Below are 57671 nucleotides of genomic sequence, written 5' to 3'. Positions count from 1 at the left end.
CCCTGGCCTGGTATTATAAAGGACACGCCCTGGGCAAGCTAAGACGTTTTGAAGAATCATTGGCATCAACCGAGAAATCTATCGCGCTTGACCCGAATAACGCCAAGGCCTGGCGCAATAAAGGCGCTGCATTAGGCAACTTGACCAGATATGAAGAAGCCCTTAAAGCCAGCGATAAATCTCTAGAACTTGACTCCAAAAATGCTGATGCGTGGGATGTAAAAGGCGCTGCTTTGCTTTTCTTAAATAGATATGAAGAAGCTCTTAAGGTATTTGATAAAGCCATAGAACTCGACACCAAAGATGCAACAACGTGGAGTAATAAAGGCGCGACCTTAGGTAAATTGGGTAAATATGAAGAGGCGAATAAGGCCTGTGATAAAGCCATTGAACTTGACCCTAAAGATGCGGCAGCGTGGAGTAACAAAGGATATGCCTTGAATAATTTGGGTAGATACGAAGAAGCCCTTAAAGCCAGCGATAAATCCATAGAACTTGACCCCAAAAATGCGACAACGTGGAGTAATAAAGGAGATGCCTTAGCTTGCTTGGATATACATAAAGAAGCCCTTAAGGCCTATGATAAGGCAATCGAACTAAATCCGAATGAATCTGACACATGGAGTAATAAAGGCGCGACCTTGGGTAATTTGGGCAGACATGAAGAGGCGCTCAAGGCATTGGATAAAGCCGTCGAACTTGACCCTAAATATGCGACAGCGTGGAGCAACAAAGGCCGTATGCTGTTTTCCTTAGGCCGTTATGAAGAGGCGCTCAAGGCATTGAATAAAGCCATTGAACTTGACCACAAAGATGAAACGGTGTGGAGTATAAAAGGCGCTGTCTTAGTTTCTTTGGGCAAATATGAAGAAGCCCTTAAAGCCTGCGATAAAGCCATTGAACTTGACCCTAAATTTAAAATTGCCTGGCTTACTAAGGCTGCTATCTTGCACGAATCCGGTAGATATAAAGAAGCGCTCAAGGTAGTGGATAAAGCCATCGAACTTGACCCCAAAGATGGGACAGCGTGGGGTACAAAAGGTGATATCCTGTTTTTCTTAGGCAACTATGAAGAAGCCCTTACGGCCTATGACAAGGCAGTTGAACTTAATCCGGATTATACTGATAAACGGTATAAAACATATTTAATGCTCGGCAAATTAAACGATAAAGAATCCATACCCACGTTACGGAAATTACTTAATGATAAAGCCATGGGAATCCGTAGTCTGGCCATTAAAGCCCTAGCCAATTTAGGCGACAAAGAATCCATCCCGAAGATAAAAGAACTGCTTAATGATAAAGATGTTGCTGTGTTAGCAGAAGCTATCAGGGCGCTTGGAATTTTAGGTGACAAGGAATCTATTCCTGAGATAAAGAAGTACCTTAAGCATGAATATAAAACCTTTCGTGATTACTCCGAACAAGCCCTAAAAGCCCTCGGCGTGTCGGAGGAGGAAATCCAGAAAGTCAAGGAGGGCAAATAGTCTACAGGAAATCACAGGAATCAGGAAACCCCATACTTAATTAGATACCCCCCCTATACCCTATAGATATATACCCTACACCCTATGGGGGCATACCCTATACCCTCTAGGATAATACCCTATACCTACTAGAGGCATACCCCATACCTACTAGAGTAATACCCTATACCTACTAGAGGAATACCCCATACCTACTAGAGTAATACCCTATACCTACTAGAGGCATACCCTATACCTACTATAGGCATACTATAGTCCCTATAGGGGCATACTCTATACCCACTATAGGCATACCCCATACCTACTAGAGTAATACCCTATACCTACTAGAGGCATACCCCATACCTACTAGAGGCATACCCTACTCCCACTATAGGCATACCCTAGACCTACTATAGGCATACCCTACTCCCACTAGAGGTATACCCTACTCCCACTATAGGCATACCCTACTCCCACTATAGGCATACCCTAGTCCCACTATAGGCATACCCTAGTCCCTATAGAGGTATACCCTAGTCCTACTACCATATTACTATAGCCCCTATAGGGGGGTACCCTACACCCTATAGGTATATACCCTACACCCATACCCCTATACTAACTCTACGGCTCCCCTCATAGAGGAGTCCAGCACCCCCCATAGGGGAGTCCTACTCCCCGCATAGAGGAGTCCAACACCCCCCATAGAGGAGTCCTACTCCCCGTATAGAGGAGCCCAACTCCCCGTACAGGGGAGCCCTACTCCCCGTATAGAGAAGCCCCACCCCCCGTATAGGGGAATCCCACTCATCGTGTAGAGGAGTCCAACACCCCCCATAGAGGTGTCCAGCACCTCCCATAGGGGAGTCCAACACCCCCCATAGAGGTGTCCAGCACCTCCCATAGGGGAGTCCAACACCCCCCATAGAGGTGTCCTACTCCCCGTGTAGGGGAGCCCTACTCCCCGCATAGGGGTGCCCACCATCCCCCATAGGGGAGCCCTACTCCCCCCATAGAGGTGCCCACCACCCCCCATAGGGAAGCCCTATATCCCCCCACATTTCTGCAAAACTGTTGAATTTCTCTACACTATGTAGAGTTTTACAACTATACCCTATCTCCTTATAATCCAACCTATTGCGTAAAATATACAGTAGAAGTGTTGAGTTTCTATACACTTTGTGAATAGCAGTTACAAGCCATCTGTGAAATTAGTAACAATTACATATTCGTTTATTGCCTTATCTTTCAATAGGTTATCGCAGTTTGCCTCAGATTTTTGACTGAGAATAGGGATTATGGCACGGGAATTGCTTATAGTTAAGAAGACACTGTGGCTTAAACAATGTCCCGATGGATGGCTTAGCGCCATCATCGGGATCTAAGTCGCTGTAACGACCTTCGGTCTAACAGCGACTAAGAGAGGTTAATTTTATGCCGTGCCCATATTTAGAAGAAGTGGTGATGCGCTATTGCAAGGCCTATCCGATGAAGAAGATGATTCCGGCCTCGTCCTCCCAACTGGTCAGCCCGTGCTTTACGGACAACGGTTCCTGCCCGGTCTTTAAGGACGTGACCGGCAAGCGCCATAAAAAGGCCCAGCCGGCAACCTGCGCCACCTGTTCTGTAGCCAAAGAATTACAACCCCCTTCATCCCCCTTTGATAAGGGGGAATCTAAGGACCAGAAATACTGCGTCTGGCTCAGGCAGGAGACCGTCTCCTACCGCCTGTGCACCCGTAACTACGACTGCCAGAGTTGCCAGTTCGAACAGATGCTCATAGAAAAGGACGGTAAATACGTTGAGCAACCCCAGGTAGCCGGCCAGATAGAGAAACTCAAGACCCTGCCGGCCCATCTGCGCAAGTGCAAATACACGGTCACCGGCAAGATTCTCCTGGAACCGTGCAACGTGGATTACCAGTGCTGGAAGTGTGACAAATACAAGGAACTAAGAACCAATATTATTGAAAACTGCTTGGAGGAAGCAAAGAAGTAAGATAATGTAGTCCCGCAATTCTGCGGGATCTAAGAGCCAGTAACTCACTGCGTTCTAACTGGCTCTAAGAAAAGGAGTTATTATGCCCGTTGTAACTACGGAATCACCGACAATTGCCAAGGTAGACGAGATCATCGAGAAACATCTCTACGAGGAATCGGCCCTTATCGGGATTTTGCAGGACACCCAGAAGGAACTGAATTACCTGCCCAAGGAGGCACTGAAGCACATTGCCCTGCGCCTGGACGTGCCCCTGAACCGGGTCTATAGTGTGGCTACCTTCTACCGGGCATTTACCCTCAAGCCGCGCGGCAAGTATACCATCAGCGTCTGCCTGGGCACGGCCTGCCATGTCCGGGGCGGCAAACGCATCTTAGAGGAAATCGAGAGACGGCTGGGCATCAAGGCCCCGGATACCACCACCGACCTGAAATATTCCCTCCAGGGCGTCAATTGCCTGGGCGCCTGCGCGCTCGGTCCGGTCATCGTCATCAACGGCGAATACCACGGGCAATTAACACCCAAGAAGATAGAAGGAATACTGAAGCAGTACAAATAAAAGGTTACACGAGGTTACAGAAGGTTACATGAGGTTAAGCAACCTCTTGTAACTTCAAGCAACTTCTTGTAACCCCTTGTAACATTGATTAAAGGAGATAATAATGAAACGATTAAATAGCGTACCCGAATTCAAGACCTGGCAGGACACACTGGTCAAGGCCCGGAATCCCAATTCTAAGGTTATCGTGCTCTGCGGCGGGACCGGCTGTAATGCCACCGGCTCCAGATTGGTTGCCACTACCATCGCCGAGCAGCTGAAATCCACCGGACTGGCCAATACCGTGTCCCTGCGCGTGACCGGCTGCCACGGGTTCTGCGAAAAGGGGCCGCTGGTAGTCATCCAGCCCGAGGGCATCCTTTATACCAGCGTCAAGCCCGAGGATATCACGGAAATCCTCAATGAGACCGTCAAGAACAAGAAGGTGATTGAACGCCTGCTCTATGTTGACCCGACCACCGGCAATAAGGTCACCTACGAACACGACGTGCCCTTCTACAGCAAACAGACCCGCATCATCTTCGGCGAGAATACCAAGATAGACCCGACTAAGATTGAGGATTACATCTCCATCGGCGGCTACTCGGCCCTGGCCAAGTCATTAAGCACCATGAAGCCGGATGCGATTATTGATATGATAAAGAAATCCGGCCTGCGCGGCCGGGGCGGCGGCGGTTTCCCGGCCGGCGTCAAGTGGGAATCCTGCCGCAAGGCGCAGGGCGACCTGAAATACGTTATTTGCAATGCCGATGAAGGCGACCCGGGCGCATACGCCAACCGCTCGCTCCTGGAAGGCAATCCCCATTCGGTCATCGAAGGAATGATTATCGCGGCCTATGCCATCGGCTCTAATGTCGGATACATTTATATCCGCGACGAGTATCCCCTGGCCGTGGAACTATTTGCCAATGCCCTGAAACAGGCCGAGGAGAGCGGCCTGCTGGGCAAGAACATCCTGGGCAGCGGATTTAATTTCGTGATGAACATCAACCGGGGCGGCGGCGCCTTTGTCTGCGGCGAATCGTCAGCCCTGATGGCGTCATTAGAAGGCAAGATCGGCGAGCCGCGCGCCAAATACATCCATATGGTGGAACACGGGCTTTATAACCGGCCGTCCTGCCTGAATAACGTCGAGACCTGGGCCAATGTCCCGCTGATTATCAATAAAGGCGTGGATTGGTTTACCAAAATCGGCACCGGAGATGTGACTGCCAATCCCTGGGGCGGGAGCAAGGGCACCAAGATATTTTCGCTGGTCGGCAAGGTCAATAACACCGGACTGGTGGAAGTGCCGATGGGTATTTCTCTCAGGGAAATCGTCTTTGGCATCGGCGGCGGAATCAGGGGCAATAAGAAATTCAAGGCCGTCCAGACCGGCGGGCCGTCCGGCGGCTGTATCCCTGATAAGATGCTGGACCTGCCGGTGGATTACGACCGGCTGACCGCGGCCGGCTCGATGATGGGCTCGGGCGGTATGATTGTGATGGACGAGAACAGTTGTATGGTGGACGTGGCCCAGTATTTCCTCAATTTCTTAAGCGAGGAATCCTGCGGCAAGTGCGTACCCTGCCGGGAAGGCATCACCCGGATGCATGAAATCCTGAAAGACATCTGCGACGGCCGGGGCAAGGATGGCGATATCGAACTCCTCGAGGAACTGGCCGCCACGGTCAAGGATTCGTCCCTATGCCAGCTGGGCGCCACCTCGCCGAATCCGGTCCTGACCACGCTGAAATATTTCCGCGATGAATACGAGGCCCATATTAAAGACAAGAAATGCCCGTCCGGGGTGTGCAAGGAATTAATCCACTACACCATTGACGAGAAGGCCTGCAAGGCCTGCGGCGCGTGCATCAAACCCTGCCCGGCTGAGGCCATCACCGGCGCTAAAAAGGTGCCGCATAAGATTGACCAGTTCAAGTGCATCAAGTGTGGGGTGTGTATGGATACCTGCAAGTTTGACTCGATAAGTATTATACCGGGCCGGCATCCGTCGGTGGAGAAAGAATTAGTAAACGCTTAAATGCAACCACAAAGGACACTAAGAACACAAAGAATTCTTTGTGAACTTTGTGCTCTTTGTGGTGAATAAAGAGGAGAGTATATGTTGAATCTAAAGATTAATGGTGACCAGGTCCAAATAGAAAAAGGCAAGACGGTTCTGGACGCCATCCGCAAGGCCGGGGTGGATGTGCCGACCCTGTGCTATCACAAGGACCTGACCGGCTACGGCTCCTGCCGGCTCTGCCAGGTTGAGGTAACGCAGAAGGGCAAGACCAAACTGGTCGTCTCCTGCCTGTATCCGGTGGCAGAGGGCATCGAGGTCCAGACCCACAGCAAACGGGTGGAACAGAACCGCAAACTGCTGGTGGAACTGCTTTTGGCCCGTTCGCCTGAATCCAAGGTCCTGCAGGAAATGGCCAAAGATTATAAGATTACCAAACCAAGATTCAAGTTAAAGAACGAGAAGTGCATCCTGTGCGGCCTGTGCATCCGGGTCTGCAGCGAAATCCTGGGCGCCCATGCCATCGGATTCGCCAGCCGCGGCACCTCCAAGAAGATAGAGGCGGCATTCAAGGAAGCGCCTGAGGAGTGCCTGGGTTGCGGGGCCTGCACCTATGTCTGCCCGACCGGCGCCATCCAGATGGAAACCGAGGCGCGCAAGCGCTGGGCGCTTTATATCTCGTCCGGCGATAGGGAATGCCGTTACTCACTAATGGGACTAATCTCGCATAAGATATGTTCCAATGCCTTCCAGTGCCAGAAATGCGAGGTGGACCAGCGTCTTGAGGATACACTAGGCGTGCATCCGGCATTCGTAGCCAGGCCGGCCGCCAAACAGCATACCATCCAGGTTGACCAATTCCAGATTATCCCCAATCGCTACTACACCAACGGCCATATCTGGGTCAAGCCGCTGAACGGTAAGTTCCGGGTCGGCGTGGATGATTTCACTGCCAAGTTCCTGGGCCGGGTGGATGGGGTATCGTCTGATAAATCATTCCAACAGGACAAGCCGGTCTGGGAATTAAGTATCGGCAACCGCCGGCTGGCCATGTATCTGCCCTTTGCCGGTTCGGTGGTGGAGACCAATCCGCTGACCAGGTCAGTGCCGTCGCTGACCGCCCAGGACCCCTACCAACAGGGCTGGCTGTTCACGGTCAAGGCCGATAACCGCGATGAGGCGATTGATAAACTCATCTCGCCGCTCAAGGCCACCAGGGTGATGAAAGAGCATTCGGAAAAGCTCCACCAGCGGCTGAATAAGGAACTGGGCATCACCATGACCGACGGCGCGGGCAATCTGGTGGGCAATATTCCCTCACTCATCAAGGATGCGGAGTGGGCTAATATCACCGGCGAGTTCTTTAAGCCCCGTTAGAGATAAAGATATAAAAGGAAAAAACCCCCTTCCCGCTGGGGCGGGACTCCGCTGTCGCTCCGTGCTCCCCCTTAACAAAGGGGGAATATAAAGGGGGTTGTTCTTCGTGGTTAATTATTTTCTTGATGCTCCCTTTCTTTCTTGCTACGCTAATGCCATATGAAACTACTGCGGAACAAACTCATTATCAGTTTTGTCATCGTGGTGGTAATAATCGGTTCGATTGCCACGGTGGTCGGGATTCATCTCATCGGCAAAGGCATTATCACCCAGGCGCAGGATAAGGTCCGGACCGACCTGAACTCGGCCCGCGAGATATACCAGGGCGAGGTCAACAACGTCCGAACCATCGTCCGCCTGACGGCCGAGCGTTTCTATATCAAGGACGCCCTGATCAAAAAGGATTATCCTACCCTTAACTCCGAGATTGCCACGGTCCGGGCCAGGGAGTCGCTGGATTTCCTGACCCTGCTTGATGCCCAGGGCAGAGTCGTGGCTAGGCCCAGAAACGCCTCTCTGGTCGGCGATGACCAGACCTGGTCGGCTATTGTCAGGAAGGCATTGACCGAAAAGGACACCTTTAGCGGCACCGAGATAGTATCAAAAGCGGAAATGCTCAAGTGCTCGCCTGAATTGGCACAACAGGCGTATTTCAAATTTATCCAGACCCCGCACGCCAAGCCGACTGACAAGACCGAAGAGACATCGGGAATGGCCATCAAATCCGCTTCGCCGGTAATGGATAATAACGGCAATCTTCTGGGCGTCCTGTACGGCGGCGTAATGATTAACCGCAATTATAAGATTGTGGACAAGATAAAGGATATCGTTTTTGAGGGACAGACCTATAAAGGCAAAGATATCGGCACGGCCACCATCTTCCAGGACGATTTGAGAATCTCCACCAATGTCAAGACTAAGGCAGGCGAACGGGCCATCGGCACCCGGATTGCGGCTGATGTCGGCGAGCAGGTCCTGGTTAAAGGCCAACCCTGGATTGAACGAGCCTTTGTGGTTACGGATTGGTATTTCACGGCTTATGAGCCGATTAAGGATATTGAAGGCCGGATTATCGGCATCTTGTATGTCGGCATACTTGAAGCGAAGTTCGTGGATATCAAGAACGAGACGCTCTGGCTCTTTATCAGCATTACTGTCATCGGCGTGTTGGTAGCCCTGCTTATCGGTTATCTCCTTTCCGCCAGCATCACCAGTCCCATCCGGCATCTGGTCAACGCGGCCGGTAAGATTGCCGGCGGCGACTTCAACCAGGAGGTCGAGGTGGAATCCAGAGACGAGATAGGCGAATTAAGCAAGACCTTTAACGTGATGATTGAGGCCATCAAGGAACGGGACGAGAAACTCAAGGCCGAGACCCAGGCCGCGCTGATTCAAATGGAAAAGATGTCGTCCTTAGGCCAGATGGCGGCCGGCGTAGCCCACGAGATTAATAACCCATTAAGCGGCGTCCTGACCTATGCCCAGTTGATGCTCAAGAATATTCGGGCCGGCAAGGCCATCCCGCCTGAGGAGCTGGAAAAGAAACTATCCACGATGGAAAAGGAGACCGAGCGCTGCACCCGGATTATCAAGAGTCTGCTGGAATTCTCGCGCCAGAGCCGGCCGTCTATCAGACCGATTGACCTGGCCAAATCCATAGATAATGCCCTGATTATGCTGACCCACCAGGCCGAACTAAGTAATGTCAAGATAGTCAAACAATACAGCAGTATCCCTCAAATAGCAGCCGACCCGGATCAACTCCAGCAGGTATTTACTAATATCATCCTGAATGCGATTCACGCCATGACCAAAGGCGGCACGCTGACCATCAGTACGGTCAGCGATAAGCAGAAAAACTTTATCGGCGTGCGATTCCAGGATACCGGAAGCGGCATTACGCCGGAGAATCTCAAGAAACTATTTACGCCCTTCTTTACCACCAAGGAAAAAGGCGTGGGCATCGGACTGGGCCTGGCCGTCTGCTACGGTATCATTCAGCGCCACGACGGCGATATTAAAGTAGAAAGCGAATACGGCAAAGGCACGACCTTTACGGTCTGGCTGAAAGAAAAACAATAACCAATTATGGAAAAGTATAAGATACTTGTAGTAGACGATGAAGAAGTAATCCGTAATTCGCTGGCCGAGTGGCTGACTGATACCGGTTACGAGTCACTGACTGCGGCAGACGGACCCCAGGCGCTGAATATCATCAAGGACGCGGATATTGATATTATGCTGGCTGACCTGAAGATGCCCGGTATGGACGGTATGCAGCTGATGAAGCAGGCGCAGGAAATCAATCCCGATCTGTCCGTGATTATCATGACCGCCTACGGCACCATTGCCTCGGCCATAGATGCCATCAAGGCCGGCGCCTATGACTACCTGGAAAAACCATTCTGCCCGGAACGGGTGGAGGTTATTATTAACAATATAATGGCTCATAAAAACGTGGTCAGGGAAAATATTGCCCTCAAGAAGGAATTATCCCGAAAATATCAGTTTGAAGAACTGGTCGGAAAGAGCCCAAAGATGCAGGCGGTGTTTGAACTGATTAAAACCGTAGCCAAGAGCAATGCCACGGTCCTGATTCTGGGCGAGACCGGCACCGGCAAAGAACTGGTGGCCCGGGCCGTGCATGCCGAGAGTTTGCGCCATAAAGGGCCGTTCGTCTCGCTTAACTGCGCGGCGCTGCCCGAGAGCCTCCTGGAAAGCGAACTCTTCGGCCACGAAAAGGGCTCGTTCACCGGCGCCATTGCCCAGAAAAAGGGCAAGTTTGAACTGGCCCATGGCGGCACGATTTTCCTGGATGAAATCGGCGACATCTCGCCTAATGTCCAGGTCCATCTCTTGCGCGTCCTGCAGGAAAAGGAACTCAACCGCGTGGGCGGTAACGAGATAGTCAAAGTGGATGTCCGGGTGGTCACCTCGACCAATCGCGACCTCAAGAAGCGGGTTGAGGAAGGCACTTTTAGGGAAGACCTGTTCTACCGCCTAAATGTCGTGCCGGTCTATGTCCCGCCCCTCAGGGAAAGGCCGGATGATATCCCGATTCTGGCCCGCTACTTCCTCAAGAAGTTCAATACCGAGAACAATAAAAATATCAGAGATTTCTCGCCTGAGGTAATGGACTACTTTATGAAGCACACCTGGACCGGTAATGTCCGGGAACTGGAAAACGCCATAGAATATAGCGTGGTCTTATGCCGCAATGATATAGTCAAACCGGAACATCTGCCACCGCTATTAAAAGACCGTAGGATATGCGAACCGCCACCATCCGCCAATTCAGATAAAACATCGTTGAAAGATGCGGAAAAGAAGCAAATAATTAAAGTTTTAGATGAAAACAAATGGAACTACACCCGAACTGCCAAGACCTTGGGTATCTCCCGCTCTACCCTCCATAATAAACTCAAGGAATACCAAATAACAAAAAAGTAGAGTATCTGTTCTCAATCAGGCATTTTCAAAACACTTTTCCTTTCTGATAGCTGTCCTAAAATCGGACAGCTGGTGTCCTATTTTAGGACGATTACCACGCCTTTTCACCGCTAATTACATAATGAGAAGAAGGGTTATATAAAAATATATTATCCTATCATATTATTATTTAGATAGTTATGCTAAACTGTCTTATTAATATGTGTAACCTGTGCCTGACTGGCACAGTATTTGCATATATGATAGGTGGGCAATGAAAAATAAGATAAGCCCGACGGTAGGTCGGGTCTAAGAGCCAGTAAATCGTTTCACCTTAGTGGACCTCCAACTGGCTCTAAGAGAGGTGATTTATGAAAAGACCAAGAGTTCTGTTAGTTGATGACGAGGCAATTGTCCGCGATAGCGTTTCCGAATGGCTCAAGGGCGATAACTATGATGTTGAGTGCGCCTGTAACGGCGAAGAGGCCATCAGCCGCGTCAAGGAGGCCAGATTTGATACGGCCGTGGTTGACCTGAAGATGCCTGGAATGGACGGTATGGAGGTAATGAGACGGATGAAACAGACCTCACCGCAGATTCTGGTGATTATCATTACGGCCTACGGTACGGCCGAGAGCGCAGTCGATGCGATGAAGTCCGGCGCCAGCGATTACCTGCTCAAGCCCTTTACTCTGGATAAACTGGAAAAGGCCATTGAGGATGTTTATCAGAAAAGCGGCTCGGTTGGAACGCCGGTTTTAGAACCACCGACCAAGCCGGAAACAACCACTACCACGCCTGAAGCGGAAGTTGAGGTCAAGGAAAAACCCAAGGCCAAAACGGAAAAGCAGTGCATCTGGTCCAAGGCCGGGGTGGTTTCTTACCGGGTCTGCAGTAACAATTTCCGCTGTGACAGTTGCGAATTTGCCCAGGGCTTAATGGACAAGGGCGCGCAGGTGGGTAACCGACCAATGATGATGGACGCCATCAAGAAGATGCTGGAAAAACCCGGTCCGGAACGGGCCTGCCGTTATACGCTGGCCGGCCAGGTGACCTACCGGCTCTGCTCTAATGTTTATCGTTGCGGTCAGTGCGCTTTTAACGAGTATATGGAAGAAAAACTGGATGCCGAAACGGCCAAAATGACGGCCAAACTCAAGGCAATGCAGGAACGCAAGGCGTCCCGCCTTGGCAAGACCGCGGCGGGATAACTCACTGTAACATCCCGCTTATAGCGGTATTAACAGCGAGTAAAAAGCAACCGCATAAAATAAAGGTTAAATAATTATGTTAAAAATGGGGAGCGCAGCCACTACTGTCTTCCGGACCGAATATCTCGGCCGATTAATCAATAAACCTATTTCCCTCCAGCGCTCCCCATCTAAAGCTCTCCTGTCTTGGGTTACCCCGACAGGCATTATTATATGCTGCTTAATCTGTTTAAATTGTTTATAAAGTGAGAATTCTTAATTCCTTAAAGCAAAACTACAATAAACTAAGCAGGAGTGTCACCGGAGAAGCATGCCAATACCGTTATCCCTGGCAGATATGGGAACCCGGAAGAAAGAAAGATCGCAGGATTTCGCCTTTCCACCTTGCTAAAGACCCATTACAACGTTTTATTAACGTCTTTAATAAAAAGGCGCGTTATAGTCCTATTTTATAAAGCTATCTTTAGAACCCTTAAGGCGTTTCTGCAGATTTTCAATCCACTTCTTGACCTTCTCATGGTCAACCGCATCCGGCGCTAATTCCAAATATTTAGAATAGCAGAAGATTGCCTTGGAAGCATTATCTATGTTTTCATCATATATTATACCCATATTGTAATAGTACGTGGCATTCTTGGGCGCGAGCACCAAGGCCTTCTCATAATACTCTATGGCATCGTCAAATAGCCGGCTGGTCGTGGCGTATTCAGCCAGTTTGGCGTAAAAAGACGACCTCTCCCGCGTGAGGGTATCTTCCATCGCCTTAACCCGTTCATTGGCTTCCCGTAAACGGTTGAGATAATCCGTCTCTTTCTGTTTCATCGCCTCGGCAATCTTCTCGTTCATGGTAACCTTAATGCCCGCCATCTCTTTTTCCAGGGTGGAATTCTTCTGCCTGAGGTCTATTTCCACCTTCATATAGTTGTTTATCTTGCCTTCCGCGTCTTCTAACCTTGACAGGTAATTACTTTTCATATCCCGTTCCTGCTTGATGGTCGCCTGCATATCGGATTCCTGGCTCTTTAACTGATTCTGCAGTGAGGCAACAGATTTATCCAGCGTGGCGTTCTTGGTCTGTAATTCAGAAACCTGCCATTGGGCGCCTCTTAAGGTTTCCCGGGTGGTATTCAGGTCGCTCAGGGCCTGCTGGTATGATTCCCGCTCCTTCTTAAGCGCCTCGTTAAGCTCGTATTCCTGCACCTTGATTTTGCTCTGGAGTGCCGAGAAGTCTTTGAGCAGCTGGTCATTCTTATCCTTCAAGGAATTATTATCCTTGGTTACAACCGTCAAACTTAATTCGTTCTTGCTCTTCTCCTCTTTTACCTTTTCGCGCTCATCTACGGCAACCTTAAGCGACTTGGACAGGTCGCCCACCTGTTCTTTAAGAGTTACTACTTGCGAATGAAGATTGGCAACCGTACTCCCATTCTGCGCCTCCACGTCTTTAAGCGTCTTCTGCAGCGAACGCAGCTCTTCCTCGCTCCTGGCTGACAACTCTTTTGTCTTGGCTATCTGCGATTCTGCGTTCTTAAGAGATATTATTACATCTTCCTTGTCCTTCTGAAGCAGGGTAATCCTGTCATTGGCATTCTTTAAATCTACAGTGACCTTCTGCCTCTCAATTTCAACGGACCGGTAATCTTTGTCCCGGGATTCATATTTCGCTTCCAATGACTTATTGGTATCATCATAACGCTTAATATCCTTTTCCAGGGAACTAACCTTATCCATGGTAAACCTCAAACGACTGAGGGTATCGTCGCGCTCCGATGTGGCCGAACGCAACTTGTCATTGAGCTCAGTTATTTTGGTCCTGGCCTCGACTTCCACCTTAGACAATTGCTTTTCTAATGACCCGTTTCTCTCCTTGTAATCCTTATTGTCCTTGGAAAGCATCATTACCTGCTCATCCCGGTCTCTCAGCTGCTTGTCCTGCGATTCCGCCTGCTTATTTAATTTCTTGTTGTTGGCAGTAAGATTTGAAACGTCTGATTTTAGCGTGTTAATATGCTCCTCATTCTTCGCCTGATTTTCCTCGTGCTTTACCTTGTCATCCAGGGACTTTGCCTTTTCCTCGCTTAACGCGCCTTGCAAAGAAGCGAGTTCGCCGGCTTTAGCTTTAATATCCTTGTCAAGCTTAGCTAATTGCTCCTTCTGGCCCTTGTTCTCCTTAGCCAAAAGCCCTAATTGTTCATTAAGATCCCTAAGCTGCTTATCCTGCGATTCCCTTTCCGCGCCCAATTTCTTGGCCGTATTATTAAGCGCTGTAATTTGCTCGTCGCTCTTAACTATTTGCTCTTTGGTTCGTGCCTCTGCTTCCTGGTATGATTTCTGAATTACGGCTGACTGCTCTTTTGATTTACGTTCCGCTTCCTGTGACATCTTAAGGGCATCGGCAATAGCCGCCGATTCTTTTTCCAGCTTACTTCTCGACTCTTCGCTCTTGGCAAGTTTGCTGTTGAGCGCAACCGTATCTGATTTAAGAGCAACCAAATGTTCCTGAGATTTACGCTCGGATTCCTGAGTAGCTTTTAGTGTTTCTGCAAGCGTTGCTAATTCCCTTTCCGTTTTACCCCTCAACTCTTCGCTCTTGGCAAGCTTATTCTGGATGTCGGCATTAACCTGCCTTATTTTGCTTACTTCCGCATCATAGGCCCTAAGCGTTTCTGAAACCGCCCGATAGTCCTTGTCAATCCTGACCCTCGCCTCTTCAATACCGGCCTTTTCCACCCTAATCTTTTCCTTTTCATCCGTTACCTGCGCAAGAGATTTGCTCAATTCCGCTATTTTGGCCGAAAGCGTAGTCTCCTTATCAGCCAGCTGCCTCGAAGCAATATCCAGCTGGGTCTTAAACTGGGTTATTTGGGTGTCCAATGCGATTGACTGGGTCTTGAGATTAGTATTCTCCTTGCGCAGAATATCGGCCTGTACCTGTGATTCCTTAAGCCGTTCCGCGGAGAGCTTCTTCTCCTCATCCGAAGATTGTATTTTCAGATTAGCATTCTCAACCTGCCTCTGCAATTCCGTGTTTTTGGCCATCTGCATCTTGTACTCTTCGTAATACTTATATTTTTCCGCCTGTTCTGATTTCAGGCTGTTTGCGGCTGACTGCAGGTCGGACTTTGTTTTGGTCAGCGAATCCTGCAGTCCTGTATTCTGGCTGGCCAGCGCAGTAACCTGGTCTTCATTCTTGCCTATCTCAGTTCTCAAGCGCGCCTCTATTTCACGCGAGGACTTTTGGGCGCCGGCTAATTGCTCTTTTATTCTGGCCTCTGATTCCCTACTGGTCCGCAGCGTTTCTGAAACAGCCGTATATTCCTGCTCTAATTTAGCCAGGCTCCTCTGGGTTTTCTGGTATTCCGATTCGGTCTTCTGGAATTCCTTGTCTCTTGATTCATATTTGGCCTCCAGGGATTTCTTACCATCCTCCAGACGCCTGATATCTTTTTCCATAAGCACGATTTTATCATCGGCCGACTTCCACTTTATCAGAACATCTTCTTTCTCTGTGGTCGTCTTGCGCAGGTCCTCGGCAAGGATTTTATTCCGAGACTTAAGGTCGTCCGAGAGCTTGGCAAGCTCATTAATCCGGCCTGTTTTTTCCATCTTTTCGGTTTTTAACTCTTCGGAGAGCTTCCGGGCGGTGTCTTTCTCGGCCGAAAGCTCTTTGGCTAGTTTATCGCTCAACTCGCGGTATTTTTTGCTCTCGTCATAATACTTGCCCTTTTCGGACTTCTCGGCATTAAACTGGACATCAAGTCCGTCTCTTTCCCGGTTTAGTTTCGCAACCTGCTCCTTGGAATCCGCCAGGAGCGTCTTAAGCAACGATAATTCCTTGGCCGTTTCCTTGGATTGCTGTTGGAGCTTGGCATTTGTTAAAATCAGACCGGCATTTTCCTTGGAATAGTTGTTATTGGCTTCCCTGAGGTCGCCGGACTCTTCCTTTAATTTATTCTTCTCCTGCGTCTCGTTGCGCAGCTGTTTGTCATAGGTAGAAACCTTCTTTTCCAGCGCTGCCTTCTCGTCGCGGAGCAAACTGTTTTCCGACTTGTTTTTTTGGTATTCGGTGGTGACGCTATCGCGCTCAGACTGGACCTTTCGGAGAAACTCCCTGACATCATCAAGTTCCCTGGTAATCTTCAGCTTCTCCTTTTCGTATGAAACCCTGGCTTCATTCTGCGCCTGCCTGATTAATGGTTCTACGGTAGCCTGCCGCTCAGTCTCCAAAACTGCCTTTTCGTTTCTGGTCTTGGCAAGTTCCGTTCTGGTGGCTTCCAATTTTTTCTTCGCCGCATCGCTCTCTGTAATAAGCCGTTCCGTACGGCTGAGGGCGTTCTGGTATTCTGCCTTGGCGGCATCTCTTTCTTTCTGGAAAGTGACTAGCTGCTCCGCGATACGCGTATTATCGTTTAATGAATTTTTCTTGTCCGAATCATATTTCTCTTTCACCTGTTCCAAATCAAGCTGCGCCTTCTTTACATCCACGAGTAAAGACGACCTGGACAACCCCAGCCATAAGCAGGCTACCGTTACCAAAATAACATAAACAAAGAAAACCATGGCAATGAATTTCCTTAATGTCTCCATATCAAACCTCCTATTACTCGCTGTTAGCGATTAGTAATCGTTACAGCGAGTTATCCCGGCAGTATTTGCCGGGATGATTTTATCTTACGGGTTTCAGTTCTTTCGGCTCTTTCGTATCAAACTCATATTGTTTAGTTTTGATTGAACTGTCGGCATCACCGGTAATAATATGCGGGGTAAGAAAGATTATGGTCTCGCTTTTAACCAGGTATTCTCTTTTGGAAGAAAGCAGCTTGCCGATAATAGGGAGCTGCGAGACTATCGGAACCCCGGCATAAGACGTTTCCTTTTCATCTTTAATAATGCCGGCAATAACTATGGTCACGCCGTCTTTAACCATTACGTTGGCGGTGCTGGTTGCTTTTTGTATAATCGCCGGGTAGGGGTTGCCCTGCCCGGTAATTCTCCACTCGAGCACCTTGGTAATATCAGGTATGATTTCCATGATAATATATCCGTCCTTATTGATGGAAGGGGTTAATTCCAATTTCACGCCTTCTTCAACATACTCCTTGGTCTCCGAAGTTCCCGCCGTGGTGCCGGCTGCGGCCGAACCCACCACGGTAGTGTAATATTGTATCGTATTCCCAACATGAAATTTCGCTTTCTTGTCAGAAAGGGTCAATAATCTCGGCGCTGAAATAAGTTTATTATTGCCAAAGCTTTGTAACGCCTGGAGCACGTATTTATAGTTCCCCTGCGGGAAGGTGCCGACCGTGCTGGTCAAATTTATCTTTTTTGCCGCATCAGCCACAACCGGGAAATTGCCCTCAAACTTAAAGTCCTTGAATTTAGAAAATCCGGAGAATACCTGGTCCCACTTAACCCCCATATTAAACTCATCGGTAAGCTGAATCTGCACCATCTTGGCTTCAATCAGGACCTGTTTGGTCTTGCCGTCAAATTCGTGGACTAGGTTAGTGATTTTCTCCAGGACTGACGGATGGTCGGTAACGATAAAACGCTTGGTTCTCTTATCCACCTTGATATCGCCGTAATTAGGGGTAAGCAAGGCCGTAATCAGCGGGTTAATCTCATCTACACCGGCGTTGCTTAATTCAAAGGTCAGCGTTTCAGGAGGAACATCCAATTGCTTGATAAGTTCTTCCATCTCCTTGATTTTATCCTGCACCTCGATGATAACCATCGTTCTGGTGCCGTTATCAGGCAGAATCTTGGAACTGACATTCCTAGACTGGATATTTTCCAGGAAAGTCGCTACCCGGCTGGGCAGAACATTCTGCAGTTGATATGTCTTGACCACCAATCTCGAGTTATACGGTTTGCCGTAGAGCGCCTGGTATTCGGCCTCGGTCATAATGTTGATAATATCTTTTCCCTTTATCTCCTTAGCCAGTCCGTTGGTAATCAGGACGATCTCCAGGGCGTCGCCGATGGTCACGTTCTCCAGAAGGAAGGTCAGCTGTCCGCTCACTGATTTTGTCGCCACGATATTAAGCGACCCTTTTCTGGCGAACAAACGCAATAAATCGCGGACCTCGGCGTTCTTAAGGTTGGCGGAAACAGGTTTAGCCAGAATCTGTTCCAGTGTCAGCGGGGCCTGTTCAGTCGGAGTAATAGGTTTCTCTTCGGTAACGGCTGGCGCTGAAACAGGTTCTTTCTCAGCCGGCGCTGTATTGGGCGCCGGTTCCTGGGCGCCGCAAATCAACGCCGCCATCAGGAACAAGACCGTCAACAATAAATAATTTCTCATAATACCGCCTTTTATTTGTCCGTCAGCATTAATATCCCATCCTCGTTTTCATGCCGCAAAGTGACCTTATCCTTGGAAATCTCCTTGATTTCTATATTGACATTCTTCATATTACCGGCCTGCTCGACATTAATCCTGAAGGTATCGCCTTTTGCCAGGCACAGGACATCGCTCCCGTTATCAATCAGGGCCAAGCCGCTGGCAGCAGATTGCGGCTCCCAGATGACTCCGATGAGTTTAAGATTCTTCAACACATCGGCTATGGCCGGTTTCGGCTCTGCGCTCGTCGATTGCGTCCCGGTCGGAACGAAAGCCGGCGTCCTGACCGTCTCTATTACCGGCGGTTTATACATATCCATAAAGATATCCCGTTTATCCAGTTCGCTATAATATTCGCTGATATCAGGTTGTTCAGTTATATCATCCGGCCTCGGATTTCTAATATTGGGCTCCTCTATTACCGACGTATCGGCCGAGACCACGCTCCAGACCGCGTAACCCAAAAGCACCGTGATTACGACCAGGCATAAACGATTGACGGTCTTGAGCGATATCTGTTTGCCAAACCCAACAAAAGCCGCCAGGAATAAAATAATCCCGTTGATAACGACCCGGGGACCTAACCTTTTCTTTTTCCCCAGCACGATCGTCAGTCCATCATTCGGAGACGGCGTCTCCTCCAGGCCGGCCGGCTTCTCAATCAGTCTCAGAAGGTGTTCTTCTGGGGTGATGTTGTCCTGTCTGCTAAGTGCCATCCGTTCTTCGCCTCCTCGTCAACGATTTCTTTAACAACTCTGTTATCGACCACCATTTTACCGTTCATGACAATACTCTTTAGCGCCTTGTGGCATAACAACGATACCTTGCGCGGATAACCGCGGGTGCACCGGTATATTTCCTTGACCGCGTCCTCGGTGAACAAGCTCTTATTTATCCGGTAGCCGGCCTGGGTCAGCCGGTAATTTATCATCTCGCCCACCTCATCCTGGTCCAGCGGATTAAGGGTATACTTAAAACTCACCCGGTCTATCAGATTGGCGATATTAATAACCTTGGAATGTAATTCCAATTGCCCGAGCAGGACCACCTGAAGCAGTTTGGCGATATTGGTCTCATAGTTCAGCAGAATCCTCAGCACCTCCAGCGAGGTCTCGGAAAGTTTCTGGGCTTCGTCAATAATCAGAACGACCGTCTTGTTTTCATCCACTCCTTTGTGGAACAGGAAATTCTGTATGGCCTCCTTCAACTCGCTCACGTTAACCGGGTCTTTCCGGGCATCATCCGGGGTTTCCACGCCCAGCGGCTTGGCGATGCCGAAGGTCCGGGCCAGGGAAGCCAGGAAAGCCCTTTCGTCTTCATAAGTCGGGTCCAGGACAATATGGAAAATAAATCCTTCCCGCAATGACAGCGCCTGGATTAATTTGCGGCTCAGGGTCGTCTTGCCGGTCCCGATATCGCCCAGAATTACGCTCAATCCCCGGCGCAATCTCAATTCGATCACCAGATTGGTCAGGGCCAGCTTATGGCCGCGCGATTCGTAGAAGAACAGCGGGTCAGGACTGGTGGAAAACGGCTCGGTTTCCAAACCCAATATTTTATAGTAACTCATTTATCTATAATATGTTACTGATAATAACGCCCGGATATAATACACCCTTATATAATATACCCATATTCCGCTAAAAAACAAGTCACTTTATATATAAATATCGGATTTTCCTGGACTTTTCTTGATATAAATCTTAATATTCCCGTGTCTTACCGTAATTGCTTATATAGTATGGAAAAACCCTTATCCCCCTGGCAGGTAATTGAAAAGCTCCGGGCCGCCAAAGGCATTCCCAAGAAAGCCCTGGCCGATAAACTCCAGATAAATTATAATTACCTGGTCGACCTGCTTAACGGCCGGTACCAATCAAATATCGACGACGAAAAGATACGGATTATCTCGTCGGTATTGGATATCCCGATAAACAACCTGCTGGATGAACTCCATGATATCCATCCCAATGATACCGCTCCGGCCGCTTTGGAAAAGGCCCCGATGCCTGCCCCGCCGCCGCCCGCAGAACCGCCTCAGGCGCCCCTGGTCAAAATACCGGTTTTCCGGATAATCTCCGGCAGCAAAATAGACCCGTTTTTTAACCAGTCGCTCTTATGGGCCCAGAAAGAAAAAGAAATGGAATTCCTGTGCGGGCCGCTGGTTGAGCCGGCGCTGGGAGAACCGCCCATCAGAATTGCCGTAAAACTGGAAGACAATTCATTGTTCCCGCCCTGCCTGGCCGGCAGTGCCTTTATAGTAGACACCCAAATCAAACCCCGGATCGGCGATATCGTATTGGCGGTCCTGCAGAATTATCGGGCCTGGATTATAGAACTGAACAAGATGGATTCGCTCCCGGAAGAAAAGTTTATCTTCCGACCGTACAATGCCGACTATGAACCGATAATGATTGCCCGCAAAGATGTTCTGGCGATTTATCCGGTGGTCTGGATTCACCCGGCGTAGCGCGGTACTGTCAATCCTTAGTCTGTAGATTATTAACTAACACGTCATTTCTGCGTAAGCACGAACTCACAGAGACCGCGATAGCGAATCCGATATTTTGCTTCTGGATTCCCACTCCCCGTTTTCACGGGAACAAGTTTACCCCTGCGAAAGCAAGGGTAGGAATGGCATAAGAAACGCATCAACTGAAATAAACTTTCGCAATATAGCAGATATAATAATGGATTAAACAACTACAGTGATTGTTATCCGATATGATTTAGTAACCGGCGGTTTTATCTATCCGGGCTGAGCGCGCTCTCTTCATCTGGCTTGAGCCGCTTTTCGATTTCCTTCTTGACGCCTTCGATTCTGGCCTTCATGCTTGGAGTAAAAGCCACTTTATGAACCTCCATCATGCTTAATATCAGGGTGCAGCATTCCACGATGGTGTTGTCTGCTGAGAGTTTCTTGGCAATCGCCCGATCACTGCTCTTGGTCCGGTCCTCAAAAGGCACCGCGTCGCCTTCCTGCAATAATCTCTTGAGAAGGTTTATCATGGTATCCATGCTGTCAATGCTGTCCTGGATGGCCCGTTTGAGCAGTTCCTTGACCCGTTCGGTTTCCTTGGTCACGTTATCCATCTTGCTGACGCTGGAAAGCGCGGACACATAATTATCCTTTGACTTGGAGAAATAGGCCAGCGAGCTTCTTTTCTGGTTGGTATCCTTGGCATCGCGCCAGGATTCGCAGGCCTTGAGGTATTGCTTGTCGCCGCTGTCTAAAGGTATAAATATTTTGGAGACCACATCAGAACAAAATACGGCAATCTTCTTGGATGATTCCGCAACTTCTCTAATCACGTATACATCGTCTTCCAGCGCCTTGCGGGCGCTGATTTCTTTTTCAAGATTCTGGTCGGCGATTTCCCGGGCTGAGATTTCCGCTTTGGCGCGCGCCTCGGCTTCGCCCTCTTTGGATTCGGCATCCTGCTTGGCTTTCTCGGCCAATGCCTTGGCCGACAGCGCCTCCTCCCGGGTCTTTTCAGCTTCCTGTTTTTCCTTTAACGCCTTGTCTTTTTCATCGTCGGCGGACTTGACTCTGGTCATGGCCTGGGCTGAATCCGATATGGCCTTGTCGGCCTGTTCTCTGGCTTGCTTGGCCTGGACTTCGGATGCTTCTCTGGCCTTCAGGGCGTCGGCCTTCTCGCTATCCGCCTTTTTCTTGGCCTCAAGGGCTATATCTTTCTGGTCTTCGGCTGCCATTCTGGAATCTATGGCCTTATTGCGCTCGGTAAATACCAGGAAAATACCGGCGATGGCCGCAAGGAATCCTACTATAATCAACCCGTATAATATGTTTTTCATATAGTACTACTCTCCTTGGTTTTGCTATATATAGGTAGTATACCAACTATTAAATAAAAATCAAGAAAAATATGATAAATTTATCAAATATTCACCCGGCCCAGACCCCGGGTATCAGGGCCGAACAAAACGGGCATTTGCCCTGCTTTATCAGGGTTTCCGCTATCCGGAAGCCCACCCGCTTTATTATCGGCTTTTGGCAGGCCAGGCAATAGGTGGATTCAGCCGGATGATTTGCAATATTTCCCAGATATACGAACCTCAAACCGGCCTCTTTGGCAATTTGATGGGCGTCTTCCATCGTCTGTACCGGCGTGACCGGCAGGTTCTTGAGTTTATATTCCGGATGGAATCTGGAGAAATGCACCGGCACGTTGTCGCCTAAGTTATTCTTTATCCATTCACACATCTGTTTAATCTCTTTGGCGCTGTCATTCAGGGTCGGGATTATCAGGACCACCACCTCAAACCAGATGCCAATCCTCTTCAGGGTCAGGAGCGTATCTAAGACCGGCTGAAGAGAGCCGTTGCAGTATTTCCGGTAAAAGTCGTCAGTGAATGCCTTGAGGTCTATCTTGACCGCGCTGAGATGTTTGCAAAGTTCGCGCAGCGGCTCTTCGTTGATGTAGCCGTTGGAAATCATCACGCTGTGCATCTTCTGCTCACGAGCCAGTTTGGCAATGTCATACATATATTCGTAATAGACAACCGGCTCGCCGTAGGTAAAGGCAATCACCTTGGCTTCATTCTTCTTCGCCTGCTCGACAATTTCTTTCGGCGTAAGATTATAATTATCCATCTGCTCGGGCTTGGATTGTGAAATCTGCCAGTTCTGGCAGAAACTGCATCCGAAATTACACCCGGCCGTGGATAACGAATAGGCCTGGCTGCCGGGCAGAAAATGGAACAGCGGCTTTTTCTCTATCGGGTCAATGTTAATGGTGCAGGGTTTGGAATAGACCAAACTATAATAAACTCCGTCGTCATTGAGTTTATTGCCGCAGATGCCCCGTCCCTGATTCAGCACCTTGCACTTTTTCGGGCAGATGAGGCACTCCACTACTCCGTCATCAAGTTTCTTGTAGTATGCTACCTCCTTGCGTGTGTCCTTGGCCGGCTCGGCAGAAAGTGTTCTGTTCTGCGCCAGAAGCGATATCGCGGCGCAGCCGGCGGCTGATTTCAGGAATTGTCTTCTGTCCATACGCTCTACGCTCCACGCTATACGCTCTACGCTTTTTACTCTTTCTCCCCAAACACCTGTGCGGTAAAGACCATAAACTCCGCGTCCTGACGCCAGGCGTCCTTGTCCAGTCCAGCCTTCATCGACAGCTGATTAAGCATCTCATCCCGGGTCCAACCCTGTTCCGGCGCCACCTGGGGCAGGAATACCGCATTACAACCGTCCTTCATCAGATAAACCCCGTGCCTACCAACCACGATATCCTTATAACTGGCTACCTTTTTCATCGGCGACAGGACCGAAATCTCTATGTCAATATCCGGTTCCTCCTTGGCCGTAACCGGATTATAGTAAAAACGGGAATCCTGGGTCGAATGCACCGTATACTCTATCGCTTCCTGATAAAGCGGTTCCGGGTCAAATATGCGGCCGATACAGCCCCGCAATTCACCGCGGTTCTTTAAGGTGACAAATATGCCCCGCTTCTCCTTTAGCCGGGCCGTCAATTCCTTCTCGTTAAATTTAGGCGTCTTTTTGTCATTCAAATAGACCTTCAGGGTCTGCCGGGCCAGTTTGAGCAGGGCGGCCTGTTCTGACTTATCCAAATCATCCCCGGCCTGTTGAGCTGATGCGTTCTTGCTGAATGCGATACAGGCATAACTAACGCAGTGGGCATAGTCGCCGGACAAATCACCCGATGTATAATAGTCCAGCAATGTTACTTTATTTTCTCCACCTAAGATATTCAGCAATAAGGCAATCGGCTTATAACCGCAGACCGTGGCTCCGGTGGACCTGATATACTTCTCAAATCCGTCCGGAGAGAGTTTCACGATTTGCTCAATGGCGCCGTTGTCCAGTTTCTTGAGATTGGCCTTGATGCTGTCCGTGAAAGGCACATAGCCGAAATCCTCGCCGTAGTGCGTGAAGTCCGAACTGGCAATGACCAGTGTCTGGTCATCCACGACCTCCTTGATGATGGACGCCACGGCCTGAAAATCGTCCACATCACCGACCACCAAAGGCACAATCTTATAGCCATCCGCCAGCACGGTCTGCAGGAACGGCAGTTGAATCTCCACCGAATGCTCGTTCTTGTCAGCCGCGGCCTGGTAACTGAAAAGATTAATTCTCTGCAGGAGTTTATCGCAGGCCTGTCGGTCCACCGGGACTTTGCCCAGCGGCGTTTCATAATGCGTGGCCTGGGAAACCGAGACCCCGTTGAATCCGACCCGATGGCTCGGACCCATAATGATAACCCGTTTATATATCTTGCCTTTGAGTAAGGAATAACCATAGGCAGCGCAGGGACCGGAATACTGATGCCCGGCATGCGGCACCACCAGGCCAACAACATCCTGCTTCTGGTCAACGCCTTTGGGTAGTTTCACGGCATCAAAATACCTGGCAATCTCCTTGCGCAGGGTGTCGGGATTAGCCGGATACCAACTGCCGGCCAGGACTGATTCACGAATGTTCATAACTTGCTCCTCTGAATTTGATGTTTGGTGTTTTGTATCTGGTATTTGATTATTAGTTATTGATGCTTGGTCTTTGTTGTTTGGTGTTTGGTTATTGGAATTTGGTGTTTGACTATCCGGTCCGCAGCCCACCACGCAGATAAAAATAGCCAGGCCCAGCAAACTGTGTTTCATGGATATTTATTATAGTATCGGTTCAGCAGTTTGTCAATCCAGACCGCAAAAAATCCAAAATAAAATGAGCCGCAACGCCCTTTTATTCGTTTATATATGTCAGGTTATAGAAAGGTTGCCGGCTTGATAAAGAATAAATGGCTGGTTATGGCTCTGGGATTATGGGGCGTTGGAGTGTTAATAAGCGCCGATACAGCCCAAACAAAGCCCGACGAAATCATCGTCACCGCCTCGCGCACCGATGCGAAGCCGTTTGAAACGGCTTATATCACCGAGGTCATTACAGCTGATGATATCCAAAACAGAAAATTCAGCCGGAGTATGCCGGAGATATTCTCATCCGACCCGTCGGTGACAGTCCAGAAGACCTCCCAGGGCCAGGGCTCGCCGTTTATTCGCGGCTTTACCGGTTTCCGCAACCTGCTCCTGATAGACGGCATCCGGCTGAACAACTCCGTATTCCGGGACGGGCCTAATGAATATTGGAATACGGTTGATTCATTCACTATCGGACGATTAGAGGTGGTCAAAGGACCGGCCTCGGCGCTTTACGGCAGCGATGCTATCGGCGGGACGGTCAATGTCATCACCATTTCTCCAGAACAGGAAAAAGGATTCTCGTATCGCGCCTCTGAACGTTATGCCACGGCGGACACATCAAGTGTTGCCCGGGCTGAAATCAGCGGCGCTTTCAGCCCATCCATTAGGATGCTGGCCGGCGCTTCGGACAAGGACTTCAACGATTTACAAGGCGGTGCGCATACCGGCACACAGCCCAAGACCGGCTACCAGGAAATGGACTACGACCTCAAAGCGGAATATCTCATCAACAAGCAGGACAAACTCTTCCTGGCCCACAGCCGAGTCAACCAGCCCGATGTCTGGAGAACGCACGCCACTACCTTTGGCATCTCCTGGCAGGATACCACCATCGGCACAGACAAGGAACGCTCGTATAACCACCAGCGCCGCCTGACCTACTTACAATACTATAAAGACGATGCCGGTTGGCTGGGCGATAAGGCAAAGTTTTCCCTCTCCTACCACAGCCAGGACGAGCAGTTATTCCGCAAGAGAAGCAATAACAAGATGGAACGTTCCGGCTTTGACGTCAACACCCTGGGTCTTTCGGCACAGATGGAACGGGCGACTTCATTAGGCCATCTGGTTTACGGCGCTGAATTCTACCGCGATAATGTGGATTCATTCTTGCGCAAATACCTGGCCAGCGGCGCACTGGAAAGCATTGAGATTCAGGGTCCGGTGGCCGATGACGCGACCTACGATTTAGCCGGCCTATACATCCAGAATGAATATCCGCTAAAACCATCATTGAATCTTACTGCCGGCCTTCGCTATACACAAGCCATCGTTGATGCGGATAAGGTCAAAGACCCAACGATTGTCACACCCACCACCATAGCCATCTCCGACCGATGGAGCAATCTGTCCGGTAATCTGCGGTTATCCTATATGCCGACTGAGAAGTGGAATATCTTCGGCGGCATCTCGCAGGGCTTCCGGTCGCCGAACCTCTCCGACCTAACGCGGCTGGACATTGCCCTGTCCAATGAAATAGAAACGCCATCGCCCAACCTAAAACCGGAGAACTTTCTCTCTATTGAAACCGGCTCTAAAACAGAGACCGATAAATTCAGCGCCCAAGGCGCCTTTTTCTATACTATAATTAACGATATGATTGTCCGCTATCCGACCGGCGTAACCATCACCGGATTAAACGAGGTGCAGAAGTCAAATGTGGGCGATGGGAATATCTACGGGCTGGAATTCAAGGTGAACTACCGGTTTGATAATATCTGGTCTGTCTTTGGCGGCGCGAGTTCGCAGCGAGGCCAGGTGGATACCTATACCTCGCCCGGCGTTAAATCACGACAACCAATGACAATGATTCCACCAACCCTGGCTATTTTCGGTATCCGCAGAACTGATGCGGCCGGCAAATGGTGGTCAGAACTGGAAACCAAGATGGCCGACCGTCAGGACCGGCTCTCGCCTCTGGACAAACTCAATACACAGCGAATCCCGCCGGACGGCACGCCGGGATACAGCATCTATAACATCAGGGGCGGCGTCAACTTGAGCCGGATATTCCGACTCTCCGTGGCAATAGAAAATCTCGGTAACCGCGACTACCGGACCCACGGTTCGGGTAATAATGAGCCGGGCCGGAATGTGATAATATCAATCGGCGGGTCATTTTGAATTCCAGGATAATTCCGCGTTAATTCAAATGATGCCAGGTCACTCCGCTGCGTTTTTTCCTAGATACCCCCCTGTCTGTCCTTAACCAGGGGTAAGAGTTATCTATACTCCGGGTATGAATAATCTTCACCCCGGGTATGGGTAATCTTCACTCCGGATATGGGTAATCTGCACCCGGGATATGGATAATCTACACCCGGGATATGAGTAATCTGCACTCCGGGTATGAGTAATCTGTACCCGGGATATAGATAATCTACACCCGGGATATGGATAATCTACACCCGGGATATGAGTAATCTACACCCGGGATATGAGTAATCTACACTCCGGGCATGAGTAATCTGCACTCCGGATATGAGTAATCTGCACCCGGGATATGGGTTATCTGCACCTGGGATATGGATAATCTACACCCGGAATATGGATAATCTACACCCAGGATATGAGTAATCTACACCCAGGATATGGGTTATCTACACCCTGGGTAGGGGTGGGGATACCAGTCAGTGACATAAGGTGTCATAGTTTGCAATATCTTGCTACATTCCTTGATATGTTTTGATATATTTGCTAATATATAAGATGATTCAGATGGCTCGCCTGCCGGCAGGCAGGTAAGAATTGGCCTGTTTTGCGGCCTGGTTACCCCTGTTTTTCATTGAATACCGGGCCAAATACTCGTTATATTGGGCAAATATGGCCAAATAAACTGTATTTTTTGGTATAAGTGGAAAGATAGACTTGCGAATGTGGAAATATTGATTTGCTGAATCAGGCAAGATTGACTTGTCGTATGGAATTTCTAAGTTTAATAGAGATTGCTTCGCTAACGCTCGCAATGACAATAGTTCATATGGTCATTGCGAGGATCCTGGCTACGAAGCGACGAAGCAATCCAATTTATTATTTATATGCCTAAACCACCTATTTTTATCCGCCTGGAACAGGCCGAGTGCGCCCGCCTGACCTTTTTTATGAATCGGATGGCGCTCAAGGGAAATCTCCGGGCAAAACTCCGCGGCCAAGCCGTATGGTTATCCCATCATTTCCGGACCATCAAACAGATTGCCGAGCAATTGAACTGCTCCAGCCGTTCGGTTTATACCTGGCTCAGGCGGTATCGGAAAAAAGGACTGGACGGACTGTCCGAACCAGCCAAGCCCGCCAAATTAACGCCTGAGCAGATTAACCAGATATTAAAAACCGGCAACTATCTGGCCGCGATGCGGAGCAAGAAATATGTGCCCACCTGGAGTTATCACAAGACGGCCAACTGGGTGCGCGATCAGTGGCAGATTACGATTTCAGCCGAACGAATCAGGCAGATTATTAATAAGGAATTATGGGCCAGCGGCCCGGACCGCCCTTAATCTTATGTTGAATGTAAAAGACGTCTGTAAATATTTCGGTGTCTCTGTCATTACGGTTTACCGCTTAATCAAGTCCGGCAAGCTGCCGGCCAGGCGATTGGCCGGCCAGTGGCGCTTTGAGCAACACGACTTGGATAGATTACTTACCTGCAAATCCCCTGCCCAATCTGTAATTAAACCAGACCTGATGACCCTGAATGAGGTCTGTGAATATTTGGGTCTAAGCCGGTTTACTATATACCGATTGATCAAGTCCAACAAAATACCAACCACAAAATCAGGCGGCCAATGGAGATTCGCCAGGAATGATGTCCGGAAATTTCTGACCCGGGGACGCGAGGTACCATCCCATGTATTAGGAATGAATTTTGAGGGTGGCGTATTGAACTTAAGCGAGGCATCCAAGATATTAGGCGTCAACCGCCGAACCATCTACCGATTAATCAAGGACGGCAAACTTCCGGCCACCAAGATTGCCGGGGTCTGGCGTCTTATCAAGACCGAGCTGGCCCGCTATATGCTCAACCGGAAATTCAGATACGCTCCTGACGGCATCCACGGCATCTTCTTTTCTGAACAGGTGCTGGACAAATACCGCAAGAAGAACGAGGTCTATTATGTCACGGACAGCGCCTATGACGGCCTGGTGGGCAGCCGCCAGGCTTATCACGACTATAAAACCCTGCGCAGTTTAAAGGCCATTCCCAAAGACGACCGGTTCTTTGCCGAGGTGCATTATCGTAAGGTGCCGGTCAAGGGCGGATTCATCCTAACCATCAGCTTCGAGCAATACCAAAAACTGCCCAGAGAGGAATACGTGCACTGGTCCGGATTTCGCGTGCCGGATAAACAATTGAGACAGATGCAGTTGTAACTGCAACCACAGATTAACACAGATAGACACAGATAAACCCTATGAACTCAGATGCTTCTGGAGGAGCATTCGCACCTTATCCGGCTGGGCCTTGCCTTTGGATGCCCTCATAACCTGGCCCAGAAGCGATTCCAAGGCGTTCTTCTTGCCGCCTTTGTAGTCACCCACAATCTTCTCGTTCTTTGATATGACATCTTTGACATAACCCTCAATAACCGAGTCATCGCTGATTTGCGCCAAGCCCTTTTGATTAACAATATCCAATGCGGATAGATTACCCTTGAGCATCTCGGACCAGACCTCCTTGGCCGCAGTCGAGGTTATCTTCTTATCATCAAACAGTTTCACCAGTTCCACCAACCCTTGAGGCATCACGGTTAACTCCTGAATCTCCTTTTTGGTGTCATTGAGATACCTGAGCACCTCGCTTAATATCCAGTTGCCGATACCCTTGGGGTTATTATACAATTTCACGCAGGACTCGAAATAGTCAGCCAGCGCCTTATCCTGCAACAGCACCCCGGCATCATATTCGGACAGCTGGTATTGCTTGACGAACCGTTCTTTGCGCTGGACCGGCAATTCAGGCAGGGAATCCTTTATTGATTTTAGCCAGTCCGGAGAAATGGTAAAGGGCATCAGGTCCGGCTCAGGGAAATAGCGGTAGTCCTGGATTTCCTCCTTGGAGCGCATGGACCGGGTCTCGGCCGCCTCTTCATCCCAGAGCCGGGTCTCGCCTGACACGGCCTGGCCTTCCTTTAACAGCCAGGCCTGGCGGTTGGCTTCAAACTCCAACGCCTTGACCACGGACTTGAATGAATTAAGGTTCTTGATTTCGGTCTTGGTGCCTAATTTGGTCTCCCCTTTTTTACGCAGGGAGATATTGGCATCGCAACGCAGAGAGCCCTTTTCCATATCGCAGTCCGAGACGCCCAGATAAATCAGAATAGATTTTAGCGCAATCAGGTATTGATATGCCTCATCCGGCGAGGTAATTTCCGGATTAGAGACGATTTCCGCCAGCGGCACGCCGGCGCGATTCAAATCCACTAAGCTGTAATCTAATTTCGCATTCCGCGTTCCGCATTCCGCATTTGTATCTTCCGGATGCACCAGCTTACCGGAGTCCTCTTCCAGATGCACCCGGGTAATACCGATTTTCTTATCCTTTGTCTCCAGCCAACCATGCTGGGCAATCGGGATATCGTATTGTGAAATCTGGTAGTTCTTGGGCAGGTCCGGATAGAAATAGTTCTTGCGGTCGAACTTAGTGGTCGGAGCAATGGCGCAGTTAAGGGCCAGTCCCACCTTAATGGCGTATTCAAAGGCCTTTTTATTCATTACCGGCAGGACCCCGGGCAGGCCTAAACAGACCGGGCAGGTCTGGCTGTTGGGCTCGGCTCCAAATACCGTAGCGCACCCGCAAAAGAGTTTGCTGTCCGTCTTTAACTGGGTGTGCACCTCCAGGCCGATAACTATTTCGTAGTCCATAAATCAAAAAGAAACCACAGATTACACAGATTTCATTGATTATAATAACATCTGTGTAATCTGCGAAATCTGTGGTTGCATTTATACTATTTCTTATTGACTATTTCCATTTATATGGTAGAAATTTTATAAGTAACCCCGATAAATACTATCGGGGTAACTGGCTGTAAAGCCCTATTGGGACTAACAGCCAGTAAGGAGAACCGATTATGATAAAAAAACTATTGTTGCTGTCAATCGCATTGATAATGGTCAGCGGATGCATCTTCCTGCCCTCGCTGGACTTGGAAAAGAAATGGGAGGAACAGTTCGTGACCGGCGACGAATCCAGCTCTGACAAGATTCTTATTTTACCTATTCAGGGCGTAATCATGACCCAGGAAACCTCGTCCCTGCTGGCATCCAAAAACGCCTGCACCCCGGATAAAATACAGGAATTATTGAAACTGGCTGACGACGACATCCACATCAAGGCGGTTATCCTGGTGATAAATTCACCGGGCGGCGGCGTGACGGCCAGCGACATCATCTACCGGACCATCAAGGAATTCAAGCAGAAACACCCGGACAAGCCGGTGCTCGCCCTGATGCAGGACACGGCCGCCTCGGGCGGTTATTATATCTCCTGCAGCGCGGATTATGTCATGGCCCATCCGACCAGCATCACCGGGAGTATCGGGGTAATTTCCATGTTCTTCGCTTTGGAAGACCTGATGGGCAAGATCGGGGTGGAGACGGCCGTAATAAAATCCGGCAAGGCCAAGGACACCGGCTCGCCCTTCCGCAAAATGACGGCCGAGGAAAAGGAATATATGCAGAAAATCATCGACGAGATGTATAACCGGTTCCTGGATATCGTGGCTGAGGCGCGCAAGAGCTCGCTGAGCCGGGATGAAATCAAGACCATTGCGGACGGCCGGATTCTGACCGGACAGGAAGCGCTTAAATCCAAACTGGTGGATTCGGTCGGCTATATGAGCGACGCCTATAACAAGACGCTGGACCTGGCGCATCTCAAATCCGCCAAGGTCATCAGGTACCAGAAAAGCAGCGGGCTGTTTGATAATATGTTCATGGGCCCGACGCCCTCGCTGGAATTGACCTACTTAGCCGAGCTGGTCCTGAAGACCAACAGCAGCCAGTTTATGTATTTATGGACTCCGGAGATGATTGGTAAATAACTGTCTACCGAATACTGACTACTGTCTACTTCATCAAGGGGTAACCCATTTCCTTGCGCATATTAAGATAACCGATGGCGCAGGCCCGGGCTATTTGGCGTATGCGTCCGATGTAATGCTGACGCTGGCTGACCGCGATGGCCCGCCGGGCGTCCAGGATATTAAAGGTGTGCGAACATTTCAGGACATAGTCATAGGCCGGCAGGACCAATCCCTTTTCCACCAATGCCTTGGCCTCTTTCTCGTACATATCAAATAACTGGGTCTGCATCTGGGTATCGGCCACCTCAAAGTTATATTTGGAGAATTGGACCTCGTCTTCGTGATGGATATTGCCGTAGGTCACGCCCTTGACCCATTCCAAGTCATAGACATTATCCTTTTTCTGGATGAACATGGCAATGCGTTCCAGGCCGTAGGTCAATTCCAGCGCCACCTTCTCCAGTTCAATGGTGCCGACCTTCTGGAAATAGGTGAACTGGGTGATTTCCATTCCGTCAATCCAGACCTCCCAGCCCAGGCCGGTGGCGCCCAGGGAAGGCGATTCCCAGTCGTCCTCGACGAACCGGACATCGTGTTTCTTGAGATTAATTCCCAATTCGGCCAGGCTTTTGAGATATATTGCCTGGGCATCAGCCGGCGCCGGCTTGATAATCACCTGATACTGGTAATAATGCTGGAGGCGGTTGGGATTATCGCCATACCGGCCGTCGGTCGGCCTGCGTGACGGCTCAACATAGGCGGCCTTCCAGGGTTCGGGTCCGAGCGCCTTAAGGAATGTAGCCGGATTGGATGTGCCGGCGCCCTTTTCAATATCATAAGGCTGGACCATCGCGCATCCGTATTTGGCCCAGTAGCGCTCTAATTTAAGTATTATTTCTTGAAAGGTCATGGGATATATTATATTGATGGTAAATATTATTGCAAGATATTTGGTTATTTTGGACAGGCAGATAAACGGAAAGGAAAACATATGACTATAAGCAAGGTTGGCGTCATCGGCGCAGGCACCATGGGCAACGGGATTGCCCAGGTATTCGCTCAATCCGGATTTGATGTGACCATGGTGGATATCAAGCAGGATTTCGTGGACCGGGGCATGGCCAATATCCGCAAGAACCTGGATAAGATGGTCCAGAAGTCCGTCCTGCCCAAGGACCAGGCCGATGAAGCATTCAAGCGCATCAAGACCTCGCTGGCAGTCAAAGACCTCAAGGATTCCAATTTCATAGTCGAAGTCATTATCGAGGATTTAACTACCAAGAAGAATCTGTTCAAAGAACTGGATGCCATCACCGTGCCGGATGTGATTCTGGCCAGCAATACCTCGTCTATTTCCATCACCGAACTGGCCGCCGTGACCAAGCGGCCCACCCAGGTTATCGGCATGCACTTTATGAATCCGGTGCCCCTGATGAAACTGGTCGAGGTGGTCAAGGGACTGGTGACCAGCCAAGCCACGATTGACGCGGTCAACGACCTGTGTAAGAAACTGGGCAAGACGCCGGTTGAGGTCAATGACGCGCCCGGATTCGTAGCCAACCGCATCCTGCTGCCCATGATAAACGAGGCGATTTATACGCTGATGGAAGGCGTAGCCACCAAGGAAGCCATTGATGAAGTAATGAAACTGGGCATGAACCATCCGATGGGACCGCTGGCACTGGCGGATTTAATCGGCTTGGATGTCTGCCTGGCCATCCTGGAGGTCCTGCACACCGGACTGGGCGACACGAAATACCGGCCCTGCCCGCTGTTGAAGAAGATGGTGGCGGCCGGACATCTGGGCCGCAAGGCCAAGAAAGGATTCTACGAATACCAATAATCCTGATTATTTATACGATGCTCAAAACAACAACAGAGCGTCTTAGATATCCGTGTTTATAACATAAAGTAGCCCAGCACATAACCTCAAACCTGGGCGTCCCAAAGTAGAGATTATGTGCTAGATTGCTCTTATGACCCCACATATAATTTATGTGTAAGGCTAAATTTTAGAAAAGTTTATGTATAATGTAGGCCAATAATATGATTTACAATCTGAGTGAAGAGCAGCAACTGTTGAAGGATACAGCCGGTGATTTTGCGGACAAGGTCCTGGCGCCGATTTCCGGGACCATTGACAAGGAAGAAAAAATACCGGATGCGATTATCGCCAAACTGGCCGAGATGGGTTTCTGGGGCATCATGGTGCCGGAGAAATACGGCGGGGCCGGGCTGGACACCTTTTCCCTGATGCTGGTGTTAGAACAAATCAGCCGGGCCTGCGCCTCAACCAGCGTGACACTGTCGGTCCATAATTCGCTGGCCTGCAACGCCATCAATAAATACGGCACTGAAGAACAGAAGCAGAAATACCTGCCTAAATTAGCCGCCGGCCAAATCATCGGAGCCTATTCCCTGACCGAGCCGGATGCGGGCAGCGATGCGGCTTCCATCAAGGCCCACGCCCGGTTTGACGGTAAAAACTATATTCTGAACGGCGTCAAGGAATTCGTCACCTCCGGCCCGATTGCCGGTGTAATCGTGCTGTTCGCCCGAACTGATTCCCAGGCAGTCAACAATAAAGGCATCAGCGCATTTCTGGTTGAGCCGGGGTTTAAAGGGGTCACCCGCGGAAAAAGAGAGGAAAAGATGGGCGTGCGCGGCGCGCCGATGTGTGAAATCGCTTTAGAAGACGCCGTCGTGCCCAAGGCCAACCTGCTGGGCCAGGAAAACAAGGGATTCGAGATTGCCATGGATGCGTTAAACTGCGGCCGGATCGGGATTGCCATCCAATCGGTCGGCATTGCCCAGTCCGCCCTGGATATGGCCGTCAAATACGCCAAGGAACGCAAACAGTTCGGCAAATTCCTCAACGAGTTCCAGGCGGTCAAATGGAAATTAGCCGAGATGGCCACCGAGATAGAGGCGGCCCGGCTGCTGGCCTACCAGACCGCCCTGATGCGCGATCAGGGCGTGCCCTATGTCAAAGAGGCGTCTATGGCAAAACTCTTTGCCTCGGGCGTGGTCAACCGGGCCACCAAGGAATCGCTGCAGATTCACGGCGGCATGGGCTATACCAAGGATTTTGCCATCGAGCGGCTGTTCCGGGATTCCAAGGTGACCGAAATCTACGAAGGGACTTCGGAGGTCCAACATCTGGTCATCAGCCGCTTTTTAATATAGGAGACAAAAATGAATTTAACCCTGCACGGAATTATCGCCGGCACATTAAGCACCGGCGCTTTGCTGCCCCAGGTAATAAAGAGTTTTTCCAGCCAAAAAACCCAGGATTTATCGTTCTTGATGCTGGCGCTGATGATCAGCGGCGGTTCACTCTGGTTTGCCTACGGGATACGATTAAAAGACAAGCCCATCATCATTGCCAATGCCGTGATTCTGGGGCTGGTGATTTCACTGCTGGCGCTGAAGCTGAAATACGGGTAACCGACGCGTCAGAACTTAAGGGTTGACCCGAAGAAGAATCCCTTGAAATCGGCATCCAAATTTTCCCAGGAACCGGACCAGGCGCTGTCCGGCTGGTCTTTGCCTTCGGTCCGGTAGGCGCTATATCTGTAACCGCCGTCAATAATCAATTGGTTTGACAGGTCGTAACTTAATTTAATCTCATAATTCAAAGTGCTGCCGTAAGCAATAATATGTTCTTTCTGGTCAAAGCCGGTTCCGGGGTATCGGGTGCCCTTATATTCCGCCATAGTAAACGGCGCATAACTTAATGAGCCGGTTAACAATAAATCGGCCAATACCTCCGATTTGCCTTTAACACCTATTTCCAGCCCCTGATAAAGCAGATCGTAGACCTGCCATTTCATTATCACCAGGGTACTAGTCGGGACGTAAGTATCTATGGCTATAACCGCGTTGCGATAATCGGCCGAGATATCCAGATAATTATATCCGAAGGTCAGATAAAATTCGTATGGTTCTTTGATATCCGTGATCAGGTAATCAGTGGTAAAGGAGAAATTAAGGGTTTCGCCGTTGCTGGTGGAGTAAGAAAGGTCGCTGACCACGCCGGCCGCGTCCCAGTCCGTATCCCGGATGGTGCCCTGCCTGATATTACCGCCGCCCAGTGAAATGTTCATCGTATACGGCGAATTCTTCTTTTCGGTATAGGAAAACTGGAGCTGGGTCATCCCGCCGTCAACCGGATGGGTTAATTCCCAGATGTTATCCGCGCTGGGCGGGCCGCCGTGCATCCGGAAATCGCCCCGGGTAACCCACTCGCTGATGGAAATCTTATAATCCGAGTCCGAAAAGGCCGATGATTTCTCGCTGATAAGAACCTGGGAATAAGCGGTCGAATAACAGCAGAAAACAGCGCTGGCGATTATGGCTATGGAATGAAAATATTTCACGCTATAGATCAGCAGGGTATCTAAGAAAATTTATAATTCAAGCGATGCCATTAAATACCAGCCCTTAAATTCAAACCGGGAAAAGAAAGGCTGTCCGATATCAGCGTCAATACCGAGTTTATTTAATTTATAGCCGAATCCAAAAGGCATCTTGGGCACAAAACTGAACTTGAGTTCGCCGTATAAATCAGACCAGGACATGGTAATATCCGTGGTTGATGACCTGATTTTCATCCAGGTTCCGGCTGATTCCAATTGAATATTCTCGGCAATTCTCCCCTGAACCCGCAATCCAACAACCGGGATGGGCAATCCGAAGGTTTCTTTTTTAACCGCGCCGGTTGAATCTGAGGTAATCTGGGCTTCGGTGTGGAAATATTTCAGTCCAAGCAGGAGCCCCATTTCCGGTTCAGTTGAAGTCACCGCAGCCGTAACGCCTTCGGGAATCGGCGCAAACTCATACATCGCGGATATCATACTGACATCCAACTGGGTCTTGAGCGTTTCGCTGGCTAAGAATGTCTTTCCGGCAAACGACAGGTTATTAGAAATCACCTTTTCCCCTTCGTAACTTGCCGTGCTGCCGGATATAATCCACCGGCTGGTTCCTAGGAAACCAATCTTTCCCTCAACCTCCGGAACAATCACCGAATCTTTAATACCCAGAGTATCCTTAAAATCAATGCTGGAACCGGTCATCAGGTCTTTGTCGGCCCTGATTTTACCGTTAAGGGTACTATCCCAACCCAGCCCTTTCAATTTAATAAACGACTCGGCATCGCTTACTGACGGGCAAATCAATCCGATAATCATTGTGACGGCCAACAACCAGATAATATTTCTCATATATAATCTCCTGATATAATATTCTTAACTGCGCGATATTTTCTTCTTAACATTATAGCCGGGCTTAAAAACCATTACCTTGCGGGCGGGCAGCAGAACTTCAGCGCCGGTTTTAGGATTGCGCGCCTTACGGGGCTTGCGTTCCTTAATGCTGAACACCCCGAAATTACGGAGTTCCAGGCGACCTTCTTTGGCCACCGTATCGATAACGACGCTGAAAACCTCCTTGACAATCTGTTTTGCCAATAAATCAGTTACCTTAATTTTTTTGGCTATGGCTTCGGCGATTTCCTTCCTTTGCATTTATTTTCCTCCTTAAACACTGATTTTCCCAAAATGATAATTAATATAACTTATTATATATCAAACAATACCGTATAAAGTCAATAAAATAATAATATTTAGTTTGATAATAGAATTTCGTAGGAATGAGACACCAGCCCGCCCGAATCTTGGCGGATAAGCGGAACAATAATATCCGAGCGGCCGTCGTTATTGATATCGGCAATCACCGGGGCGCCGTAAGGCATTCCCATAAGCTTATAACCCTGAGTAATAGAAGGCAGATTCAAAGATGCCGAGACGGCCTTGTCAAATATCTGCGACCCGCTTCCCGCATACATCTCAATCTGCGATTCTGTCCCGGAGATTAATAAATCACGCATTTTATCACCGTTAAAATCGCCGGCTAAACTCCAGATATACGGGGTTTGTATCTTCGGAAGAAACCGGCCTGAAGAAAGCGACCCGGAATGCGAGAATGAAAACGGCAGTTTTATTGAACGGACATAATCAGGGCTTTTGGGATAAACATCCGCCGAGGCGTCTTTTGCCGAACGAGCTAAATACACCACTATCTCCCATTCCAGCGTTTTTGCCAGGATGGCCTGCAACCCGCCCATGACTCCCAATTTATTCATCTGGACCAAAACCAAATCCTCCAATGAATCGCCGTTCAAATCAATCAGGTTATGCTCGATAATCCAGTTATTCGTCCTGATGATCTGGGTCGGCGTTTTGGCGAAGAATGCCTTTGTGGTATTGAACTGATTTAAATAAACATAAACCGTTCCTTCGCGGTCATCGCTGAAGATAATGTCCGCGCAACCGTCCTTGTTTATATCGCTGACAATCGGGGATAAGGTATAGCCAAAATCAATTTCCTGGCTGGCGGCGCCATCGGGAATGGTTAACAGGTTGCCAATCGGCTTAAATGAAAAAACGCCCTGCTTTTCCTTGTCGCAGGTAAAACCGTAAATATTGTTCTGCCTCAGGGTAATAAAATCATTGCTCTTGTCGTTATTTATATCGGCGAATACGAATACCGGGAAGGATACTTCTGTCGCCAAAGGCTCAAAGATGCCGGTGCTGTTATATATCCGCGATACCATATCAACCGGCACCTCATCGGTCCGGGTAATCGCTTTGGATAAAATATTATCGTAGCAAACCATACGAAATTTATTGTTGTCGGGAACAATCACCATGCGATTATCGCCATCCAAATTAAACAGTATTTTTTTCTGAAGCGGGCCGGGAAACCCTTCGTCCCTAAAAACAGTCCGGCAGGGGAAATTCAGTGCCGGCGCCGCCTGGTGAGCGCCATCAGGGCGCCCTGGCGCTTCGGCGCCACCGGTTAAACTATACATGCCGGCTACATTAATTCCTTTACTGTTAATATAAATTATATTGGCTTGGGAACTCGCCTCAACTATGTCATAAATACAGGCGTCTTGGGGCAATTGACAAACGGCATCCCGGGTGAAACCCGTGCCTGATACCGTCGTTAACAGCTTATATATCAACAAATTATGCCCCTGCTGGAATATAAGCTCCTGCAATTTATCGTTATTGATATCCCTAAGGATAAGATTATCCAATTCCCCTGATATTTCTATACTCTGACGGCTGAATCTAAGCGCTGATTCCTGCGCGTAAATATTAAAGCCAGGTAAAAACTGGATTATAACCGCCGTAAATGTCCAGATTATTAATTTTCTCATAACGAATAATAATATCAGGCCTGATGATTGTCAACCCAGCACATAAATTTATCGTGTGAAGCTAACAGTCAACCGCATAATTTCTATGCGCTGAATAATATAATAAATAAAATCATGGGCGGGGTCAATAGTTTTATCTAAGTATCTAAAGCATCCCCCGTGTTTTACCGATAGAATAGTTATGCCTGATTATATCAAGCAGTTTATTGATTATTTATCATCGGCCCGGGATTATTCTCCGGAAACTGTTCGCTCTTACAGCAATGATTTAGCTCAATTCAGCAATTTCTTGAAATCGCAATACCCGTCAATGGATTTTCCCGGTGTAACCAATCTGGTCATCCGCTCCTATCTGGTACATCTGAAAGACAAGAATTATCAAAAAACATCTCTGGCCCGTAAGGTGGCAACGCTAAAATCATTCTTTAAGTTCCTGGCCCAGAAACGGCTCATTGCAAACAATCCCATCGTCCTGATACGCTCGCCGCGGATAAATAAGAAACTGCCTGACTTTATGACCGAGTCAGAGGTGAAAAACATGGTCCATCAGCCGGCCATCCAGACACCGAAGTTCCGCCCCAATGAAGGCCGAATGGTCGCCTTAAGGGATGCGGCCATCCTGGAGCTGCTCTACAGTTGCGGGTTGCGTGTTTCCGAGCTGGCACAACTCAAAATAAAGGATATAGATTTCAATTCGTCAGTCGCCCATATTTTAGGCAAGGGCCGGAAGGAGCGGATAGTCCCTATCGGCAGTTTTGCCATGAAGGCGATAGAAAACTATCTGACTGCCCGGGAAAAAGAAGCCTATGTAATTAATAATAAAATATCGGCCAAGCAAAAGCCGGAACAGAATTCATATCTGTTTCTTAATCGCTTCGGAGAGGGACTGACGGATCGGAGCGTGCGTAATGAAATTACCCGTTACCGGATAGGCACCGGATTGACCAACAAGAAAATCTCGCCCCATACCTTCAGGCATACCTTTGCCACCCACCTGTTGGACCATGGCGCGGACTTAAGAAGCGTCCAGGAATTACTCGGCCACAAGAGCATCTCCACCACCCAGATTTACACCCACATCACCACCAACCGGCTTAAAGAGGTGTATAACCAGGCCCATCCCAGAGCCCGTAAATCAAAAATCGGATGATTTACAATATGGCGTATAATAAAAATCCGGACACGGCCAATAACAACACGGACAAAGAAACCGGAATCAGGGTTTTATATACCTTGGAAAACTCGGAATTGTAATATTGGTTGGTCAGGACCAGACACAGATGCACCGGCGAGAGCATCACGCCGCTTACCCCGGAAATATAAGCCAGCATTGCCATCGGCATGACATCTATCCCGTTCGGCACAATGGTGGAAAATATCAGGGGGAATGTTATGCCGACAAATCCCACGGTTAAGCCGGTCAGTAATCCGACGATAAAAGGCAGGAGTATTATGGCTACGGTCATATAGACAAAAGGAATATTGCCGTCTATCCCGCCGGTGAAGAAACGGCTGAGTTCGACTATCAGGGTGCTGGAGCGCATTATCCCGGTAAAAATCAGCACGCTGATGACCACAAATATCATCTGATAAACCGATAACTTGACAAAAACAACCTTGAGTATGGCGGTTATCTTTAACTTCCGGCTGATGAGGACATTCAGAATGGCCACGGCCAGGCCGGTTGAAATGCAGATAAGCATATTCAGATGAAACACGACAAACAGCAAGATAATAACAATTATCGGAGAAATCAGATAGACCATTCGGGCGAAATCCCTAAAAGAACCCTTATGAACGTGTTCATCCGATATTCTTATGCCGGGCAGAATGAGCGCGGCGCCAATCAGGGCAGAAATCACGGTAAACGGCGACTGTATCAGGGAAAGGGTGTTAAGATTAACCCGGGCTAAACCGGCGGCCAAAACCAGGCCCGGATACAGAGGCCAGGCGTATTCCCAGATGTGCCGGAACCAATAATTAATCAGGGTTTTCTTATGGGCCGGTATGTTGGTTTCGCTGACCCCGTCCATCATCGGCGCGGTAAACAATGCCCCACCGGGCATGGGCAGTAACCCGATAATAGCCGGTAAAATCGTATAGGTCCAGCGATGTAACCCGAAGGTCTTGATTATCACCTGGCCTAACTCGGTCATCTGGCCTGATACCTGAAGCAACTCGGAGAGGACCAATATTATTCCGACAATCAAAGCCAGAGAAATGGTCTCCGGCTCCTGAAGAGCTGCCCAGGCGGTCCGGCCGATATCAGAAACCCCTAGATTAAATCCCAGGCCTAATATCAGGCCGGCCAGAAGGATAGAAATACTAAATGGGGTTTTTAACCTAAGCAACAAAACTATCAATATAAAAACAAGAGTGATTTTCAGTAAAACCATATCAGCGTAGCATTGTAATTCATTTTTCAGGCAAGTCAACTATTAGATTCTGTTAGGTATGCGCTATTTATGAAAAAAAATAACCCCGCCCCCGATGTTAATCGGGGAACGGGGTTTATCACGCTTAACAATACCTATTCTGATGGCGCAGTTCCTGGGCTATACGTATTAGGCGCTGGAGAATTACCTGTCAGACTGCTATATTGGTAATAAATTCCGCCCCAGCCGCCGGCACCTCCGCCATAACCTGATCCGCCAACACTACCGGCGCCGGCATAACAAGTAACACCCATGGTATGCCCAATATAAAGTACTGAAGAACGGGTAATTATCGAACCTCCGGCTCCACCACCGCCGCCGCCCGGCAAGGAATTACCGGAGTATGAAACATTCTTCCCGTTTTCGCCATTGACCGTAATATATCCGTAATCATAGTAAGTACTGTAGACATTATAATATACGTAAATATAAGCAGCCCCGATATAGATAAAACCGCCACCTTTACCGCCGTTGGTTCCACCGTAAGAACCGCCGGTTGATGCCCAGGTTGCGCCGCCGGCACCGCCGCCGGCACCGAAAAATGCCCTGCTGTTTAAACTTGATGGGCTGTTAAATGAACCGCCGCCGCCACCGCCACCGGCATTATTTTGCGTTGAGCTGCTAAAACTATTACCGCCGGTACCACCGGTTGATCCGGAAGCACCCGTGCCCATTGTATACCCCAGTCCATTAGTGCCGACAGTACAATAACCTCCTCCGCCTCCGCCGCCGCCTTTGGTAGCGGACGTTCCGCCGTAGGCAGCTCCGCCACCGCCGCCGGCCGCGCCGGTCGTGCCTAAAGATCCTGTACGTAAGGTAGTATCATTGGTATCTCCGGCGCCGCCTCCGCCGCCGCCCGGGTTAGGCGTGGTAAGACCATTTTGAGCCGCTCCGTTATAAGCATAACCGCCGGAAGAATATGTGCTTAATATGTTATATGCATCACCCGATGCCGAATTACCTGAGTAGCTACTGCCGGAACCGCCTGAAAAACCTCTGGACCGGATATAGGCCGTCCGGTTAGTATAATCAGACTTACCGCTGGTACCAACATAAACCGTTGAACTGGCGCGGAAAGCCAGGACGCCGCCACCGCTTCCATACCAGTCGTTACAGGTCAACTCAGAATTCCAGTTTACCAGAACGCTGGAATAATTGGGCACTCTTTGCAGGAAGACATACTGGTTGCTTCCGGCATTGGCGTCAGAACCCGCAGTGTCTCCGTAGTATTTGGTTTTATTACAGGTAAAATAAACCGTACTGCCCGAAACCGAGTAAACCCGCAGGAATTCATAGTTGCCGACATTGGTTGACGGAGCGCCTTTTACAGAAATAAGAATAAATTCGTCATTGGGATAGAACGTCCCGGCTGCCGGCGTGCTATATAGATCGGCGCTGTTAGGAGTCAATGAAGAAACCCTGGAACTCCAGCCATCCGGCTGACTCCGGCCGTTATAACCGTTGGTCTGGGAATCTATATAGAATAAACCTGTCACATTCAGTGACCCGTCGTTGCCTAATCCGGCATAACTGTTAACCCGGGTAGTAGTCGCCTTAACCATATCCTTTTTACTCGGGTCGTTCCACGACTTAGCTGTCACAAATACATTTATCGTGGACCCAACCGTCGCGGTGGCTGTGGAATTAACCTCCAGGCGTATGTCCCGGTAACCGCATGAAGCAATAACAGGCGTGGTATATCCGGCGCCGGTGACATTAGCCGTAACATCTGTCGCTCCGTCGAAATATTTGACAATCCAGCTGGAGTTGCCGGCCGTCCCGGTAATTATCAATGACTCAGCGCTGGCGCCTTCGTTCTGAACCCTGATTACATATGAAACTACCTGGCCCTTCAACGCATCCTGGTATTTAGTCTGAGTAACCGGATTGGATTCGTAAAGATTATCGGTCAGGTATGAAGTAATCGCCTCGCTGCTCAATCCAATCAGCGCATCGGCCTGGCGGTCGAAATAGGTCGGGCTGTAACTTACCCCCTGCGACGCCTTGTTGCGGTTTGAATCACTGACCAGCACATACCAATAATAAACCGACCCAATATCCAGGTTAGGCTGGGACGCCCGGCTGTCAGTATTATACAGAACCGCCAGTTGCGAACTGGGCATATCTGATTTATCCGGATACCTCCAGAGGTCTCCCCCGTTTTGCTCATTCACCCATAAATAATATGAATATGAAGCCGGCGGCGAGGCCGGAGCAGCCCAAGTGAAGGTCGGCACCACATGCCCGCCGGTGATGGTGGTCGGCGAAAGATTCTGGGCAAAACAATCCAATACCGCGGTCACCGGAGCGTTCAGGGTCTCGGTAGTCGCGTCTGAATATGTCACATTAAGAGCATAATTATCCGAGGTAATCGGCCGGTTTAAGCCGCGCTCAATATTACGTCTGAACTCCCGGTCTCGCTTATCAATATCCAGCACCGCGGTAATACCCGGACCTGAAGTAATTGAACAGGCCACCACCAGCTTTCTCCCGCTGGCGACTTTGATATTAAGACTGTAGGTTTCCTCGGTGCCTATTTTACGATGCTCGGTTTCCACTTTACCGGTACCGTATCCGGTCGGCAGTGTCTTGTTCTGGTCGGTCAGGTTGGCGTTATTGACCGTAACGAAAGTTCCTCCTTCGGTATCCTTGCAATCGCCGGCATCCATTAACCCGTTATTATTCATATCCAACGACGCCCAGAGCATATAAGTACCGTTGGCTACGCCGGCGAAACTATAGGTCTGGGAAGAAACAGCCGGCGAAGCAATGCGGGTATAAGTAATCGCGCCGGCATCATTATAAACACCCACATAAAGCGGACCGGTCGGCGTCACGCCCGGATAAAAGACCGTGCCCGACACATTATAACTGCCTGCGGCCGGACCGATAAGCCCGGCTGATGCAGCCGATTCCGCGCTTTCATTCGTCCCGACTAATGCGGTTATCACAAAATAATACGTCCATCCATTAGTCAAACCCGTAATAAACGCCGCGTCATCCTGATTAGCCGGAATTGTTTTGTAGCCCAGATAAATAGATTTACTGACCGTCGGACTGGTATGCCAATATACGCGATAGGAACTGGCAATCTCCTTGCCATTTCCATCTTTGGGCGTATCATAGAAAGCCAGCCCTGAACTATCTGACGGGAAAACCTGAACATAATCGGGTACCGTCGGGGTGGGCGTGACCGGGTCAGATAAAACTATATTTACCCCCGTAACATTGGTTGAAGTCACGCTGACCAAACCGGTAGCACCGTTAGGATTGCCGGCGTTACTGTTTCCGGAAGACAGAGTATCCATCCAGGCATAAACGCTATAATCGCCTGACTGAACACCCCGGATAGTAAATGCCCCGACCGCCGGGATACTGGTCCCGCTGCCCGGCTCACCGCCGTAGCTGAACCAATTCAATCCCAGGTAAATCCGGCCGGTCTTGGTCCCGGTGTAACTGACGCTGCCTGAGATGCTGTAATAAGCTGGAATGGCCTCGGTCCTAGCCTTGACCGTATCTACCCTAGCCGGGTCGCTCTGGGAAGCAACCCTGACCACCGCATCATAATACGAACCGGTTTGGGCGTATGACTGGCTGACCTCCATCCGGATGGTGATATAACCTCCGGCGGCTATAGAAGGCACGTATCCGGGTCCAAAAATCCAGGTCATATCAAAAGTAATATTAGGCCCCGCTTCGCCGTAAGTCACGTCATAATATGTCACGGTCCAATTCCCGGAACTGCCGGAGCCGGTTATCTTGAATGAATCGGAAAGATTACCGTCATTCTGCACCCTGATATAGTAGGATACCAGCTTGTAACTTTCCGCGGTCTGCCCCTTGGTCTGGGACACCGGAGTGGATTCATAAACATTATTAGACGTATACAACGCATCACTTTCACTGCTCAATCTGATCATCGCATCCGGCTGGGTAGAAATAAATCCGGTTGTCTCAGCCGCAGAAGAATCTCCGTAACCACTGTATGCACTGTACGCCGTGACCCGGTAATAGTAAACTACCGAGGACGATACCGGCATATCCTGGTACACGGTCGTGTTAAGCGTCAGCGTAACAATTTGGCTGTAAGTAATTCCGTTGGTGGAACGGTAAATCCTGAAACCGTCTTCATCGCCGGAATTGTCGTTCCAGTTCAACTGTATCTTATCAATGGCCTGCGCCGAGGCAATCAAACCGGTCGGCCCCGCCGGAGGCGGGGGCGGCAGGGTGGTGGCTGATATGACATTGGACATTCCGGACGGCCCGGCCGTGTTATAAGCATAGACCCGATACCAATATGTCGTGCTGGCCGGCAATGGGGAATTACTCAACGTGGTAACATTGGCGCCCACCTCGGCAATCGCCTCCCATTCAGACCATTCCCAGGTATCGTTCATGTAAACGCCGGTATTTCCTCCGAACATAACTGCCTTTTGCCGGCCGGAATCATATGCCATCGCATGAGAATATCGCGCTGTTGGTACGCCACCGTAAACCGGAGTCCAAATCCCCGATGCCCCATCCCATTCCCAGGTCTCGCTGTTAGGTCCATAACTGTCATAACCTCCGAACAGAACCGTCTGGTTACGGGCCGAATCATACACCATCGTATGAGCAAATCGTGCTGATGGTGACGAACCCGGCCAGCGCTGGGTCCAGGTCGTCCCATCCCATTCCCAAGTTTGGTCATCATACCCCCCGGTAATACCGCCGAACAGAACCGTCTTCTGGCTGACCGAATCATAACACATCGTATGAAGATACCTCATAGAAGGATATGAAGCAGGCGAACTCTGGGTCCAGGTCGTTCCATTCCATTCCCAGGTCTCGTTGTTAGGCCCGCCATCGGTAAAACCTCCGAACAGAACCGTCTTCTGACGGACCGAATCATAGGCCATGCCTGAATTACGCCGGGTTGATGGGCTGGTCCCGGGTGAGCGCTGGGTCCAGTTCGTCCCGTCCCATTCCCAGGTATCATTAAGGGTGGGGCCGTTTAGACCTCCGAATAAGACCGTCTTCTGCCGGAACGAATCATATACCATCATATGAGACATCCTTGCCGAAGGCGATGAAACCGGCGTGCGCTGGGTCCAGTTTGTCCCGTCCCATTCCCAGGTATCATTAATAGGATTACCGATGCTGTTTTGCCCTCCGAAAAGCACGGTCTTCTTGCGGACCGAATCATACGCCATGGCAAAATATACCCTGGCTTCAGGCACGGTACTCGGCGAGCCGGCCACCCAGTTCATCATTTTAATTGAGCGTTCAACCTTGAATGAATTCTCATCCAGGGAATTATCCGTCCACTGCAGTCCGATGGCTGATGAAGTTACCGTGGTGGTAACCAACCCGGTCGGCGCATTGGGCGCGATAATCGGCGTGGTGCCTGATATCACATTGGAATAACCGGAACTGCCGCCGGTGTTATATGCATAGACCCGATAATAGTAGGTCAGGCCTGAACCCAAACCGGTGTTGTTATATGCCGTAATATTGGTTGAAACCTGGTCCAGATAGAACCACGGCCCGCCCGGGGCTGAAGCGCGTTCTACCTTGAACCCATCCTCGGTAGTGGAATTATCCGTCCACTGCATCCCGATAGATACCGAGGTTATCGTATTTGTAACCAATCCGGTCGGCGCATTAGGTATCGGCGGCAGCGGCGTGGTGGTTGATGCCTCGTTGCTGTAGCCGGAATTACCGGCAGTGTTATAGGCCCGGATTTTATAATAATAGGTGGTATTCGGCGATACGCTGTTGTCCGTGTAAGCCGTGGCATTGGCCGTAGGCGTGGCAATCTGGCTATATGAACCTCCTCCGGGTTTACGTTCTAATTTAAATCCGGTCTCATTATTGGCCGTATCGGTCCAGGTCAGGACCACGGAATTATAGGCGGTTGCGGATATGGTCAGGTTGGTCGGCGTCACCGGCGGCACCTCAAAGGTGGTGGCCGAGGCGTTATTGGAATAACCTGAGTTCCCCGTGGCATTATAGGCCAAAATCCGGTAATAATACGTGGTTGATGCCGACAGACCGGTATTGGATATGGACGTGCTGTTGGCGGTCGGGGTCAGAATCACACCCCAGCCGGTCGAACCGTTAGGCGAGCGCTCTACCTTGAATCCGGTCTCGTTAGACGAGTTATCCTGCCAGGCCAGATTGATTTGCGATGACGAGGCCGCGGTAGCGGTCATGGTGCTCGGCGCGGTCGGCAAAGGCAACAACGTGGTGGCGCTCTTGGCATTGGAATAACCCGAACTGCCGCCACCGTTAATGGCTAACACCCGGTACCAGTAGGTGGTGTTTTCAGACAGACCGGTATTGGTATAAACCGTGGTATTGGCGGAAATAGTATAAGTAACCGTATACGTGGCTCCGTTGTCATCAGACCTTTCCAATTTAAAATTATCCTCATTGGAGGAGTTGTCGTTCCACTGCAATGATATGACCGAAGCCGTGACCGAGGTGGTAATCAGTCCGCTCGGCGCCGTTGGCGGCGCAATCGGAGTCTGGGCTGAAGCCACATTGCTGTAATCGGAGTTGCCGGTCACATTGTAGGCCCGGACTTTATAATAGTAAAGCGTGTTACCTGACAAGCCGTTATTGGTATAAACCGCTGTATTAGCCGTAGTGGTGGCAATCTCCTGATAACTGCCTGAGATGAAACGCTCTATCTTGAACCCGCTCTCATTATTTGATGTATCTGTCCAGGTAATGGTTATGGCGGTAGGCGAAATCGCCGTGGCCGTCAGACCGGACGGTACGTTGGGCAGGGTCGGCATAATATTAAATGAAGCTGAGGTCGTGGTAATCAGGCCCGTGGTGGCGTATAAGGAATAATTGCCTTCGGACGCGATGCTTAAATCATTAAAGGTCGCAATACCGCCGGAATCACTGCTCCGGGTAAGCGTACCGCTTAAAGCCGTGCCACCTGTGGTGGTGACGGAAACAGAAACGCCTGATAAAAGATTGTTATTGACATCCTTAACCCGGACTGTAATGGCCGGAGTGATGGCCACGCTCACAGTGGCCGTAGTCGGCTGTTGGACGAAGGTCAGACTACTGGGCGCTCCCGGATTTACGGTGACTGTTTTTCCGCCGGATTTAGCCGGCGCAGCATCAGAGGTGGCCGTGATGGTGACGGTCCCGGACAGGACGCCGGTCAGCTTATCTACGCTGAGAGTGGCTGTACCTGTGCCGTTGGCCTTTGTCCAGGCGTAAGTATCCGAAACATTATTATTATAAGCATCCCTGGATACCGCAGTATACGATGAGGATTCTATACCGGAGGTAATCGGAGTATCTCCGGAAACCGCCACGGTCATTACCGCGCCCGGCGTAATATCAAAATTATTTGAGCTGGTCGGGCCAACGGCGCCGGCCCGGGCTGATAATTGATATGTCCCGGTGGTGGTTATATATAAATCATTAAATGCGGCTATTCCGATAGCGTTGCTGGTAATCGTTGCGGTGCCATTCAACTGGGTGGTGGTAGTCAGCGATACGGCCACGGATGGAACCACATTGGCATACTGGTCCCAAACCCGAACTCGAACTATGGACATAGTTACTCCGGCCACGGTATTCGCCGGTTGCGTGAAAAAGGTTAAACTATTAGCCGAGGCCGGTGTGATATTAAATGAAGTGGAAACTATGGCGGCAACGGTGTAGGTCAGAGCCGAGGCGCTCAAGGCATAGTTATTGGCCGCCAAAGTAATACTTAAATCATCAAAGGTGGCAACGCCATTGATATCGCTATCCTTAGAAAGCGTTCCATTTATAAGCGTACCGTTGGTGGTGGTCAAGGAAATTGTTATGCCTGGTTGCGGATCGTTAAACTGATCCCTTACTAAAACCGTAATTGAGGACATCGTAGCTCCGGCCATTGTATTAGCCGGCTGCTGGACAAAGGCCAAATTTGCCGCCGCTCCTGAAATGTTAAATGCATCTGAAGTAACCACTAACGCACCGGAAGTCGCGCTCAAAACATATCCGGTGCCGGGTGCGGTCATGCTCAATGGCGTAAAGGTGGCGATACCATTTATATCACTGTTCTGGGTGAGCGTGCCATTTATCAACGTGCCGTCCGTGGTGGTGATAGAAACCGCCTGGCCGGAAATAAGGTTATCATATACGTCTTTAACCCGGACCGTCACCGGTGACATGGTGGCGCCGGCCGATGTAGTGGTTGGTTGCTGCACAAAAGCCAGATTATCCGCCGCGTCCGGCGTGATATTAAATGCGCCGGAGTCAACCGTAGCCAGAGCGCCGCTTGATGCCCGGAATACATATCCGGTCCCGGCCGCAGTCATACTAATGGTGGAGAATGTCGCCAGGCCATCGGCGCCGCTGCCGGCTGTGGCATAATCCGCCACCGCTGTGCCGCCTTGATAAACCGCCAGCGCAGAATTAGTGGTAGTCACTGATACGGTCGTGCCCTGGACATTGTTGGCATAGGCGTCCCTGACCCGGACCGTAAACGCAGCCATGGTTGATCCCGCCACGGAATTGGCGGGACTGGTTACCCAGGTTAAGTTATTAGCCGCCGCAAATGTAATGTTAAATGCGTTAGAGGCGGCCGGGGTCAGCCCGCCTGAAGAAGCCGTAATGGCATAACCGGTATCGGCTAAAGTCATATTCAAATCGCTGAAAGTAGCCACTCCGGCTACGGTATTCTTGCTTAAGGTGCCGTTTAACGTGCCTTTATTAATAGTAAACGTAATGGGTATGCCATCTAATGCTAATGGATTATTAGACGCGTCTCTGACAGTCACCTGGACCGCAGGAAAGGTCGCACCGGCTGCCGTGTTAACGGGCTGAACCGAAAAAGCCAGGTTATCCGGTACGGCGAATGTGGCCGCTGTCACGGAAGCATAACCGGAATCACCGCCCAAATTATAGGCATAGACCCGATAGTAGAACGTAGTGGCTGGCGTCAGCGCCGTATCGGAAAAAGCGATAACATTTCCGGCGGTGGTGGTCAAGGTCACCCAGTTGCTCACGCCGTCCGGAGAACGGTCCAGCTTAAAACCGGTCTCATTATTGGAATTATCAGTCCATTGCAGTCCGATAGATGAAGAAGTAACTGTGGTAGTAACCAGATTAGTCGGGTCATCAGGTATGGGCGGCGCATTGGTCGTATCCGAAACCACGTTGGAATAGCCGGAACTGCCGGCCGTGTTATACGCATAAACCCGATACCAATAGGTCGTCAAAGCCGTCAGGCCGGTATCGGTAAATACCGTGGCATTAGCCGCGGTCGTGGTCTTGAGCGTGTAGGTTGTTCCGTCCGTGGATATCTGGACCTTGAAGCTATCTTCATTATCTGAGGCATCGGTCCAGTCAATTTTGATAGAGGTGTCGGACAGGACCGTGATGGTCGCCCCGGTCGGCGCATCAGGCGCCTGCTGGCTGGTTGTGGCAAACGCAATATTGCTGTAATTAGAATCTCCGGCCGTGTTGTATGCCCGGATGCGGTAATAATAGGTGGTGTTATAAACCAGCCCGGTATTCGGATAAGAAGTCGCATTGATTGTGGTGGTATAAATCTCGGTCCAGGTATCCACGCCGTTGGGCGAACGTTCTATCTTAAACCCGCTTTCATTATTTGACGCGTCGGTCCAGGTCAGATTTATCTGCGAGGACGAAGTGTTTGAGGCAACCAGGCCGCTCGGCGCTGTCGGTATGGTATCCGGCGTCCAGGTGTCACCTGAGGCATAGGTCGTGGAATTACCAGAATCATTGCGGGCATAGACCCGGTAATAATAGTTTGAATTGGGCGTCAACCCGATATTCTGATAACTGGTTGTATTAGCGCCGACCGTTGCGATAACGTTATATGTGTCCCCGTCCGGCGAACGGCGTATCTGGAATAATGTTTCATTATTAGAATTGTCGGTCCATTCCAAATCGATGGTATTGGCATCTACCGGCGTCACTATCAGTGCTGAAGGCCCGTTCGGCACCGGAGTGCCCGGGGTGGTAGCCGAGGCGCTGGCCTTGGCTGAATCGCCATTGACATTACGTGAATAAACCCGGTAGTAATACTGAGTACTGGATGATAATCCGGTATCACTATATGATTCCACATCCGGATATTGGGTGGAAATCAGCGCATAGGTAATCCCGTTGGTGGAACGCTCTATTCTAAAGTCGTCTTCGTTGGCCGAGTTATCCTGCCAGGCCAAATCGATTTGCGAGGATGAAGCGGCCACGGCCGTAAAATCGCTGGGCGCGGCCGGCACGCCGCCCACAGTCACCGTCACGGCATTGCTGGTCACGGCGCCGGTCGAGGCCTCGATGGTCACCGAGCCCGAACCCAGGGCGCTGGCCAGGCCGGAGGAGCTGTTAATCGAGGCAATCGCCGGGTTTGACGAAATCCAGGTAAAAACCGGCGTGGGCGAAATAGTATTATCCGCGTCATCCTTAGCCACCCCGGAAAACAGCACGGTCTGGCCGGTCTGCAAGCTCACCGAAGGCGCCGGCGTTATCCAAATGGATGCCACCGCGGCTGACCCGGCATTCAGTGTGAAATTCTCCACGGCTGTCGCTCCTTTGGTCAGGGCTGATATGGTCCGGATGCCTGATGACTGATAGCCGGTCTTGCTGGCCTGGAGTTTTAATTCCACGCCGGTCGGCACCCCGATCATTCGGTAATTACCCACCGTATTGCTGTATGCCTCCATGGTAATCGACGGGTCCATCGAAACCGGCAACCTGATATCCGTAATAATAACGCTCAAAGATACTATCTTTAACATGAATCCGCCGGTGGCCGTAACCACCCGGTCGTCAGACAGGGTAATACCCAGGTCCACCCGGTATGAACCCAGGGAATCAAACCCGGATTCGGAGAAAAGATTGCTCAAAATAACCCAGTTATTAATCTGGGATGCTGACTGGTATCTTACGCCGCTGGGCGATGTCAGATTCCAGCGATAATTACGGAGATTGGCCGGCGGCGTGACCGACAGCGTGTCATCCATCAAGTCGGTCGTGGTGCCCCGGTTATCATAGGTAAAAGCCGCGATATACGGCTGGCTGGTGCAGACCACCTTGGCCCCGGCGATAGGTGAAATAGTAGATGCATCCTTGACCGAGCCGCCTAATATGGCCACCTCTTCCAGGGTCTCCAGCGTGATATTGACATTATTGGTGGTGCTGTTGGCCCGGACAGACGCCACGGCCGAGGCCAGCTGATAATTCGGCGCTATGGCATTAACCATTATCAGGGTGTCCGAACTGGCGCTCAGGGCTATTACATTGTTCAGGGAATATTTGCCTAACGAATTAGTGGTATCCGACGAACCGCCGCCGAAGACCATGGCCCCGGCAATCGCCGTGCCGGTGGTGTTCTTCACCGTGCCGTTAATCGTGGCCAACTGGGTGGTCGAATAAACGAAACAGAACGGCCGGATGCCTTTAAGTTTCGCCTGGTTATCATCAATCACGCCGTCATCCGGGCCCAACATTCCCTCATAAGGACCTGATGTGTAATATTCACAGGCCCGGTCCTGGTTAATGGCATTCTTGGATACCAACCATTGCTTGACGCCGCTGACCTCTATCAACTCCATCAGTTTGATATTTATCACGTTCAATTCCGAGGCGCGCACGGTTGACGGCAGGACCAGATAGGGTTTGACATCCTTGTTTGTGGCAAAAACAACGGTTGATGCGGCGCTGAAATCAGCCCCGGCCAGCCCGATATACCCGGCCGGCAGCGGCTGGGGCAGGTTATCCAGCGAATAATACGGGGTCAATTCCACCTCGGTATCGCCGGTTACGGCGCCCGCGCTAATCACCACGTGGCACCGGGCGATTGGTTCGCCTTTTTCGTTCACGTCTTCATCCGTATTGATATCATTATCCGTGGACGAAAAAACGGTCTTCTTGTTCTGGTTCTTGGGGGCCAGCGTCCCTTTGATGCTGGGACTGCTTCCCGCCGTATTGACGTTATGAATCTGGGTGGTATGCCCGTCCTTCTCGATGGTAATCACCACGTTCGCGCCGTCGTCAATCCCGTCCAGTTCGTAAGAGCCGTCCGAGTTGGTCGTGGTCGAGGCGCTCATGGTCACGGCCTTGGTGAAAGCCCCTAAAATGCTCCGGGTCGAGCCCCATTCGGCCATGACCGAAGCGCCGCCCAACGGCGCTATCACATTCTCAGACCCCTGGGAAAAAACCAGGCCCGTCACCCGCCTCTGGGCCGACGAACCGGAACTGGTGCCTCCGCCGGACGAACCGCTCATGGCCGTGCCGACCAGCAACAACCCGGCCGCGCAACCGGCTATCATCAGACACACCAATGGAACAATAAAATATAAATGCCACCGTCTCAAATCCACCCCGAAAATCTTCAATCCATTCTGTCGCATAATAGAACTCCTTGTTTTAGATTTGGTTCTGGGGATAAAATACCCCTCTATTAATATACTTATTATAGCAAATATCGTGCCAAAATGCAATAATAAATTATAATTCCGGCTGCCTGCCCCGCATATTAGGTATTACAATGGTTTTAAGCCGTCAATTTTATTATGCCCCGCCCGGCAGTTAATTATCAATCAATAATTATCTATCACTTTGATAGACGCCTATTAAATTTTGATAGACGCCCTACCTGGGTTATTTATCCGTAAAAATGGCATTCCTACCGGGGTTTACCTTCGTTCTCGGTCTTAATATTATACTCCTTAATTTTGCGGTAGAGGGTCGGCTCGCTTATTTTTAGGAGTCCGGCCGCCTCCCGCCGGTTGCCCCTGGTATACGAAAGGACCTTGAGGACATACCGCTTTTCCACCTCTTCCAGCGGAAGCAGGGACGACTCGCCCGTTTTGGCCTGCATGAAAAGCTTGTCCGGGAACATATCGGAGAGTTTGATCTCGTCCTCTTCGCTCAACAGGACCATCCGCTCCACGGTGTTTTTCAGCTCGCGCACGTTGCCGGACCAGTGGTATCTTTCGAATATCGGCTGCACGTCGGGCGCAAAATGCTTCTTTAGCCCTTGCTGCTTGTTGCTCACCGACAGGAAATGCTCGGCCAGGAACCAGATATCATCCTTGCGCTTCCTCAAAGGCGGCAGGGTAATAACTATCGTATTCAGGCGGTAATACAAATCGTCCCGAAACGTCTTTTCCGCGATGCGGCTCTCCAGGTCCTTATTGGTGGCGGTGATGAGCCGGACGTCCGTCTTGAGCGTGGTTTCACCGCCGATCCGGCGGAAGGCCCCGGTCTCCAGGACCCGGAGCAGGTTGGACTGCGTGGTCACGGACATCTCGCCGATTTCATCCATGAACAGCGTGCCCCGGTGGGCCAGTTCGAATAATCCCCGACGCTGCTCATCGGCGCCGGTGAAACTGCCCTTCTCGTGCCCGAAAAGCTCGTTCTCCAGGAGCGACTGCGAAATACTGGCGCAATTAACGTCCAGGAACTCATATCGCTTGCGCCGGCTGTTCAGGTGGATGTACCGGGCAATCAGCTCCTTGCCCGTCCCGGTCTCGCCCAGAATCATCACCGGCGAGTCGGACTGGGCGACCTTATCGGCCATGTCCATCACCTGCTGCATCACCCGGCTCTGGTAAACGATATACCAGACGTTATTCCTGCCCTTGCCGGGGGCCCGGGTTCGGCCTGCCGCCCTGCCCTCAATCGACAATACGTCCGGATTCATAAATGTCTTTGCTGGGTCTCAAACTTTTGTTGACAAGTTTATAAGTTGATAAGAAATAAGTCTTTATCAACCTTTTATCCTTATCTGCTTATCAACTTATTTGGGACCGAGTTCTTTCTTGGTCTGCTCGGCTAATTTCAGCAGGAACTGTTCCTGGGCTAAAGGCAGGACGGTCTCACTGACCTTATCCAGGTCATCCGGGCAATATTGGGGCGGAATAGCCAGGACCGCCAGGCTGCCGGAACGCTCCAGATAGCTCAGGCCGCCCTCTTCCTTGAAAACATATTCGAATGAATGCAACACCGTGGCGAAATCCGGTGACGAGGCCACGTCCAGGAATGACACCCGGGCCGTAATCTCCACGCCGTAATTGATATCCGCGCCCCAGAGCGACGGAATCCCCAGGGTCAGCCACATGGCCGTATTGCCCAGGGCCGAATCATTATTGCCCAGCGAATAGACCCGCGCCTTTTCCAGCGTCACCCTCATCAGGAGCGTGGCCTTCTTGGCCCGGGCCTCTTTTATCAACGCCTTCTGGGAACCGTGTCCAGCCCCCGCTGGGGGCTGAACCAGCCCATCTCCGACGGGCTGGGCGCGATTGTCCTTAGGCGCCATCTTTTCCATCTTCTTAAAAACATTATTGGCCCGGAAGGTCTCGACCAATTTAGCGGACAGCTCTTTGGTGTCAATCTCCACCAGTTGTTCGGTCTCTTCATTGGTAACCTTCTGCCTGGCGATGAGCGACTCGATCGGGGCCAGGACCACGGAATGCTCCAGGAGATTCATCGCCTTGATGCGCTGGATATTTTCCTGGTCGGTGGCCAGGGCGTCGGTCAGTTTCGGCGCCGAACATCCGCTCAACCACGCCGCCGCCAGAAAAAGTATTATATATAGTAAAGACCTGATTTTTTGCATATACGCTATTATACCCCTAACCGATAAAAAGTTTACTCCGCATATAAAACATCTACCCAAATCAGCCGGTGCGACCAAAGGTTCGGTTAAACTATTATATAATAATATAGCATTATTTATGTGCGTGGTCAAGAAGAATTAACAAAATTCTGTTAGAGACAGTAGTCACCCAGTGACATACTGTCTCTTATCCCGATGAGCGGAGCGAACATCGGGGGCAGGTTAATCCGCTCGGAAACATAATGTGCCGTTAAGGCAGGTTACTCGCAGTTTGAAGAATGATTTACTGCGAGTTATCCCGCTTTAGCGGGGTCATGGCAGAAACGCTGGGAAAAAAATAAACCACAGATTGCACAGATTTCTCAGATTATCTGAATTTATTATTCCATTGTTACTTGAATATCCAATCCCAGTGATTTCCACATTCCTCCTGGTTGGGTGGAGTCGGTGATTTGCGCTATTATAAAATCAATATGAGAAGGCCCGCCTGAAGTGAAAGGCGCAATCTCAGGACGGCGATAGTCGTTGACTAATTGGTTTAACTTCTCACTGAGTCGTTTGATATCCTGCGCTTCACAACCCAGTTTGATTATTTCGCTGCCCCAACCGACAATCCGTTTGGTTAAAATATTCTTAAACTCGTTAATCCGCTCCGGGGTGGTTATAACCAACGGTTGACCTTGAACGTTGACACCGCGCGCCCTGAGATAATTAACCAGGTCATTATCACCGGCCAGGGCCATTATGGCCATAGTTGCTAGCCCCAAAATATTGCCGGCCTTATAGCCCTTGAGCGGCCCGAGATATTCGCACCACTTTTGGGCATATCTCTTCCGGCTGAGTTCCACGGACTCTTCATATCGACCGGTCTCAAAACCATCCTTTACGCCCCGGAGATACTCTTTTCCTGCGCTCTTCATGCTCTGCCGGACATCATCCATTATATTCCCGTAGGTATGTCCGGTCCGGGAAACAAATTTCGGGTCAATAAAAGAAGCAATCGTCTTCTTGGTGGGATTGCCTATCTTCTCGTCAAAATCCTTCTTGGTTTTGATGGCCTTTTTGATACTCTTGTATGCCTTGGGAGCCGCTTTTTTGGATTTGCTACACCATTTTTCATCAATCTCCGGTGGAATCTCTGCAAAATATGGAGCGATGATTCTGGCATTAAATTCAATTTGACTCATATTATATCCCCTTAAAAATTAGGACGTTACAACAACAGACCCTATCCCCCCCACCCCCAAACCCCGCCCCCCCC

General features: G+C 50.0%; 35 protein-coding genes (1 of these 35 running past the window's edge). 17 read left to right on the top strand and 18 right to left on the bottom strand.

Annotated features, from left to right (window positions below; genetic code table 11):
• The 8 genes from HZA49_05205 to HZA49_05170 all read left to right on the top strand — a co-directional run.
• Nucleotides 1-1487, top strand: partial view of a tetratricopeptide repeat protein gene (locus HZA49_05205; protein ID MBI5778834.1) — the 3' portion only. It extends 190 nt beyond the left edge of the window; only the last 1487 of its 1677 coding nucleotides appear in the window; its start codon lies beyond the left edge, outside the window; it ends in the stop codon at nucleotides 1485-1487.
• A gap of 1416 nt (nucleotides 1488-2903) precedes the next feature.
• Nucleotides 2904-3467, top strand: a complete 564-nt coding sequence (locus HZA49_05200) for a hypothetical protein (GenBank protein MBI5778833.1) — start codon at nucleotides 2904-2906, stop codon at nucleotides 3465-3467.
• A gap of 82 nt (nucleotides 3468-3549) precedes the next feature.
• Entirely contained in the window at nucleotides 3550-4026 is a 477-nt protein-coding gene (locus HZA49_05195; GenBank protein ID MBI5778832.1) for an NAD(P)H-dependent oxidoreductase subunit E, read from the top strand.
• A 103-nt stretch (nucleotides 4027-4129) separates the two neighbouring features.
• Nucleotides 4130-6049, top strand: coding sequence for a 4Fe-4S binding protein (locus HZA49_05190; protein ID MBI5778831.1), 1920 nt, complete (start codon nucleotides 4130-4132; stop codon nucleotides 6047-6049).
• An 81-nt stretch (nucleotides 6050-6130) separates the two neighbouring features.
• Nucleotides 6131-7408 (top strand): (2Fe-2S)-binding protein, encoded by a 1278-nt coding sequence (locus tag HZA49_05185; protein MBI5778830.1) that lies wholly within the window; start codon nucleotides 6131-6133, stop codon nucleotides 7406-7408.
• A 159-nt stretch (nucleotides 7409-7567) separates the two neighbouring features.
• Nucleotides 7568-9490: a cache domain-containing protein gene (locus tag HZA49_05180; protein MBI5778829.1), complete on the top strand. Its 1923-nt coding sequence runs from the start codon at nucleotides 7568-7570 to the stop codon at nucleotides 9488-9490.
• Between the two features lie 6 nt (nucleotides 9491-9496).
• A complete protein-coding gene (locus tag HZA49_05175) occupies nucleotides 9497-10858 on the top strand; it encodes a sigma-54-dependent Fis family transcriptional regulator (protein ID MBI5778828.1) in 1362 nt (453 codons plus the stop codon).
• 350 nt (nucleotides 10859-11208) lie between these two features.
• On the top strand, nucleotides 11209-12048 hold the full coding sequence (locus tag HZA49_05170) for a response regulator (protein ID MBI5778827.1): 840 nt from the start codon (nucleotides 11209-11211) through the stop codon (nucleotides 12046-12048).
• 444 nt (nucleotides 12049-12492) lie between these two features.
• Here HZA49_05170 and HZA49_05165 read toward each other — a convergent pair whose 3' ends face one another.
• From HZA49_05165 to HZA49_05150, 4 genes are all read right to left on the bottom strand, one after another.
• On the bottom strand, nucleotides 12493-16635 hold the full coding sequence (locus HZA49_05165) for a hypothetical protein (protein ID MBI5778826.1): 4143 nt from the start codon (nucleotides 16633-16635) through the stop codon (nucleotides 12493-12495).
• Between the two features lie 79 nt (nucleotides 16636-16714).
• Nucleotides 16715-18349, bottom strand: a complete 1635-nt coding sequence (locus HZA49_05160; GenBank protein ID MBI5778825.1) for a hypothetical protein — start codon at nucleotides 18347-18349, stop codon at nucleotides 16715-16717.
• Nucleotides 18350-18360: 11 nt separating this feature from the next.
• Entirely contained in the window at nucleotides 18361-19104 is a 744-nt protein-coding gene (locus tag HZA49_05155; protein MBI5778824.1) for a hypothetical protein, read from the bottom strand.
• A complete protein-coding gene (locus tag HZA49_05150; GenBank protein MBI5778823.1) occupies nucleotides 19056-19958 on the bottom strand; it encodes an AAA family ATPase in 903 nt (300 codons plus the stop codon). Before HZA49_05150 ends, HZA49_05155 begins: the two co-directional genes overlap by 49 nt.
• A gap of 171 nt (nucleotides 19959-20129) precedes the next feature.
• Here HZA49_05150 and HZA49_05145 point away from each other — a divergent pair, with 171 nt between their 5' ends.
• Nucleotides 20130-20858: a LexA family transcriptional regulator gene (locus tag HZA49_05145; GenBank protein MBI5778822.1), complete on the top strand. Its 729-nt coding sequence runs from the start codon at nucleotides 20130-20132 to the stop codon at nucleotides 20856-20858.
• A 275-nt stretch (nucleotides 20859-21133) separates the two neighbouring features.
• Here HZA49_05145 and HZA49_05140 read toward each other — a convergent pair whose 3' ends face one another.
• From HZA49_05140 to amrB, 3 genes are all read right to left on the bottom strand, one after another.
• Nucleotides 21134-22204 carry a hypothetical protein gene (locus HZA49_05140; GenBank protein MBI5778821.1) on the bottom strand — a complete coding sequence of 357 codons (1071 nt, stop codon included), beginning with the start codon at nucleotides 22202-22204 and terminating at the stop codon, nucleotides 21134-21136.
• Nucleotides 22205-22295: 91 nt separating this feature from the next.
• Nucleotides 22296-23405 (bottom strand): AmmeMemoRadiSam system radical SAM enzyme, encoded by a 1110-nt coding sequence (amrS, locus tag HZA49_05135; protein MBI5778820.1) that lies wholly within the window; start codon nucleotides 23403-23405, stop codon nucleotides 22296-22298.
• 35 nt (nucleotides 23406-23440) lie between these two features.
• Nucleotides 23441-25039, bottom strand: a complete 1599-nt coding sequence (amrB, locus tag HZA49_05130; protein ID MBI5778819.1) for an AmmeMemoRadiSam system protein B — start codon at nucleotides 25037-25039, stop codon at nucleotides 23441-23443.
• A gap of 96 nt (nucleotides 25040-25135) precedes the next feature.
• On the opposite strand from amrB, the gene HZA49_05125 reads away from it, so the two are divergent.
• From HZA49_05125 to HZA49_05115, 3 genes are all read left to right on the top strand, one after another.
• Complete coding sequence (locus HZA49_05125) at nucleotides 25136-27262, top strand: TonB-dependent receptor (GenBank protein MBI5778818.1); 2127 nt, start codon at nucleotides 25136-25138, stop codon at nucleotides 27260-27262.
• Between the two features lie 914 nt (nucleotides 27263-28176).
• Nucleotides 28177-28635 carry a helix-turn-helix domain-containing protein gene (locus HZA49_05120; GenBank protein ID MBI5778817.1) on the top strand — a complete coding sequence of 153 codons (459 nt, stop codon included), beginning with the start codon at nucleotides 28177-28179 and terminating at the stop codon, nucleotides 28633-28635.
• A gap of 4 nt (nucleotides 28636-28639) precedes the next feature.
• A complete protein-coding gene (locus HZA49_05115; protein ID MBI5778816.1) occupies nucleotides 28640-29509 on the top strand; it encodes a helix-turn-helix domain-containing protein in 870 nt (289 codons plus the stop codon).
• A 39-nt stretch (nucleotides 29510-29548) separates the two neighbouring features.
• Here HZA49_05115 and gatB read toward each other — a convergent pair whose 3' ends face one another.
• Nucleotides 29549-31000: an Asp-tRNA(Asn)/Glu-tRNA(Gln) amidotransferase subunit GatB gene (gene gatB, locus HZA49_05110; GenBank protein ID MBI5778815.1), complete on the bottom strand. Its 1452-nt coding sequence runs from the start codon at nucleotides 30998-31000 to the stop codon at nucleotides 29549-29551.
• A 209-nt stretch (nucleotides 31001-31209) separates the two neighbouring features.
• Here gatB and sppA point away from each other — a divergent pair, with 209 nt between their 5' ends.
• On the top strand, nucleotides 31210-32181 hold the full coding sequence (sppA, locus tag HZA49_05105; GenBank protein MBI5778814.1) for a signal peptide peptidase SppA: 972 nt from the start codon (nucleotides 31210-31212) through the stop codon (nucleotides 32179-32181).
• Between the two features lie 25 nt (nucleotides 32182-32206).
• On the opposite strand, the gene HZA49_05100 is transcribed toward sppA, so the two are convergent.
• Nucleotides 32207-33073, bottom strand: a complete 867-nt coding sequence (locus tag HZA49_05100) for a glycine--tRNA ligase subunit alpha (GenBank protein MBI5778813.1) — start codon at nucleotides 33071-33073, stop codon at nucleotides 32207-32209.
• An 81-nt stretch (nucleotides 33074-33154) separates the two neighbouring features.
• Here HZA49_05100 and HZA49_05095 point away from each other — a divergent pair, with 81 nt between their 5' ends.
• From HZA49_05095 to HZA49_05085, 3 genes are all read left to right on the top strand, one after another.
• The gene (locus tag HZA49_05095) at nucleotides 33155-34006 is read left to right on the top strand and encodes a 3-hydroxybutyryl-CoA dehydrogenase (GenBank protein ID MBI5778812.1); all 852 of its coding nucleotides are present in this window, start codon (nucleotides 33155-33157) and stop codon (nucleotides 34004-34006) included.
• Nucleotides 34007-34209: 203 nt separating this feature from the next.
• Complete coding sequence (locus HZA49_05090) at nucleotides 34210-35349, top strand: acyl-CoA dehydrogenase family protein (protein MBI5778811.1); 1140 nt, start codon at nucleotides 34210-34212, stop codon at nucleotides 35347-35349.
• A 9-nt stretch (nucleotides 35350-35358) separates the two neighbouring features.
• Nucleotides 35359-35610 (top strand): SemiSWEET transporter, encoded by a 252-nt coding sequence (locus HZA49_05085; GenBank protein MBI5778810.1) that lies wholly within the window; start codon nucleotides 35359-35361, stop codon nucleotides 35608-35610.
• Nucleotides 35611-35618: 8 nt separating this feature from the next.
• Here the strand turns inward: HZA49_05085 and HZA49_05080 are convergent, their stop codons facing one another.
• The 4 genes from HZA49_05080 to HZA49_05065 form a co-directional block, all read right to left on the bottom strand.
• Nucleotides 35619-36542: a hypothetical protein gene (locus HZA49_05080; protein MBI5778809.1), complete on the bottom strand. Its 924-nt coding sequence runs from the start codon at nucleotides 36540-36542 to the stop codon at nucleotides 35619-35621.
• Between the two features lie 30 nt (nucleotides 36543-36572).
• The gene (locus tag HZA49_05075) at nucleotides 36573-37388 is read right to left on the bottom strand and encodes a hypothetical protein (protein MBI5778808.1); all 816 of its coding nucleotides are present in this window, start codon (nucleotides 37386-37388) and stop codon (nucleotides 36573-36575) included.
• Between the two features lie 24 nt (nucleotides 37389-37412).
• The gene (locus HZA49_05070) at nucleotides 37413-37691 is read right to left on the bottom strand and encodes an HU family DNA-binding protein (protein MBI5778807.1); all 279 of its coding nucleotides are present in this window, start codon (nucleotides 37689-37691) and stop codon (nucleotides 37413-37415) included.
• 98 nt (nucleotides 37692-37789) lie between these two features.
• Nucleotides 37790-39391 (bottom strand): VCBS repeat-containing protein, encoded by a 1602-nt coding sequence (locus tag HZA49_05065; protein MBI5778806.1) that lies wholly within the window; start codon nucleotides 39389-39391, stop codon nucleotides 37790-37792.
• A 181-nt stretch (nucleotides 39392-39572) separates the two neighbouring features.
• On the opposite strand from HZA49_05065, the gene xerC reads away from it, so the two are divergent.
• The gene (xerC, locus tag HZA49_05060) at nucleotides 39573-40541 is read left to right on the top strand and encodes a tyrosine recombinase XerC (protein MBI5778805.1); all 969 of its coding nucleotides are present in this window, start codon (nucleotides 39573-39575) and stop codon (nucleotides 40539-40541) included.
• 1 nt (nucleotide 40542) lies between these two features.
• On the opposite strand, the gene HZA49_05055 is transcribed toward xerC, so the two are convergent.
• From HZA49_05055 to HZA49_05035, 5 genes are all read right to left on the bottom strand, one after another.
• A complete protein-coding gene (locus tag HZA49_05055; GenBank protein MBI5778804.1) occupies nucleotides 40543-41787 on the bottom strand; it encodes a DUF401 family protein in 1245 nt (414 codons plus the stop codon).
• Between the two features lie 134 nt (nucleotides 41788-41921).
• Nucleotides 41922-54200: a fibronectin type III domain-containing protein gene (locus tag HZA49_05050; GenBank protein ID MBI5778803.1), complete on the bottom strand. Its 12279-nt coding sequence runs from the start codon at nucleotides 54198-54200 to the stop codon at nucleotides 41922-41924.
• Between the two features lie 275 nt (nucleotides 54201-54475).
• The gene (locus HZA49_05045; protein MBI5778802.1) at nucleotides 54476-55495 is read right to left on the bottom strand and encodes a sigma-54-dependent Fis family transcriptional regulator; all 1020 of its coding nucleotides are present in this window, start codon (nucleotides 55493-55495) and stop codon (nucleotides 54476-54478) included.
• A 96-nt stretch (nucleotides 55496-55591) separates the two neighbouring features.
• Nucleotides 55592-56410 (bottom strand): hypothetical protein, encoded by an 819-nt coding sequence (locus tag HZA49_05040; protein MBI5778801.1) that lies wholly within the window; start codon nucleotides 56408-56410, stop codon nucleotides 55592-55594.
• Nucleotides 56411-56790: 380 nt separating this feature from the next.
• Entirely contained in the window at nucleotides 56791-57597 is an 807-nt protein-coding gene (locus tag HZA49_05035) for a hypothetical protein (GenBank protein ID MBI5778800.1), read from the bottom strand.
• Nucleotides 57598-57671 lie beyond the last annotated feature (74 nt).

Source organism: Planctomycetota bacterium, assembly GCA_016235865.1.
In the GTDB taxonomy this organism is placed as follows: domain Bacteria; phylum Planctomycetota; class MHYJ01; order JACQXL01; family JACQXL01; genus JACRIK01.
This window is presented reverse-complemented; position numbering and strand designations above follow the sequence as displayed.

Excerpts from the sequence above, each read along its gene's own strand:
- HZA49_05200 (MBI5778833.1), top strand. The coding sequence starts at position 2,904 with ATGCCGTGCCCATATTTAGAAGAAGTGGTGATGCGCTATTGCAAGGCC.
- HZA49_05195 (MBI5778832.1), top strand. The coding sequence starts at position 3,550 with ATGCCCGTTGTAACTACGGAATCACCGACAATTGCCAAGGTAGACGAG.
- HZA49_05190 (MBI5778831.1), top strand. The coding sequence starts at position 4,130 with ATGAAACGATTAAATAGCGTACCCGAATTCAAGACCTGGCAGGACACA.
- HZA49_05185 (MBI5778830.1), top strand. The coding sequence starts at position 6,131 with ATGTTGAATCTAAAGATTAATGGTGACCAGGTCCAAATAGAAAAAGGC.
- HZA49_05180 (MBI5778829.1), top strand. The coding sequence starts at position 7,568 with ATGAAACTACTGCGGAACAAACTCATTATCAGTTTTGTCATCGTGGTG.
- HZA49_05175 (MBI5778828.1), top strand. The coding sequence starts at position 9,497 with ATGGAAAAGTATAAGATACTTGTAGTAGACGATGAAGAAGTAATCCGT.
- HZA49_05170 (MBI5778827.1), top strand. The coding sequence starts at position 11,209 with ATGAAAAGACCAAGAGTTCTGTTAGTTGATGACGAGGCAATTGTCCGC.
- HZA49_05165 (MBI5778826.1), bottom strand. The coding sequence starts at position 16,635 with ATGGAGACATTAAGGAAATTCATTGCCATGGTTTTCTTTGTTTATGTT.
- HZA49_05160 (MBI5778825.1), bottom strand. The coding sequence starts at position 18,349 with ATGAGAAATTATTTATTGTTGACGGTCTTGTTCCTGATGGCGGCGTTG.
- HZA49_05155 (MBI5778824.1), bottom strand. The coding sequence starts at position 19,104 with ATGGCACTTAGCAGACAGGACAACATCACCCCAGAAGAACACCTTCTG.
- HZA49_05150 (MBI5778823.1), bottom strand. The coding sequence starts at position 19,958 with ATGAGTTACTATAAAATATTGGGTTTGGAAACCGAGCCGTTTTCCACC.
- HZA49_05145 (MBI5778822.1), top strand. The coding sequence starts at position 20,130 with ATGGAAAAACCCTTATCCCCCTGGCAGGTAATTGAAAAGCTCCGGGCC.
- HZA49_05140 (MBI5778821.1), bottom strand. The coding sequence starts at position 22,204 with ATGAAAAACATATTATACGGGTTGATTATAGTAGGATTCCTTGCGGCC.
- amrS (MBI5778820.1), bottom strand. The coding sequence starts at position 23,405 with ATGGACAGAAGACAATTCCTGAAATCAGCCGCCGGCTGCGCCGCGATA.
- amrB (MBI5778819.1), bottom strand. The coding sequence starts at position 25,039 with ATGAAACACAGTTTGCTGGGCCTGGCTATTTTTATCTGCGTGGTGGGC.
- HZA49_05125 (MBI5778818.1), top strand. The coding sequence starts at position 25,136 with ATGTCAGGTTATAGAAAGGTTGCCGGCTTGATAAAGAATAAATGGCTG.
- HZA49_05120 (MBI5778817.1), top strand. The coding sequence starts at position 28,177 with ATGCCTAAACCACCTATTTTTATCCGCCTGGAACAGGCCGAGTGCGCC.
- HZA49_05115 (MBI5778816.1), top strand. The coding sequence starts at position 28,640 with ATGTTGAATGTAAAAGACGTCTGTAAATATTTCGGTGTCTCTGTCATT.
- gatB (MBI5778815.1), bottom strand. The coding sequence starts at position 31,000 with ATGGACTACGAAATAGTTATCGGCCTGGAGGTGCACACCCAGTTAAAG.
- sppA (MBI5778814.1), top strand. The coding sequence starts at position 31,210 with ATGATAAAAAAACTATTGTTGCTGTCAATCGCATTGATAATGGTCAGC.
- HZA49_05100 (MBI5778813.1), bottom strand. The coding sequence starts at position 33,073 with ATGACCTTTCAAGAAATAATACTTAAATTAGAGCGCTACTGGGCCAAA.
- HZA49_05095 (MBI5778812.1), top strand. The coding sequence starts at position 33,155 with ATGACTATAAGCAAGGTTGGCGTCATCGGCGCAGGCACCATGGGCAAC.
- HZA49_05090 (MBI5778811.1), top strand. The coding sequence starts at position 34,210 with ATGATTTACAATCTGAGTGAAGAGCAGCAACTGTTGAAGGATACAGCC.
- HZA49_05085 (MBI5778810.1), top strand. The coding sequence starts at position 35,359 with ATGAATTTAACCCTGCACGGAATTATCGCCGGCACATTAAGCACCGGC.
- HZA49_05075 (MBI5778808.1), bottom strand. The coding sequence starts at position 37,388 with ATGAGAAATATTATCTGGTTGTTGGCCGTCACAATGATTATCGGATTG.
- HZA49_05070 (MBI5778807.1), bottom strand. The coding sequence starts at position 37,691 with ATGCAAAGGAAGGAAATCGCCGAAGCCATAGCCAAAAAAATTAAGGTA.
- HZA49_05065 (MBI5778806.1), bottom strand. The coding sequence starts at position 39,391 with ATGAGAAAATTAATAATCTGGACATTTACGGCGGTTATAATCCAGTTT.
- xerC (MBI5778805.1), top strand. The coding sequence starts at position 39,573 with ATGCCTGATTATATCAAGCAGTTTATTGATTATTTATCATCGGCCCGG.
- HZA49_05055 (MBI5778804.1), bottom strand. The coding sequence starts at position 41,787 with ATGGTTTTACTGAAAATCACTCTTGTTTTTATATTGATAGTTTTGTTG.
- HZA49_05050 (MBI5778803.1), bottom strand. The coding sequence starts at position 54,200 with ATGCGACAGAATGGATTGAAGATTTTCGGGGTGGATTTGAGACGGTGG.
- HZA49_05045 (MBI5778802.1), bottom strand. The coding sequence starts at position 55,495 with ATGAATCCGGACGTATTGTCGATTGAGGGCAGGGCGGCAGGCCGAACC.
- HZA49_05040 (MBI5778801.1), bottom strand. The coding sequence starts at position 56,410 with ATGCAAAAAATCAGGTCTTTACTATATATAATACTTTTTCTGGCGGCG.
- HZA49_05035 (MBI5778800.1), bottom strand. The coding sequence starts at position 57,597 with ATGAGTCAAATTGAATTTAATGCCAGAATCATCGCTCCATATTTTGCA.